The organism is Tannerella forsythia 92A2 (assembly GCF_000238215.1).
Lineage (GTDB): Bacteria > Bacteroidota > Bacteroidia > Bacteroidales > Tannerellaceae > Tannerella > Tannerella forsythia.
Window position 1 is genome coordinate 2,421,179 of sequence record NC_016610.1, and the last position, 57,671, is coordinate 2,478,849.

50 protein-coding genes and 1 pseudogene (2 of these 51 running past the window's edge) are annotated in these 57,671 nt (G+C 46.1%); 31 read left to right on the forward strand and 20 right to left on the reverse strand.

What is annotated here, in order from left to right; genetic code table 11:
* From BFO_RS09815 to BFO_RS16760, 4 genes are all read left to right on the forward strand, one after another.
* Window positions 1-297 carry the final stretch of an ABC transporter ATP-binding protein gene (locus BFO_RS09815; protein WP_014225560.1) on the forward strand. Its footprint begins 447 nt before the window's first position, so the window shows 297 of its 744 coding nt (coding positions 448-744); its start codon lies beyond the left edge, outside the window; its stop codon occupies window positions 295-297.
* Between the two features lie 7 nt (window positions 298-304).
* Window positions 305-1,411, forward strand: a complete 1,107-nt coding sequence (locus BFO_RS09820) for an ABC transporter permease (RefSeq protein ID WP_014225561.1) — start codon at window positions 305-307, stop codon at window positions 1,409-1,411.
* 7 nt (window positions 1,412-1,418) lie between these two features.
* A complete protein-coding gene (locus BFO_RS09825; RefSeq protein WP_014225562.1) occupies window positions 1,419-2,537 on the forward strand; it encodes an ABC transporter permease in 1,119 nt (372 codons plus the stop codon).
* 91 nt (window positions 2,538-2,628) lie between these two features.
* Window positions 2,629-3,114: a B3/B4 domain-containing protein gene (locus tag BFO_RS16760; protein WP_456243252.1), complete on the forward strand. Its 486-nt coding sequence runs from the start codon at window positions 2,629-2,631 to the stop codon at window positions 3,112-3,114.
* Between the two features lie 287 nt (window positions 3,115-3,401).
* On the opposite strand, the gene BFO_RS09835 is transcribed toward BFO_RS16760, so the two are convergent.
* The 6 genes from BFO_RS09835 to BFO_RS09860 all read right to left on the reverse strand — a co-directional run bounded on the left by BFO_RS09835 (window position 3,402) and on the right by BFO_RS09860 (window position 13,849).
* A complete protein-coding gene (locus BFO_RS09835) occupies window positions 3,402-4,787 on the reverse strand; it encodes a cadherin repeat domain-containing protein (protein ID WP_041590857.1) in 1,386 nt (461 codons plus the stop codon).
* Window positions 4,788-4,817: 30 nt separating this feature from the next.
* Window positions 4,818-5,957, reverse strand: a complete 1,140-nt coding sequence (locus BFO_RS09840) for a SusF/SusE family outer membrane protein (protein WP_014225565.1) — start codon at window positions 5,955-5,957, stop codon at window positions 4,818-4,820.
* Window positions 5,958-6,005: 48 nt separating this feature from the next.
* Window positions 6,006-7,589, reverse strand: a complete 1,584-nt coding sequence (locus tag BFO_RS09845; RefSeq protein WP_014225566.1) for a RagB/SusD family nutrient uptake outer membrane protein — start codon at window positions 7,587-7,589, stop codon at window positions 6,006-6,008.
* Window positions 7,590-7,613: 24 nt separating this feature from the next.
* Window positions 7,614-10,658: a SusC/RagA family TonB-linked outer membrane protein gene (locus tag BFO_RS09850; RefSeq protein ID WP_014225567.1), complete on the reverse strand. Its 3,045-nt coding sequence runs from the start codon at window positions 10,656-10,658 to the stop codon at window positions 7,614-7,616.
* Between the two features lie 19 nt (window positions 10,659-10,677).
* A complete protein-coding gene (locus BFO_RS09855; protein ID WP_244262966.1) occupies window positions 10,678-12,735 on the reverse strand; it encodes a glycoside hydrolase family 97 protein in 2,058 nt (685 codons plus the stop codon).
* A 274-nt stretch (window positions 12,736-13,009) separates the two neighbouring features.
* Window positions 13,010-13,849, reverse strand: a complete 840-nt coding sequence (locus BFO_RS09860) for a class I SAM-dependent methyltransferase (protein WP_080561807.1) — start codon at window positions 13,847-13,849, stop codon at window positions 13,010-13,012.
* Between the two features lie 241 nt (window positions 13,850-14,090).
* On the opposite strand from BFO_RS09860, the gene tgt reads away from it, so the two are divergent.
* The 4 genes from tgt to BFO_RS09880 all read left to right on the forward strand — a co-directional run bounded on the left by tgt (window position 14,091) and on the right by BFO_RS09880 (window position 18,746).
* Window positions 14,091-15,221, forward strand: coding sequence for a tRNA guanosine(34) transglycosylase Tgt (gene tgt / locus BFO_RS09865; protein ID WP_014225570.1), 1,131 nt, complete (start codon window positions 14,091-14,093; stop codon window positions 15,219-15,221).
* A 1-nt stretch (window position 15,222) separates the two neighbouring features.
* On the forward strand, window positions 15,223-16,323 hold the full coding sequence (locus BFO_RS09870; RefSeq protein ID WP_014225571.1) for an LptF/LptG family permease: 1,101 nt from the start codon (window positions 15,223-15,225) through the stop codon (window positions 16,321-16,323).
* Window positions 16,324-16,406: 83 nt separating this feature from the next.
* A complete protein-coding gene (locus BFO_RS09875) occupies window positions 16,407-18,167 on the forward strand; it encodes an ArnT family glycosyltransferase (protein WP_014225573.1) in 1,761 nt (586 codons plus the stop codon).
* 114 nt (window positions 18,168-18,281) lie between these two features.
* Window positions 18,282-18,746 (forward strand): C-GCAxxG-C-C family protein, encoded by a 465-nt coding sequence (locus BFO_RS09880; RefSeq protein WP_041591285.1) that lies wholly within the window; start codon window positions 18,282-18,284, stop codon window positions 18,744-18,746.
* A gap of 220 nt (window positions 18,747-18,966) precedes the next feature.
* Here BFO_RS09880 and rd read toward each other — a convergent pair whose 3' ends face one another.
* Together rd and BFO_RS09890 are read right to left on the reverse strand one after the other, a co-directional pair.
* Window positions 18,967-19,128, reverse strand: coding sequence for a rubredoxin (gene rd, locus BFO_RS09885; protein WP_014225575.1), 162 nt, complete (start codon window positions 19,126-19,128; stop codon window positions 18,967-18,969).
* A 275-nt stretch (window positions 19,129-19,403) separates the two neighbouring features.
* Complete coding sequence (locus tag BFO_RS09890) at window positions 19,404-20,348, reverse strand: hydrogen peroxide-inducible genes activator (protein WP_014225576.1); 945 nt, start codon at window positions 20,346-20,348, stop codon at window positions 19,404-19,406.
* A 125-nt stretch (window positions 20,349-20,473) separates the two neighbouring features.
* Between BFO_RS09890 and BFO_RS09895 the strand changes: the two genes are divergently transcribed.
* Window positions 20,474-20,950, forward strand: coding sequence for a Dps family protein (locus BFO_RS09895; RefSeq protein WP_014225577.1), 477 nt, complete (start codon window positions 20,474-20,476; stop codon window positions 20,948-20,950).
* Between the two features lie 79 nt (window positions 20,951-21,029).
* On the opposite strand, the gene BFO_RS09900 is transcribed toward BFO_RS09895, so the two are convergent.
* The 3 genes from BFO_RS09900 to BFO_RS09910 all read right to left on the reverse strand — a co-directional run bounded on the left by BFO_RS09900 (window position 21,030) and on the right by BFO_RS09910 (window position 23,576).
* Complete coding sequence (locus BFO_RS09900; protein WP_014225578.1) at window positions 21,030-22,133, reverse strand: mechanosensitive ion channel family protein; 1,104 nt, start codon at window positions 22,131-22,133, stop codon at window positions 21,030-21,032.
* A gap of 151 nt (window positions 22,134-22,284) precedes the next feature.
* Window positions 22,285-23,040 (reverse strand): tRNA threonylcarbamoyladenosine dehydratase, encoded by a 756-nt coding sequence (locus BFO_RS09905; RefSeq protein WP_014225579.1) that lies wholly within the window; start codon window positions 23,038-23,040, stop codon window positions 22,285-22,287.
* Between the two features lie 149 nt (window positions 23,041-23,189).
* Window positions 23,190-23,576 carry a diacylglycerol kinase family protein gene (locus BFO_RS09910; RefSeq protein WP_014225580.1) on the reverse strand — a complete coding sequence of 129 codons (387 nt, stop codon included), beginning with the start codon at window positions 23,574-23,576 and terminating at the stop codon, window positions 23,190-23,192.
* Window positions 23,577-23,951: 375 nt separating this feature from the next.
* Between BFO_RS09910 and BFO_RS09915 the strand changes: the two genes are divergently transcribed.
* The 12 genes from BFO_RS09915 (at window position 23,952) to BFO_RS14495 (ending at window position 40,740) form a co-directional block, all read left to right on the forward strand.
* A complete protein-coding gene (locus tag BFO_RS09915; protein ID WP_014225581.1) occupies window positions 23,952-25,169 on the forward strand; it encodes a glycoside hydrolase family 88 protein in 1,218 nt (405 codons plus the stop codon).
* A 57-nt stretch (window positions 25,170-25,226) separates the two neighbouring features.
* Window positions 25,227-28,352, forward strand: a complete 3,126-nt coding sequence (locus BFO_RS09920) for a SusC/RagA family TonB-linked outer membrane protein (protein ID WP_014225582.1) — start codon at window positions 25,227-25,229, stop codon at window positions 28,350-28,352.
* Between the two features lie 11 nt (window positions 28,353-28,363).
* The gene (locus BFO_RS09925; RefSeq protein ID WP_014225583.1) at window positions 28,364-30,070 is read left to right on the forward strand and encodes a RagB/SusD family nutrient uptake outer membrane protein; all 1,707 of its coding nucleotides are present in this window, start codon (window positions 28,364-28,366) and stop codon (window positions 30,068-30,070) included.
* Between the two features lie 198 nt (window positions 30,071-30,268).
* The gene (gene kduI / locus BFO_RS09930; RefSeq protein ID WP_014225584.1) at window positions 30,269-31,111 is read left to right on the forward strand and encodes a 5-dehydro-4-deoxy-D-glucuronate isomerase; all 843 of its coding nucleotides are present in this window, start codon (window positions 30,269-30,271) and stop codon (window positions 31,109-31,111) included.
* Between the two features lie 13 nt (window positions 31,112-31,124).
* On the forward strand, window positions 31,125-32,267 hold the full coding sequence (locus BFO_RS09935) for a DUF4861 family protein (RefSeq protein ID WP_014225585.1): 1,143 nt from the start codon (window positions 31,125-31,127) through the stop codon (window positions 32,265-32,267).
* Window positions 32,264-33,814, forward strand: a complete 1,551-nt coding sequence (locus BFO_RS09940) for a sulfatase family protein (RefSeq protein ID WP_014225586.1) — start codon at window positions 32,264-32,266, stop codon at window positions 33,812-33,814. Before BFO_RS09935 ends, BFO_RS09940 begins: the two co-directional genes overlap by 4 nt.
* A gap of 36 nt (window positions 33,815-33,850) precedes the next feature.
* Window positions 33,851-35,776 carry a heparinase II/III domain-containing protein gene (locus tag BFO_RS09945; protein ID WP_014225587.1) on the forward strand — a complete coding sequence of 642 codons (1,926 nt, stop codon included), beginning with the start codon at window positions 33,851-33,853 and terminating at the stop codon, window positions 35,774-35,776.
* A gap of 34 nt (window positions 35,777-35,810) precedes the next feature.
* Window positions 35,811-36,851, forward strand: coding sequence for a sugar kinase (locus BFO_RS09950; RefSeq protein ID WP_014225588.1), 1,041 nt, complete (start codon window positions 35,811-35,813; stop codon window positions 36,849-36,851).
* Window positions 36,852-36,887: 36 nt separating this feature from the next.
* Window positions 36,888-37,679 (forward strand): gluconate 5-dehydrogenase, encoded by a 792-nt coding sequence (locus BFO_RS09955; RefSeq protein ID WP_014225589.1) that lies wholly within the window; start codon window positions 36,888-36,890, stop codon window positions 37,677-37,679.
* Between the two features lie 26 nt (window positions 37,680-37,705).
* Window positions 37,706-38,377, forward strand: coding sequence for a bifunctional 4-hydroxy-2-oxoglutarate aldolase/2-dehydro-3-deoxy-phosphogluconate aldolase (locus BFO_RS09960; RefSeq protein WP_041590858.1), 672 nt, complete (start codon window positions 37,706-37,708; stop codon window positions 38,375-38,377).
* A 49-nt stretch (window positions 38,378-38,426) separates the two neighbouring features.
* Window positions 38,427-39,854 (forward strand): MFS transporter, encoded by a 1,428-nt coding sequence (locus tag BFO_RS09965; RefSeq protein ID WP_014225591.1) that lies wholly within the window; start codon window positions 38,427-38,429, stop codon window positions 39,852-39,854.
* Window positions 39,855-40,401: 547 nt separating this feature from the next.
* Entirely contained in the window at window positions 40,402-40,740 is a 339-nt protein-coding gene (locus BFO_RS14495) for a helix-turn-helix domain-containing protein (protein WP_014225593.1), read from the forward strand.
* A 41-nt stretch (window positions 40,741-40,781) separates the two neighbouring features.
* On the opposite strand, the gene BFO_RS09975 is transcribed toward BFO_RS14495, so the two are convergent.
* The gene (locus BFO_RS09975; RefSeq protein WP_014225594.1) at window positions 40,782-41,987 is read right to left on the reverse strand and encodes a PNGase F N-terminal domain-containing protein; all 1,206 of its coding nucleotides are present in this window, start codon (window positions 41,985-41,987) and stop codon (window positions 40,782-40,784) included.
* A gap of 162 nt (window positions 41,988-42,149) precedes the next feature.
* Between BFO_RS09975 and BFO_RS09980 the strand changes: the two genes are divergently transcribed.
* The 10 genes from BFO_RS09980 (at window position 42,150) to BFO_RS10030 (ending at window position 52,042) form a co-directional block, all read left to right on the forward strand.
* Window positions 42,150-43,376, forward strand: a complete 1,227-nt coding sequence (locus BFO_RS09980; RefSeq protein ID WP_014225595.1) for an ABC transporter permease — start codon at window positions 42,150-42,152, stop codon at window positions 43,374-43,376.
* 3 nt (window positions 43,377-43,379) lie between these two features.
* Window positions 43,380-44,456 (forward strand): efflux RND transporter periplasmic adaptor subunit, encoded by a 1,077-nt coding sequence (locus BFO_RS09985; RefSeq protein WP_014225596.1) that lies wholly within the window; start codon window positions 43,380-43,382, stop codon window positions 44,454-44,456.
* Window positions 44,457-44,459: 3 nt separating this feature from the next.
* Entirely contained in the window at window positions 44,460-45,149 is a 690-nt protein-coding gene (locus BFO_RS09990) for a hypothetical protein (protein ID WP_141728789.1), read from the forward strand.
* Window positions 45,146-46,903, forward strand: a complete 1,758-nt coding sequence (locus tag BFO_RS09995) for an O-antigen ligase family protein (RefSeq protein ID WP_014225598.1) — start codon at window positions 45,146-45,148, stop codon at window positions 46,901-46,903. The genes BFO_RS09990 and BFO_RS09995 overlap by 4 nt, the downstream gene beginning before the upstream one ends.
* A 408-nt stretch (window positions 46,904-47,311) precedes the next feature.
* Window positions 47,312-47,599, forward strand: a complete 288-nt coding sequence (locus tag BFO_RS10000; protein WP_041590860.1) for a hypothetical protein — start codon at window positions 47,312-47,314, stop codon at window positions 47,597-47,599.
* A gap of 22 nt (window positions 47,600-47,621) precedes the next feature.
* Window positions 47,622-47,915 carry a hypothetical protein gene (locus tag BFO_RS10005; protein WP_041590861.1) on the forward strand — a complete coding sequence of 98 codons (294 nt, stop codon included), beginning with the start codon at window positions 47,622-47,624 and terminating at the stop codon, window positions 47,913-47,915.
* Window positions 47,916-47,985: 70 nt separating this feature from the next.
* Entirely contained in the window at window positions 47,986-48,636 is a 651-nt protein-coding gene (locus BFO_RS10010; protein ID WP_014225600.1) for a hypothetical protein, read from the forward strand.
* A gap of 405 nt (window positions 48,637-49,041) precedes the next feature.
* Complete coding sequence (locus BFO_RS10020; RefSeq protein WP_244262905.1) at window positions 49,042-49,515, forward strand: stage II sporulation protein M; 474 nt, start codon at window positions 49,042-49,044, stop codon at window positions 49,513-49,515.
* Window positions 49,516-49,628: 113 nt separating this feature from the next.
* Window positions 49,629-50,081 (forward strand): hypothetical protein, encoded by a 453-nt coding sequence (locus BFO_RS10025; RefSeq protein ID WP_140230666.1) that lies wholly within the window; start codon window positions 49,629-49,631, stop codon window positions 50,079-50,081.
* A gap of 8 nt (window positions 50,082-50,089) precedes the next feature.
* Complete coding sequence (locus BFO_RS10030; RefSeq protein WP_014225603.1) at window positions 50,090-52,042, forward strand: discoidin domain-containing protein; 1,953 nt, start codon at window positions 50,090-50,092, stop codon at window positions 52,040-52,042.
* Window positions 52,043-52,290: 248 nt separating this feature from the next.
* On the opposite strand, the gene BFO_RS16765 is transcribed toward BFO_RS10030, so the two are convergent.
* The 8 genes and pseudogenes from BFO_RS16765 to BFO_RS10060 all read right to left on the reverse strand — a co-directional run.
* Entirely contained in the window at window positions 52,291-52,596 is a 306-nt protein-coding gene (locus tag BFO_RS16765) for a transposase (protein WP_231964089.1), read from the reverse strand.
* 62 nt (window positions 52,597-52,658) lie between these two features.
* The gene (locus BFO_RS16770) at window positions 52,659-53,006 is read right to left on the reverse strand and encodes a transposase (protein ID WP_244262906.1); all 348 of its coding nucleotides are present in this window, start codon (window positions 53,004-53,006) and stop codon (window positions 52,659-52,661) included.
* Window positions 53,007-53,295: 289 nt separating this feature from the next.
* Window positions 53,296-53,454 (reverse strand): annotated as a pseudogene (locus tag BFO_RS16775) (DUF4372 domain-containing protein); the annotation flags it as partial.
* A gap of 247 nt (window positions 53,455-53,701) precedes the next feature.
* Window positions 53,702-54,280 carry a hypothetical protein gene (locus BFO_RS10040; protein WP_014225605.1) on the reverse strand — a complete coding sequence of 193 codons (579 nt, stop codon included), beginning with the start codon at window positions 54,278-54,280 and terminating at the stop codon, window positions 53,702-53,704.
* A gap of 363 nt (window positions 54,281-54,643) precedes the next feature.
* Window positions 54,644-55,309 carry a 2-C-methyl-D-erythritol 4-phosphate cytidylyltransferase gene (locus BFO_RS10045; protein ID WP_014225607.1) on the reverse strand — a complete coding sequence of 222 codons (666 nt, stop codon included), beginning with the start codon at window positions 55,307-55,309 and terminating at the stop codon, window positions 54,644-54,646.
* A gap of 10 nt (window positions 55,310-55,319) precedes the next feature.
* Window positions 55,320-55,523 carry an exodeoxyribonuclease VII small subunit gene (gene xseB / locus BFO_RS10050; protein ID WP_014225608.1) on the reverse strand — a complete coding sequence of 68 codons (204 nt, stop codon included), beginning with the start codon at window positions 55,521-55,523 and terminating at the stop codon, window positions 55,320-55,322.
* 15 nt (window positions 55,524-55,538) lie between these two features.
* Window positions 55,539-56,870, reverse strand: a complete 1,332-nt coding sequence (gene xseA / locus BFO_RS10055; RefSeq protein WP_014225609.1) for an exodeoxyribonuclease VII large subunit — start codon at window positions 56,868-56,870, stop codon at window positions 55,539-55,541.
* A protein-coding gene (locus tag BFO_RS10060) for a S8 family peptidase (RefSeq protein ID WP_231964091.1) crosses the window boundary here: on the reverse strand, window positions 56,857-57,671 show its 3' portion. The gene runs 583 nt beyond the window's last position; only the last 815 of its 1,398 coding nucleotides appear in the window; its start codon lies beyond the right edge, outside the window — the gene reads right to left on this strand; the stop codon is at window positions 56,857-56,859. Before BFO_RS10060 ends, xseA begins: the two co-directional genes overlap by 14 nt.

Genomic DNA, 57,671 nt, shown 5'->3' on the forward strand with positions numbered 1-57,671 from the left:
GCGGTCTTTCATGAGCCGAAGGTCGTTTTTCTCGATGAACCGACGGGAGGGGTCGATCCCATCACCCGTCGCCGTTTCTGGGAACTGATTTATCAGGCCTCCGCAAGAGATATTACGGTCTTCGTGACGACGCACTATATGGATGAGGCCGAATACTGCGATCGGGTATCGATCATGGTAGACGGAAAAATCAGCGTGCTGGACAGCCCGAGAAATCTGAAAAAGCAATTTGGCGTCTTGACGATGGACGAAGTCTTTCGTCGACTGGCGCGCGAAGCAACACGGAAAGGAGATTGATAAAGCGATGAGACAGTTTCTATCATTTGTAAAAAAAGAATGGTATCATATCATCCGAGACAGAAGGACGGTACTTATTCTGCTCGGGATTCCCGTCATGCAGATTCTGCTGTTCGGCTTTGCCATTACAACGGAAGTAAAAAACGCGCGTCTTGCCGTATTCGATCCGTCGCACGACGAGATGACACAACAAATCAAAAGCCATTTTCAGGCAAGCGAGCGTTTTATCCTTACGGAAGAACTGACTTCTCCGCACGAAATAAATGATGTGTTTACACGCGGAAAGGCTGATCTGGCGCTCATCTTCGGCGAACGGTTTGCCGAAAACCTGCGTCATACGGGCGAAGCCTCCGTGCAACTGATCATAGACGGTGCCGAGCCTAATCAGGCCTCGATGATGAGCGGCTATGCACAACAGATACTTTACATGTACCGACAGGAACTGGCCGGAGAACACCTGCCTTCCTGCCGAATCACAGCACAGGTGAAGATGCTCTATAACCCACAAGGCAAAAGCGTCTTTTATTTTGTGCCGGGAATTATGGGGATGATTTTGACACTTATCTGCGGGATGATGACGTCCATTGCCATCGTTCGGGAAAAAGAAACAGGTACGATGGAACTGTTACTCGCCTCACCCATGAAGCCGGCGTATATTATTTTAGCCAAAATCGTGCCTTATTTCGTACTGTCGGTATTGAATCTCGCCACCATTCTGATCCTGTCCGTTTCCGTACTGCACGTATCGATAGCCGGAAACTTGATCTTGCTGACCGCTGTTTCGCTACTGTTCATTTTTCTTGCTCTGTCGGTAGGGCTGTTTATTTCAGGCCTTGTCGACAATCAAACAGCTGCCATGCTGGCCTCGGGCATGGGCATGATGATGCCCGTCATGTTGCTTTCGGGTATGATCTTTCCCGTGTCCAGTATGCCTGATGCGTTACAATGGCTCTCGGCCGCCGTGCCTGCCCGCTGGTACATTCAGGCCGTAAAGAAAATCATGATACAAGGTGTCGGACTGCGCTTTGTGCTGAAAGAGATTGCCATTCTTACGGCTATGGCTTCGGTCTTTGTCGCCTTAAGCTTGAAACAATTTAAAACCCGTCTGAACTGAGAATATCATGTTGAAATATTTAATCGAAAAAGAATGTAAGCAGTTTTTCCGGAATCCTTTCCTCCCGAAACTGATTCTTGTAATGCCTCTGACGGTGATTCTGATTATGCCGTGGGCTGCGAATCAGGAGATCAAAGACATCAGGTTGGCAGTGGTAGATAACGATCGCAGCTCCGTTTCGCAAAGGTTAATTGCCAAAGCAACGGCCTCCGGCTATTTTCGGCTGACCGATGTTTTACCAACTTATTCTGCTGCAATGGATGGCATTGAGTCGGGTGAGACAGACATGATCTTGGAGATTCTTTCAGGATTCGAAAAGAAGATTATCAGCGAAGGACACAGTGACGCGATGATTTCGGCCAATGCGGTTAACGGAACACAAGGAGGTTTGGGGACCTTCTATCTGACAAACATACTGAATGACTATTCGGCCGAATTAAGGGAAAGCTACGGCATGTACACGTACATCTCGCTCCTGCCCGTCGAAACATTCGATATCGTGGCGCGATATCGCTTCAATCCCCGTCTGGACTACAAGGTCTTTATGGTGCCGGCGCTGATGGTCATGCTGCTGACGATGCTCACCGGCTTTCTTCCGGCCCTGAACATTGTCGGAGAAAAAGAAACGGGTACTATCGAACAACTCAATGTTTCTCCGGTCGGACGAATGGCTTTTGTGGCAGCTAAACTTATTCCTTACTGGATGATCGGCTTCTTTGTCTTGTCGCTATGTATGGTATTGGCCGTATGGGTATACGGAATTTTTCCGGCAGGCAACCTGTTAACGATTTATATTTTTGCGACGATCTATATTGCGGTCGTGTCGGGAATAGGGCTTGTGATCTCAAACTATTCCGAGACGATGCAACAAGCTATGTTCGTAATGTATTTCTTTATGATGGTGCTTATTCTGATGAGTGGTCTGTTTACTCCCATCGCGTCCATGCCTTCGTGGGCACAAATGATCGCGGCGTTCAATCCGTTGAAATATTTTGTCGAAGTGATGCGATCGATCTATCTCAAAGGCAGCTCGTTCACGGAACTAACGAATCCGTTTCTTATTTTGTGCGGCTTCGCAGCCGTTTTCAACTTCTGGGCTATCCGGAGCTATAAGAAAAACAATTAATAAAAGTGCTGTTGAACTGTTGTTATACAATTTTATTTGCCCGTTTATTCGATTCGTAGACATATACAACTCCGTTTCCCTGGAGTTCGGCGTGCCTTGCGGTGGCGAAGATGTGGATATGATAAAGGGAGCAATGCGTTTGACACTTGCCGAGGGAGACGAACCGTTTATTACGCTTGGTAGCGACGAGAACGAGCCGCCTTATAGGGGCGAGATTGTCTATAAAGACGACGAAGGCGCCATTTGTCGTTGTTGGAATTGGAGGGAGTCTGTTCGCACGATGCTCACAGAGGATATCCACAAGGCTATCTTCGTTATCGAGTCTGTCGACGGATTTAACGGAGCAATCATTGGCGAAGTGTTAGATGTTTTACGTCAGCGTATCACAGATTTTCTCGGAGGGAATGTCGAAACAGCCTTACTCACCAGAGATAACAGCGGTTACATATCCTTGTTCCTCTCCAACCATGAGCGAAACATTATAATCTCCTCAAAGTCATGTACCATGAATACTATGGGAAGTAATATCATCAAAAATTGCAGATGTGTCATAAGAAATCGGTATTACAAGCCATAGATAGATTACAAGTCTTTCAATAGTCCGTTTTTATTCATAGGTGAAAATCATAAACTAACAACTGTTTTTGTGAGCGATATTTGAACATAAATGCAAAGATAAAGAATTTGATGCAAAATGAATAGAAATCTTGTACTTTTGCAGGGATAGTGTTAATTATTTTATTGAAAAATCAGAATTTATATACTTTTCGACAGGCCCGATTTAAAAAGAGCCGTCCCCAGATGAGACGGCTCCCGATTGTATAAAAACAGGCGAAATTTAAGGGCATAATACGTATAACATCCTTACGGTTTCGCTATCGTGCAGGTATATTTCTGCGCGTCGGAGAGCGAGAGCGTGATCTTATACGTGCCGGCCTTGACGGCGATGTTGGCGCCGCCGAAGGTCAGATGCTCCGGATCGCCGCCGAGGTTGACGTCCCACACATCGTTGGCGCGGAACTTCAGCTCGCCGTCTTTCAGGGCAGCGGTGATCGAATATTCGCTTTTGGCGGCATCGAACGTCATCGGCGTAGAGGTATCCCATCCGCCGTCCGTCGCGCTGCCTATCAGTCCGAAGGTTTGGATGAGCACGGCCGACCATGTGAGCGACGAGATGTTGGCTTTCAGCAGATAGAAGCCCTTTTCGGCTTTCAGGTTGCCGGCCCCGCCGTCGGTCGAGAGAGCGCCGTCTTTCGCTCCGGCGCCGTAGTTGACGCCGTCCCAGCTTTTTTCGGACGTGAACTTGAACTCGCCGTCGAGCGATACGAAGCCGCCGTAGTTCATGAAATCGGTTGAATGAACGAATGGAGCCGTTGCCGGCGACCATCCCTGATGATTGCCAGGCACGTAGAGAAACGGGCTGACGTTGCCCAGCACGGTGACTTTATACGTGTAATCGAGCATATTGAGTTCGATTTTCGTCCATCCGCCGTTTTTGATCTTCATGGCGTTGCCGTTGACCGTGAGCTTGCCGGAGGCCGATTCGTCGCCGTCGACGGCGCAACCCAGTACGCCCTCGCCCCATACGTTTTCCGCCTCGCCTTTCGTAAAGGCGTCGACGCGTGTTTGCGGGATGACTTTCCAGTAGCAGTTTTCCGGCACTTTGAGTATCATCGAGAAGACAGGATTCTCGTACACGTCGCCGCTTTGATTCAGTTTGATGAGCTTCGACACATCGTCGGCCTTCCAGTCGTTCATATTCCCGATCAGGTAATAGGCCTTATCGATAAAGGGCGCTTTCGGCTTGACGGCCAGTGTGAGCGCCACACTGTCTGAGCGGAGCGTCTGTTCGCCCAGAGCGACGAGGGCATACAACCGTCCGCTGAGGGTGCGCAGTTCGGGACGCTTACCGTAGATCGAAACGATCGAGTCTTGCAACGCGCCCGTCTTCACCTGTCCCAGACTGTCGACCTCGAGCGTAACCTTTTCGTTCAGATACAAGACGTATCCTTTCACCCGTCCTGCGGTGAGGGCCGGTTTCGTAATCGAGCAGACTTTCACTTTTTCCGAGGCAACGGTGTTCAGGTCGATCGTTCCGACCTTTTCGGCCTTAAAGCCGATCGTCTTGGCCGTTTCCTGTTCCCATTGCTGGGGAGCGGCTACGTTGCCGTTAAAGTCTTCCGTGCATGCCGTGAGGATCAAAACCGGGCATAGCAGCATCATATACCTGTAGATTGACCACTTTTTCATATCCGTATATTTTATCGTTTCACTTTACATTTATTCATAACGTCCCTTGCCGGTCATAAAGTTCAGGTAGGCGCGTTTGCCTGCGGGCTGAGTGTAACGCTCCTGATCGTCGCCCGAGCCGCGGTAAGCGATTTTTCCGTCGGCATAGACGATAAATTCGGAGTGCCACCAGTCTGCGTCGTCCAACTTCACACACATGCGTACTTCACCGGTCGAAAGGAACGCCGGAGATACGAAGTCGCCTTTGGCATCGGCCGGCACGGTGAACCGTTTTTCATCCGTAGTGTCCCAATTGCCGTTCATCGTATGACCCACTACATAGACATTCGGTTTCTCGAACGCGACGGTGTACTTCAGGTTACGTCCTTCGATAGCCGTTCTGATGACGACGAGGTACCACCCGGCCTTCGCCACCCTGAGGTTGCCTCCCGCGTCGGAAAGGCCTGCACCGGCATGGTCTTCGAGGGTGGCCGAACCGCCAAATTCCCGGCCGTCCCAACCTTTCTCGATATTGAATTTCATCTTGGCGTCTTTCTCGAAGTAGAGGATACGCCAGAACGTGCCATCATTGGCGACGGTGGGTACCATCTCCATGCAATCTTCCCATTTCCAGTTGCCTATCGTACTGCCGACAATGTTCATCGTTTTGGGCAAGACAATGGGGCTGAGTGCAAACTTCGTTCGCATACGAAGTGTAACCGTATTGGAGAAGATTTCGCCTTTGCCGTTCGTTAACGCCGCCTTGAGCCGGACGTAGAGTTTCGAGGTGAGCGGGAAGCGGTCTTCCGTGATTCCCTTTTCGAGCGCCAGCGTAGTTTGCGCCACGGCGATTTCGGTCGCATCGATGGCCATCTTGGCCGTTGTGTACGTTGTGGCCAGTGTGGTAAACTTCCCTTCGGTCGTAAAGTCGTTATCGAGCGATACCTGCACGGAGTAAACCGTGGCGGCCGTAAAGCCATAGTCGGGTTGCGAGCAGGTAAGCTCTACGGACGACGAGTTTTCGAGATCGTACACGGCGCTTCCGGCATAAGCCGGTGTGTTCAGGACGAATTTCGTCGGGGTCTGCAACGTCGGGTTGGAGTTGCGGTCGTCTTCGCATGAGGCGAAAACGAAAGACAGCCCGGCAGCCAGCAGCATGACTGCTATCTTGTTTCTGTTTTTCTTCATCATGATCTTTATCTGTTTTTTTTGACATGTTCGCTTTCCGTTGCCGGAAGATTAATATCCCGGATGTTGTACCAGATTGTTGTTCACGTTCAGGTCGTTTTCCGGAATCGGATAGAGGTTAAGGTGCTTGCCGAAACTCGTACCGTCTTTCACGCCGCCTTTCCATTGCCATACGTAGTTTGTATTGCCTCCGAACTTGCCGAAACGGATCAGGTCGGAGCGTCGCCGTCCTTCAAAGGCGAACTCGCGCGACCATTCGTCCAGAATATGGTCGAGGGTGTACGATGTTTCCGTTTTGGCGTTGGCGCGTTTGCGCAGGGTGTTGATGGCCTCGGTGGCCTCGGCCGCAGCGCCTCCGTTCTGCCGTACCGTAGCCTCGGCAAACGTCAGGTAGGCTTCGGCCAGACGCATCAGCGGCACATCGGTATCCGTATGTTTCGAGTCGTTGGTCGACGCGCCGTCGGCACGCAGGTTCGAGAATTTGACGAAGGAGAAGCCGTTCTCGAACTTCGACGCATCGTCGACCGACAGGGTGCGGTCTTTGCCGAAGAAGAGCGCGCGATCGTCTTTCGCCGCCTTGATGATCTGATCGGTCTCGGCATTCGGGGCGTCGCCCGCCGGGAAGAATTTCTTCACCAGCTGCGGCCGGCAGCGGTTTCCGGCCCATCCTTCGGTGGTTCCGTAAGCCGGCATGTCTTTCGTTTTATGCGTCGAGGCGATCAGGAAGAGGGAGCCGCCGTAGTTGCGCGTTGCGGCACCGTCCTGCAGAATCGGCAGGATAATCTCCGTATTCGCCCTGTTCACCGCGCTGCCGTTGTTGTCGGCCATAAACAGGTGTTTATATACCGGCGACAGGCTGTACGACGTGTTCATCACTTTCCGCGCATATTCGGCCGCCTTGGCCCATTGCGCCGTGCCGGTATATACCTCGGCGTTCAGGTACAGACGCGCCAGCAGAAGCCATGCCGCTGCCTTATCGGCGCGGCCGTAGGCGTTCGTTTGCGGGTCTTTCATCGCTTCGGAGGCTTCGAGCAGCTCTTTTTCGATGAACCGGAAGAGTTCGGCACGCTCTACCTGCGAGGGGTTCTCGGTCGATACCTTCGTTACGAACGGTACTTTTCCAAACATGTCGATCAGGTAGCAGTAGTTCAGGGCACGCATAAAACGCGCTTCGGCACGCTGTACCACGCTTTCTCCGTCGCTTTTTCCATCGGTCTGTTCGAGGAAGAAGTTGCATAACGTCACGTTGAAATACAGACGGTAGTAAAGTCCCGTCACATACTCGTGCGACGCTCCCCACGCGTTGTAATTGAGTTCGGGTATTCCGCCGTCGCCCCAGCAGCAATGCGCTTCGTCGGTCGAGAGCTCGTTCATGTTCCAAATCAGTCGGAAGAAGTCGGACGTTCCTTCGTCAAGGCCGTCCACGTCACCCGTTCCCGTTCCGGCAGGCCCTTCGATGCCGGTCAGCCCCATCGTTGCATAAATTTTCGTAAAGACCTTGTTCCGGTCAAACTCCATCGTGACGCTCGGATCGATCGGTGTCACATCCAGATCACCTACGCACGATACCATGCCCGACATTGAAAAAGACAATGCGGCCGTAATAATCCATGATTTTATCGTATTTCGTTTCATAATGATTTGCCCTTTATTCGGTGATTAAAAATTCAATGTTACTCCCATCAGCGAGGTAAACGGACGGGGATAGAGGTCGCGGTCAATGCCGTAGTTCAATCCCGTGCCCGAACCGGTAATCAGTTCCGGATCGAGCCCTTTATATCCGGTAATGGTAAAGACGTTCTGCACGGCGGCGAAAACGCGTCCGGAGCCCAGCTTTTTCAGGTTGAAGGAGTAGCCGAGCGTGATGTTGTCGCACTTGAGGAACGAGGCGTTTTGCACGAAATAGTCTGACATGTAGAAGTTGCCTTCGCCCTGCCAGTTGTTTGCGAGCGTCATCGTCGGTCGGTTGATCAGGAATCCCGACGGGGCATACAGCTGGCTCAGGTTACTGCTGCTCGACTCTACGTCGTTATAAACATAGTTGTTCAGGCTCGTGCGGAGTGTAAAGCTGAAGTCCCATGCCTTGTAAAGCATCTTCGACGAAAGTCCCATCAGCACATCGGCCGTCGGTTTTTTGTAGAAATACTTGTCGCTCTCGTTGATGATGCCGTCGCCGTTACGGTCGACGAATGTGTTTTCGATCGGCTTGCCTTTCTCGTCGTAGACCTGCTGGTAGACGTAGAACGCATACGCCGGATGCCCGACGGCATGAGCCTGCACCTTGTTTCCCGTACCATACGAAATTCCTCCGGTAGAAACGTAGTAGCCTTCGCCGTCGCCGCTTGTGAGCTTTGTGATTTTGTTTTTGTTATACGTCAGGTTGAATCCGATGTCCCACGTAAAATCTTTCTGCACGACGGGTTTGGCATGGATCGAAAATTCGACTCCCCGGTTTTCCAATGAACCGATATTGGCGTTCACCTGATTCTTGAAGTTCGTTCCGGCCGAGACGTAGACGTAGTTGATCAGGTCGTCCGTCCTGCGATAGTAGTAATCGACAGCCCCCGAGATCCGGCCGTTCATAAGGCCGAAGTCGAGTCCGGCGTTGCTGGTCGTCGTCTTCTCCCATTTCAGGTTCTTGTTGTAGGCGTCGGGGCGATACGATTCGCCTTTGCCGTAGCCGATGGGATAGTAGGCAAATCCTTTGTTGGCCGTGTAAGAGGCGAAATACGAATAATCCGAGCCGATGTTTTGCTGTCCGGTCACCCCGTATCCCAAACGGAGCTTCAGGTCGGACAGCGCGTCGATATCTTTCAGGAATCCTTCCTCCTTCATCTTCCAGCCGAAAGCGAACGAGGGGAAAGTGCCCCAGCGATGATCTTTATGGAAACGCGAAGAACCGTCGCGGCGAACCGTTGCCGTAAACAGATACTTGCCGGCCAGCGTGTAGTTCAGACGTCCGAAGAACGAAACGAGGAAGTTCTCCGAAGCCCACTCCTTATGTGACGGAGAATATTCCTTGCCGGGATTGATCGTGTTCGTTTTCGGATAATATCCCGTATAGCGGTTGTTGCCCTCGCGATGGAAATGTTGCCATTCGTAACCCGCCATAGCGTCGAGGTTATGAATCCCGGCCGATTTCACATATTGCAGATACGTATTGAACGACAGGTTGTACTTGTCGATTTCCTCGAAGCCGTAGCTGCCGTAGTAATTGTTTGTGAACGAATAGGGGCTTACATCCGTCGTCTGCTTTCCGGTCGAGAGGTCCATCCCTCCGTTGGCGTGGATACGCAGATCGGGGAGGAAGTGAAACTTATAATCGACCTCGAGATTCCCGACGAGTGATTTCGATTTCGAGCGGTCGTTCTTGAGTTCGAGCAGCGAGACGGGATTAGCCGGCGCCAGCGAGTTGTTCGTCACCGTCCATGTGGGGTCGTTGAGCGCCTTCCCGTCATTCGTCCACTGGAAATACCCTCCGAAATATTTCGGATAGATTTCGCCTTCGCCCATCACCGGATGGGTCGGGTCCATGCGGGTGGCCGTGCCTACCGCTCCGGCATCGGCAAAACGGGACTGTGCATACATCCCTTTCAGGTTTCCGTTCAGCTTCAACATCCCGTCGAAGAACGAGGGCGAGAGGTTGAGCGATGCCGTGTACCGCTCGAAGTTCGACGTTTTGAGGATACCGTTCTGGTTCGTATAACCGATCGATACACGGAAAGGCGTCGTACCCAGACCACCGTACATGCTGATGTTATGGTCGGTCGAGAAGGCAACCCGGTAGATTTCTTTTTGCCAGTCGGTGTTCGCGTTGCCCAGCGCCTTGTATGCGTCGCTGCTTTCGCCGTATTGCTGCTTGATGCGTGCGCGGTATTCGTCGGCGTTCATGACTTCGATTTTGTCTTTTGCGTTACTCATCGAGACGTTGCCGTCGTAGGTGATGCGCACTTTCGACTTGCCGCCTTCGAGCGCGCCTTTCTTCGTCGTGATGATGATCACGCCGTTCGAGGCGCGTGAACCGTAGATGGCTGTAGCCGAAGCATCTTTCAGCACCGTAAAGGTTTCGATGTCGTTCGGGTTCACCATGGAGAGCGGGTTGGAGAGCCCTTTGACACCGTCGTTATCCATGGCCAGCCCGTCGATAACGATCAGCGGGTCGTTATTGGCATTCAGCGACGAACCGCCGCGGATGCGGATCGTGGCGCCGCCGCCCGGCGTACCGCCGCTCGACACCACATTCACCCCGGCAATCTTCCCGGCCATCAAATCTTGTGCATTCGTCGTCAGTCCGCGATTCATCTTGTCCGGCTTGATGGCTGTCACGGAACCTGTCGCATCGTCTTTCTTGACCGAACCGTAGCCGATTACGACGACTTCTTCCAGCATCTCCGAATCTTCCCGTAAAATAATCCGCATAGGGTCTTTCGTAGCGTTGACTTCCTGCGGTTTGTAACCGATGTAAGAAACAACGATCACGGCCTTCTCATCGACCGACAGTGTAAAATGACCGTCCAGATCGGTGATGATCCCGTTAATCGTGCCTTTCTCCACTACATTCGCACCGATGACCGGTTCGTTCATCTCATCGACAACAGTACCTTTGACCGTTATCTTCTGCGCATAGCCGCCGGCTGCAAAAAACAATGCGACGAGCAGCAGACAGATACTTCTCTTCCGAGAGAATCGTTCTTTTTTATTCATATCCTTGCTGTTTTAGATTTTATTTCTGTTCCATGATACTGATGGCATATCCTCCGCCCGATGCCGCGCGGAGCGTTAGCTTCGACTTGTTGGTCACCTTCATCTGCTTGATGGTGTACGCCTGCGGATTCTTTTCGTAGTGCGCCGTCGGGGCGTCGGCATAGATCGTGGCCGTGTACTTGCGCCCCGGGTCGAGGAAGTCGAGCGAGACATTCGACAGATGTCCGTCCTCGTTGGCCGTGCAGCCTACGAACCAGTTGTTTGTGCCCTTGGCCTTGCGCGCCACGGTGATGTAGCGCCCCGGCTCAGCTTCCAAGTATTTCGAGTCGTCCCAGTCGATGGCCACGTCTTTGATGAACTGGAACGCGTCCATAAAGCGTTCGTAGTTCTCCGGCAGGTCGGCCGCCATCTGCAGCGGGCTGTACATCGTCACATACAGCGCCAACTGCCGTGCGAGGGTCGAATGTACGTATGAATTGTTGCCCGGGTTCACTTTCTCGAGCCGTGTTTCAAAGATGCCGGGCGTATAGTCCATCGGGCCGCCCATCAGTCGTGTGAAGGGGAGGATGGTTGTATGGAAGACCTTGTTGCCGCCGAACGATTCATATTCCCCGCCGCGGGCCGCCTCGTTACCGATCAGGTTCGGATACGTCCGGCAAAGCCCCGTCGGGCGCACCGCTTCGTGTGCGTTGACCATGATCCGGTGTTCGGCCGCTTTTTTGACCGCATATAAATAATGGTTCACCATCCATTGCCCGTAATGGTATTCGCCGCGGGGGATGATATTGCCCACATAACCGCTTTTGACGGCGTTGTAGCCATAGTCGTTCATTAACTTATAGGCCTTCTCCATCTGGCGTTCGTAGTTTCGCACGGAGGATGACGTCTCGTGGTGCATCATCAGCTTCACGCCCTTCGAGTGCGCATATTCGTTGAGCGCCTTGAGGTCGAAGTCGGGATAAGGCGTAACGAAGTCGAAGACGTAATCCTTCGAGTTCCCGAACCAGTCCTCCCAACCGATGTTCCAGCCTTCGACCAGTACCTGATCGAAGCCGTGCTTCGCGGCAAAGTCGATGTAGCGGCGCACCTTTTCGTTGTTGGCCGCATGCGTGCCGTTCGGCTTCATTTTCGTATAGTCCGTGACGTCGAGGTGCACCGACGGCAAGTCGTTGGTATAAGCCCACGTGGATTTCCCCGAAATCATTTCCCACCATACCCCGATGTATTTCACCGGACGAATCCACGACACATCGTCGAGCTTGCACGGTTCGTTCAGATTCAGCGTCAGATGAGAGGCGAGGATACGGCGTGCGTCGTCGCTGACGATCACTGTACGCCACGGCGTGTGACACGGGGTTTGCATATATCCTTTTTTCCCTTGCGCATCCGGCGTCAGCCACGACTGAAACGTCAACGTTTGATCGTCGAGATTGAGCGACATGCACGGGTAGTCGACAAGAGCAGCCTCATGCAAGTTGATGTAAAGCCCGTCATCGGACTTCATCATCAGCGCCGTCTGCACGCCCGTAGGTGAAAATGGCGTTTGCGACGTGTTCGGCGTGATGGCCGTTTGCATCAGTCCGCGTATCTCCGTCAAGCGCGATTCCGTGTAGTCGTATTCCTGCGTATCGTAATCGCCCGGGATCCAGAAGGCTTTATGATCGCCCGCCATCGCAAACTCCGAATATTCTTCCTTAATAACAAAATAGTTCAGGCTCTTCTGTTGCGGAAATTCGTACCGAAAGCCCAGTCCGTCGTCATAAAGGCGGAAACGTATGACCATGGTGCGGTCGCCGTCGGCCTGATGAAGCGTCGCGGTCATCTCGTTATAATGATTGCGTATCGCTTTCACTTCGCCCCAGACAGGCGTCCAGGTCTCGTCGAACGTTACGGTTTCGACACCTTTCAGCGTAAACGCTTTACGCAACGAGAATCCTTCGATTTCGAGACCGAGCCTGCTCGGTTTGATCACCGGCTTCCGTTTGTACGTCAATTCGTAAACAGGGGTACCTTCGCCGTTCACCTCGAAACGCATCAACAGGTTTCCGTCCGGCGATTTCAACTCTTCCGCACGCATCGTAAAAGGTGCGGACACAAGAAAAGAGAATAGAAAAAACAGCTTTTTTCGTAGATTTATGCTCTTCATGTCAATAAAAAATTAATAATCGGAAACAAAGATATACTCCTAAAAGCTGTTATATTTTTCGAATGAAACCGAATATAAATAAAACAGGTCTTATATAAATCGTAAAATATTGTTCGTTTGTTATTTGTCGACTTTTATAGAGTAAAAAAATATAAATGGAATAATGATGAAAACAGTGCGACCGCTTTCTCCGAAGGACGTGTTTTTACGTTTTTTGTAAAATAATCAAGTCTTGAAACTGGTCGGTCTTACGGTGCGGATTACTCCATCGACCGGGTTCCATACAAACCATCTGTAATTGACTGTCGGTAATCATCGACGATAAAAATTCCAGATCGTATGCTACGTTGGCCTCTTTTACTTTTTCGTCGAGGAACGCATATCCGTCATGCCGGTATTTGAAAGAAAATTCGCCGGTACGTCCGGCCTCTATATTCTGTTTGGCTTCTTCGTCCAGAATAAAAAAAGTTGCCACGCAGTAGCCTCCCTTTTTCAGGACACGGTAAATCTCCGATAAATAGTTGTTAATGTCTTCCGGAATCATATGGGAGAAAACAGAGAAGAGGGTCACGACATCAAACTGACTGCTTTCATACGGAAAAATGAAATCTTTAGCGCTTGTCTCTGTGCTCAGGTTGTATAAGTCGTTCTTTAAATCGACATGCTTGAAGATAAAATTCGGATACCTCGGGGTAATATGCTTCCGGCACCAGTTCACCCCTTTTTTCACAAGATCAAACCCTTCGAATCGGCCGTCGGCGTTCAGATAGTCTGTCATGGCGACGGCTAACCGGCCGATACCGCTGCCGACATCGAGCACGGCCGCATCAGGTTGAATGCCGGTGTGCCGAAGAACGGTTTCCCGCTGGAGTTTTCCCTGTTCGACAAAGTCACCGCTGCCGATAAAAATCATGCCTTTGGGAGGTATCATAGCATCCCGTTGGGCAAACAAGTCGCCCGGGAGATAATACAATCGTCTTAAAACCAATCGACCGCGCGGTGGGATTCGATAATAAAACCATCGCAGGATAGCATGTGTGCTCATATTTTTAACCGTTATATTTTGGATATGCGGCGGCAAAGCTAATGATTACGGGTTAATCTCGCAAACAGACAGGGTGAGGAAGCAGGCAATTCATGAACTGCCTGCGGCCGGAAGGTGTGTTGATGCAGCCATCATTCGCTCTTAAGGGTGATAACGTTTAAGTGATATCTTCATGCAAGTCATCTTTGGCGTCGTCCGGTTGCTGTTTTGTTCGATTAAAATTATCATGTAACTTTGCCGCATGAAATTCGAGCTCGTACAAACAGACTCGCAGTCGCAGGCGCGTGCCGGAGTAATGACGACCGATCACGGGATCATCGAAACACCCATCTTTATGCCCGTCGGAACGCAAGGCACGGTCAAAGCCGTCCATATTCCCGAACTGGAGCAGGACATCCGTGCACAGATTATTCTGGGTAATACGTATCATCTCTACCTCCGCCCGGGACTTGATATCCTCGAGAAGGCGGGGGGATTGCATAAATTTAACGGTTGGAATCGCCCCATTCTTACGGATAGCGGCGGTTTTCAGGTGTTTTCGCTGGCCGAAAACCGGAAGCTGACTTCCGAAGGGGCTGAGTTTCGCTCTCATATCGATGGTAGCAAGCATTTTTTTTCGCCCGAAAGAGTGATGGATATTGAACGTACCATCGGAGCGGATATCATGATGGCTTTCGATGAATGTTGTCCGGGAGATGCCGACTACGGATATGCCGAGAAATCGCTCGATCTGACTGAACAGTGGCTGAAACGCTGTGTGAAACGGTTTAACGAAACGGAACCGAAATACGGATACGGCCAATGTCTTTTCCCCATTGTACAGGGGTGTGTCTATCCCGATTTGCGCACACGGGCAGCCGAAAACGTAGCTGCAATCGGAGCCGATGGGAACGCGATCGGCGGACTGGCGGTAGGTGAACCGACAGAGAAAATGTACGAAATGGTCGAACTGGTCAACGGCATTCTGCCGAAAGACAAGCCGCGCTACCTGATGGGAGTCGGTACGCCGGTGAACCTGCTCGAAGCCATCGAACGGGGCGTGGATATGTTCGACTGTATCATGCCGACACGCAACGGGCGTAACGGTCAACTCTTCACTCGATTCGGTACGATGAACATGCGCAACCGCAAATGGGCCGACGATTTTTCGCCGATCGATCCGGATGCGCATTCGTATGTCGATACGCTTTACAGCCGTGCTTACCTGCATCATCTGTTCAAAGCGGATGAGCTGCTGGCGCTCCAGATCGCTTCCGTCCATAACCTCGCGTTTTACCTGTGGCTGGTTCGAGAGGCGCGGCGGCATATCATCGCGGGCGATTTCACGACGTGGAAGAACAGCATGATCGGACCATTATCGCAACGAATCTGAAATGCGGAAAGACGGTTTCAGACTGACAAGGATTGATCGGTATATCATCCGGAAATTTCTGGGTACTTATATCTTCACTATTCTGTTAGTGATTGCTATTACCGTTGTCTTTGATTTCAACGAAAAAATCGATCATTTCATCGGGCCTAACGCTACGGCTACGACACACGGAATCATTTTCGATTATTACCTGAATTTCATTCCTTATTTTATCAGTATCTTCAGTCCGCTATTCACATTTATCACTGTGATCTTCTTTACCTCACAACTGGCCGACAGGTCTGAAATCATCGCCATGCTCGCCAGCGGCATCAGCTTTCGCAGACTGATGCGCCCGTATCTGATCTCGGCAACCATCATTGCATCGGCCAATTATGTGCTGAACGCCTATATCATTCCTCCGGCCAACGTTATCCGTATCGACTTTCAGAACACGCACATCAGGGATAAGAAAGTATCGTCGGCAAGGAATATCCAGCTCGAGATTGAACCGGATGTCTTTGCTTATTTCGATCGCTACGACGCTTCCTCTTCCATGGGGTATCGATTTTCGATAGACAAATTTAAAGACAAGGAATTAGCATCAAGGCTGACGGCCCAGTCCATCAAATACGATTCGCTGTACACATGGACGATCATCGATTATGTGATTCGTGACTTTGACGGGATGCGCGAAAGAATCTCGGCCGGTACGCGGAAAGATACGACCTTGACTTTTATGCCTTCCGATTTTCTTGTTTCCGAAAGTGACTGTGAAACGATGACAATGCCCCAATTGGCACGGCACATTAAACGGCAGAAAGAAAGGCGTCTCGCCAATATCCAGCTTTTTGAAATCGAATATCATCTGCGGATTGCAACAATCATGTCGTTTTTTATCCTGACTCTTATCGGTGCTTCACTCTCTTCACGTAAGATGAAGGGAGGAATGGGACTGAATATCGGGATTGGGTTCGCCTTGAGTTTTTCGTATATCCTGTTCTCCAAAATTACATCGACTTTTGCCATCAGTGGGTATGTCAGTCCGATGGTGGCTGTCTGGATACCCAATATCCTCTATTTGTTTATTACGATTTTTCTTTACCGGAAGGCGCCGCGATGAACGTGCTTTGCGGTTTGCAAAAAAAATCGTTCTTTTGTATTCGTATTCTTCGTCGGATACAAAAACAATAAAGAAGAAAATTTATGCGCACGTCTGCTCTTCAATATCTTTACCTTCAGAAACCGGTAAGTACGGTGATATTCGTCTGTCTGTTCTCGATCCTCCCGTGGATTGCGACGGGCGATTTTTCGACTAAAGGCGAACCGCGCGAAGCTGCCGTGGCCGTGTCAATGCTCGAAACGGGTAACTGGACACTGCCGACCGTTTACGCCGATGAGTTTGCCTATAAACCGCCGATGGCGCATTGGCTCATGGCAGCCTGCTCATTGCCGCAAGGCTATGTGAATGAGCTGACAGCCCGCTTGCCTTCGGCGATAGCTTATACGGCACTGATGGCCATCGTACTGATCTTCTTCGGTCGTCGTATGCGTTTTCAAGAAGCATTCATCGCCGTTTGTTTGCTGTTTACCTGTGTCGAGATTCATCGCGCGGGGATGACGGCGCGTGTCGATATGGTGCTGACCACGTTCATGGTGGCCGGACTGATACAAATGTACCGATGGGAGGAAAAACTATCCCTGAAAGGATTGCCTGTGGGGGTTCCGTTACTGTTCAGTGGGGCTGTGCTCACGAAGGGACCGGTCGGTATCATTTTACCCCTGTTCGTCTTTGGCGTCTATCTGCTGATGTTGCAGAAGTACAGTTTGCTTCGTATATTCAAGACGCTGCTTTATACGGGCGTATCGTCGTTGTTTATTCCCATGCTCTGGTATATTGAAGCGTGGAAGCAGGGGGGCAATGATTTTTTAAACGTTGTGCTGGCCGAAAACTTCGGACGTTTTTTTCATTTAAGCGAGGCTAATATATCGTATGATCTGGGACATAAGGAAGGGTTCTGGTACAACTTCGTTACGTTAGCTGCCGGTTTTATGCCGTGGACCTTGTTGCTCTTTTTCTCTCTTTTCGGGGTGAGTTGGCGTAAGCCGCAGGGAAGTTTCGGAAGATGGGTCAGAAACGCATGGAACACGATTTTGTCACTCGATAAAATACGCTTGTTCAGTCTGGTGGCTTCTGTTTGTATCGTGTTCTTCTACATGTTACCAAGTAGCAAGCGGAGTGTTTACCTGATGCCGGCTTATCCGTTTATCGCGTTGTTTATGTCGCAAGCTATTCTATATCTGACGGAGCATCGTTCGAAGCTGACCCGTGTCTTTGCCGGCGTCTTAACAGCTGTGGCGTCTGTGGCTTTCGTTACGGCCCTGCTTAGTATGACAGGAACAGTAGACCTTGCAGCGTTGGCAAGCCAGTATACATCAGGAGTTTCTGTCTTACAGACCATCGAAGCGGTCGGACAGGCTTTCCATCCCTCAGTCTCGACCATCATCGTGCTGGTACTGCTGCTGACTGCCTTATTGATAAGTTATTACCAACTATTTAAGAAGATCAACATCAAGATGTTGTATGCCTCTATCTTTTTGATCTTCTGTGTTCATCTCTTTATCGACGGCATCGTGATGCGCGGAATCCGAAACGAGAACTCCTCGCGTGCTTTTGCCCAAGAAATCCGTGGCGCATATCCGCTGAATAAGGATAATGTTTTTGTTATGAATAACCTTCGTCATTATACGAACTTGTATGGTTTGAACTTTTATCTTGGTAACTGCTTTCATAATTTTGAAACAGAGCAACCTCAGACGGGCTATTTCTTAGCCGATGAGAGGGACTATCCTAAAATTCTCGAGCGTTATGCCGGAGTATATACCTTTGAAGAATTACGTACATCCGGTCGTATTCTGGCCGACGTAAAAGCACGGGTGGTGTTGTCGCGTTTTGCGAGAAAGTGATCCTGAGATAAACGGACTGTTATCATTTTTCGATGAAAAGTCTGCGGACAAATCATTTTTCGTATCTTTGTCGAGTATACAGTATACTTGTGTGTTGTTGTAAAAGAAAAGAATATGAAACCAATCAATGTCGAGGAACGTGTACAAAAGGCACGTCTTTTATTTTCGGAGGGGTATAATTGTGCGCAGTCCGTATTGTTGGCCTACGCGGATATATGGGGGATAGAACCTTCATTTGCAGCCACTATAGTTGCCCCGTTTGGTGGAGGGATCGGAAAGATGCGCGAAGTATGTGGTACCGTCAGCAGTATGGCTATGATGGCAGGGTTTATGGAACCGGCAGCCGACCCGTCGGACAAAGAGGGCAAGAAGAAAAATTATGCACTGGTGCAGGAGTTAGCAGAGCGGTTTCGTCAGATAAACGGTTCTATCTTGTGTCGGGAACTACTCGTAGTGGAGGAACAGGAAAAACCTGCTCCCTCCGAGAATACATCCGAATCGATCAGGAGACGCCCATGTGTGGAATATGTCGCTACAGCGGCTCGCCTTGTGGGCGAAAAACTTCTGGAACGTTCTTGAGGCATTAGTATCTTATGAAGTAAACAGGAAGAGTTTCGATTGATAGAGGTTTGCTTTTGTAGAACCTGTGTGATGCCTTAAACGTATCAGGAAAATAGGGAAATCGTAGAAAAAAATGAAATCAGGAGGGGAGTTTCGTTCGTAATGACGAATACGGATATCCTCCTCATCCTGATTTTACGATTGATTTTATCCTTTGGACTCGTGCAGGCCGGATTGTTTATTCGACCGGTTCAAAATCATCTTTGCCAACGCCACACAAAGGGCAAACCCAATCGTCCGGAATATCTTCGAACGCTGTTCCCGGATCAATACCTCCATCCGGATCTCCTTCTACCGGATCGTAAATGTAATCACATACGATGCATCTATACTTTTTCATACGTTATTATTTAAAAAAAATTAGGCGGACAAATATAGTGTTTTTTTATTTTTACATTGATAATTGTTCGTGGTGATTTTTTTTGTGTTTATTGCGTTTTTTACAAATCAAAAAACAGGATTTTTAATCTGTCTTTTTTTACAAATTGCAAATGAGGGTTTTATAAACCTTTAATGTTTTCTACTCGTCAGCTGTTCCTTTATATCAGGGAAATAAGCATGGTTTCCGGACCCTTATGGCGTATTCTTTTTTCAAGTATAAAATACAGCGTTGCTTCAGAGGTCTACCTTAATCGTATGACGGCTAAGTTCAGGGTTTTGCATCGATAGAGGGACTGATTTCTTAACCATGTTTACAATAGCTTCTGCCATTTTCCGGCGAACAAAATCACGGCTGACAATCAGGCTGATTTCTCTTACCGAAGTGTCCCCCTTGATCTTGCGAAGATTACCTTGCTTTTCTTCGGGCAGTCCCATGGCGGTCATTTCAGGTATAATCGTCAGGCCTCCATTATAATCTACAATGTTCATCAGCGTATCCAAACTTCCTGATTCATAGCTGACCGTTGGAGATGGTTCGTTTTCTCTTTTCTTTTTACAGAGCGTTTCTGCCTGTCCGCGTAGACAATGAATGTTATTAAGCAACCATACCTTATGAATGTCGATCTCTTTCAGGTCGATTTCGTTACTGTGAAAAAGAGGTTCTCCCGGTGATACATAAGCGTAAAATTTTTCGTAATAGATGGGTTTTTCGATCAGTAAAGGATGATTCAAAGGAGTAACGGCCAATCCTCCGTCTATCCGGTCGCACAGTATATTTTCGATCATCGCTGAGGTAGACACTTCTTCCATCATGAGATTGATTCCCGTATCCGATTCACGGACTCTCTTGAGAAGTTCCGGAACCAGATAAGAAGCGATAGTGGGAATAATCCCCATTTTAAAATCTCCTTTCAGAACATCTTTTTCGTTGTAAACAAGTTCCTTAATCTGATTGAATTGATATACGGACCCTCGCGCCTGATGGATGATTTTTTCTCCGATAGCTGTAGGTTGGACGGGCTGTGTCATCCGATCGAAAATTTTGACTTCCAGCTCATCTTCCAACTTCTGAATCATCATGCTCAAGGTCGGTTGTGTCACCCGACAAGCTTCTGCCGCTTTGGCAAAATGCCGGTAATTATCGACGGCAATAATATATTCTAACTGCTGAATCGTCATCTCTGTACCATTTATTGATAAAATTGATGCAAAGATAGAAATTATCAATTTGACAAAAGGAATTTATAATTGTATCTTTGCATGCAAATAAGATTATTAACAAACACATAAAAAACAGTTAGAATATGAATGCGAAAAAAAAGACAGGTAAAGAAGTGAACAGTGCCGTACAATCGATGATTAACGGATTGAACGATGTACTTGCCAACCGTCAAGTGTATTATGCGAATCTGAGAGGATTGCATTGGGATATCGCAGGAGATAAGTTCTTCGAACTGCACGAGCTGTATGAAGAATATTACAATGAAGAAGCAGCGGCCATCGATCAGGTAGCAGAGCGCATTGCCATGTTGGGCGGCCATCCTGAAAACCGCTTCTCGGAGTATCTGAAACAGTCGGATATTAAAGAGACGCATCATGTATCGGATTGGGAAAAAGGAGTCAACCAGGTACTTGATTCGATGAAGACCTTGCGCGAGAAATACCGGAACCTTGTTAAATTGGCGACTGAAGCCGACGATTACGGTACGGTTGCATTGGCCAGTAAGCATCTTGCTGCTATTGAAGCGCGCTTGTGGAAGTTGACGGCTTATATGGCGTAATATAGATCGCTTACTGAGAGCAATAAAGAAGGTGTGTCGAAACATATCGTTATGACACATCTTCTTGTCTTTTATAGCATCAGTGTTGCTCGTTTATTAACGCTTTGACCTCCGGCGTTTCGGTATGATTTTCGATATAGAGGGTTCTGGAGGGGAAGGCGAAGTTCAGGCCCTCCTCGTTAAACGAACGAAGTATCTCGAAATTGACGGTCGAGCGTGTCCCGAAAATATCCGCTCCCTTGCGAATGAAATAAACGAAACGGATCACAAGCGACGAATCTGCAAAATTCGCGAATGCCACATTTAGACCGTTTTCTTCCACATCCGGCACCTTATGAGGAATCTTTCGTAAAATTTTGACGGCTTTCTGCATCTTTTCGGGTGTAGTATCATACGTCAGTCCGATCTCCATGACAATACGCCGCGCAGGCTCTGAAGAGATATTGGTGATTAAGGCATCAATCAATTTGTAGTTCGGGATAATGACGATCCGCTTGTCATACGTCTCAAGTCGTGTACTTCTTAATCCGATATCGACAACGGTGCCTTCCATCTGATCGAAACTGATCACATCGCCGATTTGGAACGTTTTGTCGGTAAAAATGGTAATTCCGCCGAAGATATTTTTGATCGTATCCTGTGCAGCGAGTGCAAAAGCAATCCCTCCGATCCCCAACGTTCCGATCAAGGTGGTTACGGTTACACCGATATTGTGCAGTCCGATCATTCCACCGATAAACCAAACGAAAATAAGTACTCCGCGTTTGATGACGGGGAGGAGCTTCCGGTCGATGTTAAAGGGGCTTTTTCGTCCATCATTCTTTTTGTCTCCCAGATTTTCTTCAAGTAATCCTGTGAAGAGCCGGGCAAAGAACCACGTTACGTTGAGCGTGATTAATACTTCATAGACATTTTTGAGCGTTTTATGAAATGTATCACCCAATGTCAGACGATCAAGGGATATCCATATCGCAAATAGTATGATGCCCATGTAAACAGGTTTTTCAAAGGCAGTGATCAGTATATCGTCAAGGCGTGTACGACTCTTAGCGGTAACTTTTCGGATGATCTTCTTGATGATCATAGAAATGAACTTATTAGTAAGAAGAGCGCCAATAATAACAAGTAGAGATATTCCCCAGTCCTGCACTGAGTTGCCGTAGTAAAGTGTATCCAACATCATGGTGTTTTTTTTATGATTTGTAAAATTCTATTGTTGAAGAATGTAATCTGTTTATAAGCTCATCTTTGTTGCATGCAAAGATACAAAAGAATGAAAAATACCAAGACTAACCGTCAATTCATCGGATGAGAGAAACAGTGGAATAGAAGTCCTACCCATTGTTGACGGATGTGTATATATCGTTGATAACGAGGCTTGACAAGGTGAATCCAAATATCGCTGTGATGTGTGCCAATGTACCGTTGATACGTGCTCTTTGTGTATCCCCTTCCGGCAATGAGGTGGCTCTGTCGGGAAGAAAGTCCCGGTTGTTGAGAACTTCGTCACTAAAGACACAGACGAATTTCTTTTCGGGCAATTGACCTTTTTTCAATTTCCGGCGCAAGGCTGCAGCCAATGGACATCCTTGTACTTTCCAAAATTCCGCCGTACGGATACGCGACGGGTCCATCTTTAAGGCTGCCCCCATGCTGGAAAAGAATACGGCATCCGTGTGCGTCGCTGTCCGTATCAGGTGCGTTTTTTCTTCCAAACTGTCTATGGCGTCGAGGATGTAGTCGTAGGAATCGAGATGAAAAGAGGCGGAGGTATGGGCATTATATCTCCCTTGAATAGCTGTAATTTCTGCCTCCGGATTGATCTCGAGAAGACGTTTTTTCAGCACATTTACTTTGGCTTCCCCTACGGTAAGCGTCGTGGCTGGAAGTTGACGGTTGATATTTGTTCCGCTTACGCAGTCGGAATCGACAAGGGTCAAGTGATAGATGCCGCTGCGTATCAGACTTTCGGCACACCAGCTACCTACTCCTCCAACCCCCAGCAAGATCACTCGTGCGGCATTCATGTACCGCATCGCATCCGCACCGATCAATAACTCGGTACGTTCAAAGTTTGTTTTCCCCGACATCTCTACATGGTCCAAATAACTCCGGCGCAAAGATAAGGATAAAACAAAAGAACACGTTTATATATGCGCTTTGACTGCTTGGCTGCATGGATAGAATGAATGTTGAGCACTTGTGTATTTATGATGAATCAATTTTTATTAATAGGATTTTAGTAACATCGCTCGACAATTTTAGGGATAAAAATCACCAGACCAACGATAGCTGCTGTGATAGCCATGATCAGTACGGCGCCGGCCGAAAAGTCTTTTACTCGTTTGATACGTTTGTCATATTGAGGGGATACGGCATCTGATAATTCTTCAATGGCCGTGTTGAACGTCTCTCCTGCAAATACTCCGCCGGCTGCAAGGACAACAGCGATCCATTCCGTCGACGATAGCCGGAAATACATCCCTGCTACAACGACGCATATGAGTGCACAAATGTGTACTCGTGCGTTTTGTTCTGCACAAATCACTTGACGGACCCCCCGTACGGCATAGCTGAAACTCCGGAATAAACGCCGGATAGAAAATTTTTTCTTCTCTTGAATCATGCTTCAAAGGTAGGGTAAAATTCCGAACGTACCATTATATTTCATCCCGATGTGTGTGACTTTCGTTTAATATCCAAATTTACAAACTTTTTTGTCGAAGAGTCCGTGAAAGGTAATACTTTTAAGGGCTCTTGTAGGTGCTTATTCATCCTAAGGTTGCAGAATACTCCGAAGTTTTGCAGTCCAAACGAACTATCCGGTTTTCGATGTAATAGAGATGAAGCGTACTTCCCTGTTTTACACATTTCCGTACGAAAAGAGGTGTCTAATGTACGATTTTACCCCCTTTGCATTCTTTTCGGCTCCTATATTTGTCCCGCAAATCATGATATAATTTAAGAACACATCTAATAAAATAATAAGAGAAGATACTTCATGAAAGTAAACGTTTTTTTGATTTCGGCGTTTCTGTTTCTCGTTTTTTTCGGTTGTAGTCCGAAAGAGACGACTTTGCGGAATACGGAGATATGTTCGGAAGAAGATTCTGTTTCGTCGGTCATACGAACAGCTATGCAACAAATCGGATTCCAAGTACGGTTGATCGAGGAATCCGGACGGATACTTAATCCCAGAACCGTTCACAACGGGAAAGTACAATACATCTCGAAGGACGATTGGACAAGCGGATTCTTTCCCGGTACGCTTTTTTATATGTATGATCTGACCGGAGAGGAGTGCTGGAAGGTCACAGGCGTAAAATATACGGAAGACCTTGATTCGGTAAAATATCTCAAATGGCATCATGATGTGGGTTTTATGATCAATAGTAGCTTTGGAAATGCGTTACGGGTCACCGGTAACGAAGCATACAAAGAGGTGCTGATCGAAGCGGCCAAATCATTGGCGACGCGGTTTCGCCCGACAGCCGGCGTGATTCAGAGCTGGGATGAAGACCGGGGCTGGCAAGGTAAACGCGGGTGGATGTGTCCGGTCATTATCGATAATATGATGAACCTCGAGTTGCTTTTTAAGGCTACAGCGCTGTCCGGAGATTCTGCATATTATAAAATAGCAGTATCGCATGCCGATGTAACGATGGATAATCATTTCAGAGAAGACGGTAGCTGTTATCATGTAGTCGATTACGATAAAAAACAAGGAGGTGTGCGCGGCAAATATACTGCACAGGGCTATGCCGACGAGTCGTCGTGGGCGCGTGGGCAGGCATGGGCTATCTACGGATATGCCGTTTGCTATCGCTATACAAGAGATCAGCGTTATCTTGAAATGGCCGATAGAATCTATCGTTTTATGTTCCGTCATAAGAATTTACCGGAAGACCTGGTCCCTTATTGGGACTATGATGCTCCTTGTATCCCCAACGAACCGCGCGATGCATCGGCTGCCGCTATCACGGCTTCGGCACTGTATGAACTGGCATCGTTCGGGAAGACGGATTACAGGGTAACGGCCGACAAAATTATTCGTTCTTTGTCGAGCTCTTCTTACAAGGCTATCGTGGGTACGAACGGAAATTTCCTGCTGATGCACTCTGTGGGTAGCATCCCGCACAATAACGAAATCGACGTGCCTTTAAACTATGCCGATTATTATTTTCTCGAGGCGCTGATTCGAAAAAAGAACATGAAATAATTTATCCACATACAATTAGAAAAGGAAATACCATATTACAAAACATTCAAATGAATCATGAAGAAAACAGTTAACGATTTTTGGAGAAGATGTATCCTTGCATGCATCGGACTATTGCCTCTGTATGTTTTCGCTCAGAGCGGAATCACGGTACGCGGTTCGGTTTCCGACACACGGAAAGAGCCTGTTATCGGTGCAACAGTTATCGTCAAAGGCAATGTAAATCAAGGTACAATTACCGACATGGACGGTCGGTACGAACTTAGGGATGTACCATCGGGAGCTACGTTAGTGTTCAGCTACATCGGTACGAAAACGCAGGAAATTGCAGTCGAAGGGCGATCGACCATCGATGTTATCCTGTCGGAGGATGATCAACTGCTCGACGAAGTAGTTGTTGTAGGCTACGGTACGCAGAAGAAAGTCAATCTGACGGGGTCGGTTGCATCAATCAACATGAACGAACTGACTGAAAGTCGTCCAATCACCAACACCTCTCATGCGCTGGCCGGTATGGTGGCCGGAGTATCGGTACGTTCCGGAAAAAATCAACCGGGCGATGACAATGCCGGCATTTTGGTGCGCGGACAGGGAACGCTTAACTCCTCAGCGCCACTGATCATTATCGACGGGGTCGAGGCAGGTATCAACACGGTCAATCCGCAGGATATCGAGTCGATGTCCGTACTCAAAGATGCCGCCTCAGCTTCGATCTACGGATCACGGGCAGCCAATGGCGTTGTGTTGATCACAACGAAGCAGGGAAAGGAAGGAGTGGTGAAGATCGATTACAACGGGTATATTTCATCCGAGTCGATCCGCAAGACACTGACCCCCGTTTCGAATTATGCAGACTATATGGAACTGGTCAACGAAGGTTGGAAAAATTCGGGTAAGTCTCGTGTATTTTCCGACAAATCAATCAAAGCATGGCGCGATGATGCCGGACGCAATCCGTTGAAATATCCGAATACGGATTGGGTAGACGAAACATTTCGCCCGTCGGTCTCTACCAATCATACCTTGTCCGTAAGCGGCGGTTCTAAGAATATGCGCTATTACGGCTCCTTCGGTTATTTAGACAATCCGGGGGTCATGGAAAATGCAGGTTTCACCCGTTACAATGCACGTCTGAATCTGGATGCCAACCTCAAATCATGGCTCAAAATAGGGATGCAGCTGAGCGGGTACGTATCGAATATGGGACCGGCGGCAGGTTCTGTTGTTAAGGATGTCTTTACGTACACGTCCGCTACGACGCCGGGCATGGTATTCCGCTCGCCCGACGGCCGTTACGGAGCAATGAATAATCTTGAGGATGCTTCTCAATCGGCCAATAACAATCCGTTGCGGAGACTTAATTCGGTATCCGGAAATACGCGCAAGAACAATATGCGTACACGTTTTTTCGGCGTACTGAATCCCTTCAAAGGTTTCACGATTACAGGTTCGTATTCGTATGAATTTGTAGACCTTTTTCAGGATCGCAAACCCGTATTTCTTGATGGATGGAACTTTACCGATAATACCGTTACATTGCCCGGTGCAGGGAAAACAAGCATCACAAACGTAAGTGATAAGATCGAACGTTTCTTCAACGACCTTGTCGCAAACTACGAAACATCTTTATTCGACAGCCGGATGAACCTGAAAGCAATGGTAGGTGCGAGCCAGGAATTATATCGGGAAAAGAAGTTTTCCGCCCGTCGTTATAACCTGATTGATCCGAATCTGGATGTGATTGATGGCGCAGTGGGTGAATCGTCATCGTCCGGATCACGCACTGAGTGGGTGATGCACTCGCACTTCGGGCGACTTAATCTTGATTGGGATAATAAGTACCTGCTTGAGATTAACTTGCGTACCGATGCCTCTTCACGCTTTGCAAAGAATAAACGCCGAGGTTATTTTCCTTCTGTATCAGGAGCTTGGCGTGTCGACCAGGAAGCGTTTATGGCACCTCTGACGGAAAAAGGATTGTCGAACTTGAAACTGCGCGCTTCGTACGGTTCGCTCGGAAATAATTCGGTAGGCAATTACGATGCCTTATCGACCTATTCCAATATTTTCCATAATCATAAATTAGGTTATGTGCTCAATAATACAGCAATGACCGCCTTGGCACAACCTGCGATTGCTAACCCCGATCTCTCATGGGAATCGACTTATGTTACCGACTTCGGAATCGATTTCGGTTTGGCCGGAAATCGATTGACGGGTACGATTGATTACTTCGATAAAAAAACAAAAAATATTCTGATTAATTTGCCGGCGCCGGCAGTACACGGAACGGTTTCCATTCCCAAACAGAACAGCGCACAGGTAACAAACAGGGGTATCGAAATAACGCTCGGATGGCGTGATCGGATTGGTGATTTCTCATATTCGGCCGAGGTGAATTTTACCCATATTACGAACAATGTGGACAAATTCAAAGGAAAAGAATATTCACTCTCAGGTACGAACATGATTAAAGAGGGTTTGCCGATCAATGCTCAATATATGCTTCGGGTCGACCGCATCATCCAAACGGATGAAGACTTGGCACTCGTGCAGAAAATGATCGATAATGCGCCGGTCGTCAACGGCAAAAAAGTAAATCCGTTTGCCGCTTACGGAAGACCTCAGAAAGGGGATTTGCTTTATAAAGATATCAACGGCGACGGGGTAATCGATGAAAAAGACCGTACCGTCGTAAGCGATGGACCTAATCCCAAATACCATTTCGGGTTGAATCTGGGAGCTTCCTATAAGGGGATCGATTTCTCGGTTCTTCTGCAAGGACAGGCCGGTGTGAAAGTTTACTGGCAACATTCGCCGTATAACACTCCTACAGTCCGCACAGGATACCAAATCAATAAAGCCATAGCCGACGGCCGCTGGTATGAAGGGCGCACGGATGCTACCTATCCGCGTCTGCTCGACTATTCCGACAGGAGGAATACCATAGCCAGTGACTTCTATCTCGAAGACAAAGCATTTCTGAAAATACGCAATATCCAACTCGGATATACATTCCCTAAATCACTGACACAAAAGGTTCGTATTGAGCGTATACGTCTCTATGGCAGTCTTGAGAACTTCTTTACATTTACTAAATACAAGGGATTCGATCCCGAAGTTTCCGGTTTGAATTATCCTTCGATGAAGCAAGCTGTAGCCGGAATTAATCTCTCATTTTAATCCATACCATCATGAAATATAAATATATTCTTTTATCGATGATACAGGCCGCTCTGTTCTTTTCGTGTTATGACCTCGACAGAAAACCGGCCGACGCTCTGGACGAAAATTCGTTCTGGAAAACTCAGACTCATGCCGATCAGGCTATGATGGGTGTTTATGCCCAGATGCAAAACGATCATGTGTTCGGGATTCAGTACGGATTCGACTGTCTCTCCGATATTGGCACCGGTTATGATGATCCTGCGTATTTCCGTATTTCCCGAGGTACTTATAACAGTTCGGAAGATTATTGCGCCAGAAAATTCGCCAACCTCTACGAAGGTGTTGCACGGGCTAATGCCGTGCTGCAGAATGTAGATAAAATTACGATGAGCGATGAATTAAAGGCTCGCTACAAAGGTGAAGCCCGGTTTATGCGAGCATTGTATTATTTTACGCTTTGTGATTTCTATGGAGGGGTACCGCTGTATGACGAGACGACGGTTGTAGCCAAAGATTTTGCGAATATGCTCAAACCCAGAGATACGCAAGAGGCTGTCCATGAATTTATCCTCAAAGACTTAGACGAAGCAGCTCGAACCCTTCCATCAGAGTGGGATATACCGAATCGCGGGAGAGCTACCCGTTGGGCTGCTCTGTCGTTGAAAGGAAAAACACTTCTCTATGGTAAAAAATATAAGGAAGCAGCCGATGTTTTCGAAGAAGTGATCAAAACTTCGGGCATTACTCTTTATCCGGATTATGCTGCTTTGTTTAAGCCCGGTGGCGATGAGAGCTCCGAAATGATTTTTGCCGTGCAAAACATGAGCGGTGTGGGTACCGAGTTCGGTATGCCGATGGCTAAATACATGGGTACACGCGCTGCTTACGGAAGTTGTTGGAATAATGTGATGGCCGCAACGACCTTCGTAGATTCGTATGAATGGAAAGATGGTCGACCGTTCGACTGGGATGAGTTTGTTCCCGGTTTCAAGAATGATAACAAAGTAAAGGATAAAACGTTCCGGGCTTCGTTGACGCCCGATAAAACAAAGGTGAAAGCTTATCCCTCAGCAAAGGAGAAACTGCTTGAAATGTATGCTAAACGCGATCCTCGCATGGCAGCTTCTATCATTTTGCCTTATTCCCGTTACAATGGATGGGTGTCTAATGCCCGTAAAGATTGTGAGTATGTAGTTGCCAGAGGAGTAAATGAGAAAAACGGCTTTATCCGTATCAACGGAAGTATGTCTGACTCATATCCCTGGCGTAAATTCGTTCCTGAATACGATATGGGCGGTTCTCTGACGAACCGCGAGCATACGCCGATCAATTTCCCGATCATCCGCTATGCCGACGTGCTGCTGATGTGTGCCGAATGTCACAACGAAACAGGGAATCAGGCACGTGCCGTCGAGCTGATCAATCAAGTAAGAGCGCGTGTGGAGATGCCTGGCCTGAACAGTGGTCCCGAATGGTTGAAAGCATCGACAAAAGAAGAAGTGTTCAGGCGTATCATGCACGAACGCGCCGTGGAGATGGCCGGCGAAGGGTTACGTTTCAGTGACCTGCGCCGTTGGGATCTCTTAAAGAAACTGCTCGATGGGAAATGGGAAAAGGGTTTCACCGGTGCAAAATACTATCAGCGTGTCGTACGTGACCGTGATTACCTCTGGCCGATACCGATAGAGGAAATCGATAAGAACGACAAATTGGTACAGAACCCTGGCTGGTAATCCTGTCTCGAACAGATAATATATCAGGCCGATTCTGCCGCAAGACAGAGCTTACTGGAAACCGGTAAGCCTGTTTTGCGGCAGATAAATCCGAAATTCTCCCAACGGCGCAGAGCGTCAGTGATGACTTCTTCCTACCGAAGAAAAGATGCGATTTATTTCTTATATTTGTGTGCAAAACAAAACTAATCGAACAAAATGAAGACAAATTATGAACTGCGTTATGCAGCGCATCCCGACGATGCGAAGGCGTATGATACGCAACGACTGAGAAAAGATTTCTTGATTGAGAAAATATTCGTTCCAAACGAGGTAAATATGGTCTATTCCATGTATGACCGGATGGTCGTGGGCGGAGCTATGCCCATAGGGGAAACCCTTCGGCTCGAAGCGATCGATCCGCTGAAACAACCGGTGTTCCTGATGAGGCGTGAGTTGGGTATTTATAATGTCGGAGGCAAAGGGTCCGTGAAAGTCGGTGATGATGTCTTTGAACTCGACTATAAAGAAGCGCTCTATGTAGGTTCGGGTGATCGGGAAGTGTATTTCGAGAGCCTGGATGGAAACCGGCCGGCTAAATTTTATTTCAACTCGGCCACGGCACACCGGAATTATCCTGATAAGAAAGTGACGAAAGCGAATGCCATCGTGATGGAACTCGGCTCGTTGGAGTCCTCGAACCATCGTAGAATCAATAAAATGATTGTGAATGAAGTGCTGCCTACCTGCCAGTTGCAGATGGGGATGACAGAGCTTGCTGTGGGAAGCGTATGGAACACGATGCCCGCACACGTGCATAGCCGTCGTATGGAAGCGTATTTCTATTTCGAGGTACCGGAAGATCAGGCCGTATGCCATTTTATGGGTGAGCCGAACGAAACGAGACACATTTGGATGAGAGGTGATCAGGCAGTGCTTTCACCGGAGTGGTCTATCCATTCGGGCGCCGCAACAAGCAATTATACTTTTATCTGGGGGATGGCCGGAGAAAATCTCGACTATGGTGATCAGGATTTTTCAAAAATCACCGAACTTAAATAGTGGCGAATCGAAGATGAAATATTTCTTTTTTCTTGCCCTTTTTTGCTTGTGTGCCACAACAGCATGTACGGAGACGCAGAAAACGATACGGGTAACGGTCGTGAATCCTGCGACATTCGATCGCGAACACGAAATGGTTGAAATAGCGTGGACAACCGTATGCGAGAAACTTTTGTTGCAAGACGGACAAACGGTCGTGGTGCATAATGACGCCAGCGAAGAAATTCCCTGCCAACTAATTACTGAAGGAAACGAGGTACCTGTGAGCCTGATTTTCCCTGTGAGTCTTGCCGGAAACGGAAAAAACGAATACCGCATAACCGTCGGTAAACCGGCCCATGTGGATCCGATGACCTACGGCCGTTTTGTGCCCGAACGGAAGGATGACTTTACGTGGGAGAACAACCGCAGCGCTTTTCGGGTGTACGGACCGGCATTAGAAGCAACCGGCGAGATCAGCAACGGGATGGATTTCTGGGCTAAGCGTACCGATGCACTCGTTATCGACCGGTGGTATAAAGATGATCTGGCCGGTATTCGGTCATATCACGAAGATCATGGTGAAGGGCTGGATTTCTACAAAGTAGGCCGTACGCTTGGGTTGGGAATGACAGCGCCTTACGTCAATGACAGTCTGTGGCTCGGAAATAATTTTACGGAATACAGGATTCTTGATCAAGGGCCTTTACGCATTGCCTTTGAGCTGCGTTACAAACCGTATAATGTGCAAGGCTTCGAAGTGAATGAGACGCGTCGAATCTCACTCGATGCATACAGCTACCTCAACCGGATCGAACAGATATTTGAAGCTGATACGGCAGAGATGACACTGGCTACCGGTATCGTGCTGCATGCGCAGACACCTGAAGACATTCTTTCTGATGCCGAGAACGGAATCATGGCTTGTGAAACACCGACAGACTCGATCAACGGGACGATCTATGCCGGCGTAATCCGCCCGGAATCGTTCCGTGAAATCAGAACCGGTCATGGACATCTGCTGGGTATCAGCCCTTATCGCACAAAAACAAACTATGTGTATTATGCCGGCGCCGGATGGAGTAAAGCCGGATTCGACAATTTCGCCGCATGGATCGACTTCCTGAAGCAGGAAACCCGAAAAATTAAACAACCTCTTAAAATAAACGTTGAATGAAAGCCTCTAAACTATCCTGTCTGGGACTTATCGGTGTTATTCCGGCTTGCATACATGCCCAAGAACACCGCGCCGACGACACCTTACGTCCCAACATTATCTATATTTTTCCTGACCAGATGCGTAACAGTGCGATGGGATTCTGGAACGATCCGGCTTTTGCTTCGCATCTGCAAGGTAAAGCGGATCCGGTCGAAACACCGAACCTGAATCGTTTTGCCAGGGAGTCGGTTGTTTTCTCTTCGGCCATGAGCAACTGCCCCTTAAGCAGCCCGCATCGTGCATCGCTGCTTACAGGCATGTATCCTCACCGGAGCGGAGTGCCGCTGAATGTGAACAGCAGACGCCCTTTCAGTACGCTGCGTAACGATGCTACGACTGTCAGCGACGTCTTCAGTCGTAACGGTTATGACTGTGCTTATATCGGAAAGTATCATCTTGATACCCCTACGCCGAACGATCCCGAGAACCCGGGAAACTATGTGGAGAATCGTGACCTCGTTTGGGATGCTTATACTCCTCCCGAAAGACGACATGGCTTCAATTTCTGGTATTCGTACGGTACATTCGATGTACATAAGCATCCGCACTATTGGGATACTGACGGTAAACGACACGATATCAATCAATGGTCACCCTCGCACGAAACCGATATGGCCATCAGTTATTTGAAAAACGAATTCGGCCGGCGTGACGTATCCAAACCGTTCTTTCTGATGATCAGCATGAATCCGCCGCATCACCCGTACAACTCGTTCAATGACTGCATGGAGGAGGATTACACGCACTACAAAGACCGGACATTGAGCGAACTGCTTGTACGCCATAATGCCGATACGACAATGGAGAAGTCATCTTCAGCGGCATATTATTTTGCACAGATCACAGGCGTGGATCGGGAGTTCGGCCGCTTGCTCGAAGCTTTAGATGAATTGGGATTGTCGAAGAATACCATGGTGGTATTTTCTTCCGATCACGGTGAAACGATGTGCAGCCATGGTTTGCAAGACGCTAAAAACTCACCTTATATTGAATCGATGAATGTTCCTTTCCTGATACGTTATCCGCAGAGGCTTAAACCGAAAGTGGTCGACTATCTGCTCTCCAGTCCGGATATTATGCCAACACTGCTTGGATTGAGTAATCTGGGCCAACACATTCCTCATGAGGTACAGGGGACCGACTTCTCAAAAGCGTTGTTCTCCAACCAACCTGACAAGCCATTGCCCGATGCTGCTTTATATATACGGAATATGGATGGTCGGCAAGATCAAGACGGTAAGGTAAGAACGTATGTTCCAGTGGCGCGTGGTATCAAAACACATCGTTATACGCTCTCTCTTACAGTCGATAAGGAGAATAAGCAACTGAAAGAAATCTTGCTTTTTGATGATCTCGATGATCCGTACCAGATGAATAATATCGATTGGAATACCCGGCCTCAGCTGAAACGACAATTATTGATACAGCTGGGACAGTTGCTCAAAAAATATGATGATCCGTGGTATAAAGACGGTATTCTGAAAGATTTGATTATGTATGAATAAATACACGTTATTCTGTAATAATGAAGAGGTGAAAAAATGAAGAAATTACTTTTTTCTCTTATCATATACTTCTTGCCGGTTTGCACACTATTTGCCTATACTGAAAAGAATTTGTTGCAACGGAAAACCTCGGAAGAGAGGTTAAAAGAGCTGCTCGTCTTGCATCAACAGTGGGTGGCTTACCCCGATTATACCGATCGTCAAGGCTGGGATGCCCTGTTCGGTGAATTTAAAGATGTCTATATCCGACGGGGTGAGAAAGCATTGGAGTATCGCTGGCAGGTCATTCAGGCAATGGACTATATAGAATACGAACGAAGCGGATCGCGGAAGATCATGGAGAATCCGTACAATGAAAACGCACAGACCCTGACCGATCTCTTTCTGGCCGAACTTGCCGAAGGAAAAGGGCGTTTCATCGAACCGTTGGCTAACGGCGTCTTCTATTTCTGCGAGATGACTTCGTGGGCGCTCTCGGCTCATGTACGTCTGCAACACGACAATCGAACACTCCCTAATCATGGCGAACATGTGATTGCACTTGTCTCGGCCGAAGTCGGCGCCGAACTTTCGTGGATTCATTACTTTTTCCGTGATGAATTGGATAAAATCAATCCCGTAATATCACAGCGAGTGCGCGACGAAGTGGAGAAGCGTATCCTGAAAACGTATCTTGAAACCGATCATTTCTGGTGGATGGCCATGAATTACAAGCCGGGAGATATGGTGAACAACTGGAACCCGTGGTGTAACTTTAGCGTACTCCAGTGTTTCATGCTGCTCGAAAACGATACCGACAGACTGGCCAAAGCGGTCTATAAAACGATACGGTCGGTCGATCATTTCATCAATTACAGCAAAGCCGACGGCGCCTGCGAGGAAGGCCCATCCTATTGGGGACATGCGGCAGGAAAACTGTATGATTACTTACAGCTCCTTTGCGATGTTACCGGCGGACAGCTGTCCCTTTTTGAAGATCCTTTGATCCGCCGCATGGGGGAATACATCTCTCGCTCGTATGTAGGTAACGGATGGGTAGTCAATTTTGCCGATGCTACGGCCAGGCTCGAGCCCGATGCGGATTTGATCTATCGGTACGGAAAAGCGGTAAACAGCACCGAGATGATGGCTTTTTCCGCCTTTCTCAGAAAGAATGAGCAGGCTCCGCAAGCTCCGAATAATCGCCGGGACGTATACCGGACATTTGAAACCTTACGCTTTCACCATGCGTTGAGTACAGTCACGCTTCCTTACTCAGCCCCAGCTACCACGTGGTATCCCGAGACCCAGTTTTGTTATATGAGAACCCGTGGCGGACTTTTCTTTGCCGGTAAAGGAGGACATAACAACGAGAGCCATAATCATAACGATGTCGGTACGTTCTCGCTGTATATCGATGAGACTCCCGTACTGATCGATGCCGGTGTAGGTACTTACACCCGACAGACATTCGGTGACGAACGATATACAATCTGGACGATGCAAAGTCTTTTCCACAACCTGCCGGAAATAAACGGAACCCAGCAGGCATTCGGAGCGAAATATAAAGCGGAGCAGATGAAATTTACACCGGCAAATCGTACGTTATCGCTCGAATTGAAGCAGGCATATCCTGAGGAGACCTCCATACATTCGTGGAACAGGACTTATCGGTTACGGGATAAGCAACTCGAGATAAATGACCGTTTTTCGCTGGAATCACCTGAAAAGAGGAATAAACTTCATTTTCTGACGTGGGCGAGAGTGGATCGGAGCATCGAAGGACAGATCGATATGGAAGTACAAGGGAAAAAAGCGCGCCTGTCATACGACAGAAATATATTTACCTCTTCGGTCGAAACGATTACGTTGACCGATCCGCGTTTGTCAAACGTGTGGGGAAAGGAACTGTACAGGATTACGCTTGAGGCAAAAGAGCTCTCTCTAAGCGGTCATTACCGGATTGTCATTTCACGGAAATAAATAAGGTTTATTCGTTATAATATAAATGTGTAGTATGCAAAAAAAAGTGATTACCTTCGGAGAGGTCATGCTTCGTTTAGCGACTCCCGGATATTTGCGATTCATTCAATCTGCCAGTCTCGGGGCAACATTCGGCGGGGGCGAAGCCAATGTAGCCGTTTCACTTGCTAATTACGGCATCCCGGTCGAGTTCGTCACACGGTTACCTCAAAATGAAATTGCCGAATGGTGCATTTCCGAACTGCGAAAATACAATGTGGGTGTACAGCATATCCTTCGCGGCGGTAACCGGGTAGGCATCTATTTTTTGGAAACAGGCGCTGTAGCACGGCCTTCGAAAGTCGTATACGATCGTGCCGGATCTTCCATTGCCGAGATCATACCGGGGATGATTGACTGGGAAGAAGTGCTGAAGGATGCACAGTGGTTTCATTGGACAGGTATCACTCCTGCGCTTTCGCAGGGGGCAGCCGACGCATGCCTCGAAGCTATACGGACGGCCAATGAGATGGGCGTAACCGTTTCATGCGATTTGAATTACCGAAAGAACTTGTGGAAATACGGGAAAAAGGCTTCGGAAGTCATGCCGGCGCTCGTTGAAGGATGCGATATCATCCTCGGTAACGAGGAAGATGCCGAGAAGGTGTTCGGCATCAAGCCGGAAGGATTTCAGGCCGAGCATACCGGAGGCAAGCTGGAAGCGAATGAATTCGAGTCGGTCTGTCGTCAGTTGATGCAGAGATTTCCGCGTGCCCGGAAAGTCATTGTCACTCTGCGCGGATCGATCAACGCCAACCACAATACGTGGGGCGGGTGCTTATATTCGGACAAACTGTATGCATCGCGCCAATACGATATTACGCATATCGTAGATCGGGTAGGAGGGGGCGACTCGTTTATGGGCGGACTGATCTACGGACTGATCACCTACCCGCACGACGATCAGCGGGCGCTCAATTTTGCCGTGGCGGCATCGTGTCTCAAGCATACGGTTTACGGAGACTTTAACCTCATGTCAGTGAGCGAAGTGGAGCAACTGATGGGAGGCGATGGATCGGGCAGAGTAGTAAGATAATATTAATTATTAAAATAATAAAAGAAATAAAACGATATGGAACAGTTTAAATTAGAAGGTAAAGTAGCGCTTGTAACAGGAGCATCTTACGGTATCGGTTTCGCTATTGCGTCGGCATTGGCCGGAGCAGGAGCAACCATCGTGTTTAACGACCTGAAGCAAGAGTTTGTAGACAAAGGGTTAAGAGCTTATAAAGAAGCCGGGATTGAGGCTAAGGGATACATCTGCGATGTGACCGACGAAAAGGCGGTCGATGCGATGGTCGCACAGATAGAGAAGGAAGTGGGAACAATCGATATTCTGGTTAACAACGCCGGTATCATCAAACGTATCCCGATGCACGAGATGAGCGCCGAAGAATTTCGGCAAGTGATCGATGTCGATCTGAATGCTCCGTTTATTGTGGCCAAGGCGGTTATTCCCGCGATGATCAAAAAAGGACACGGAAAGATTATCAATATCTGCTCCATGATGAGTGAATTGGGGCGTGAAACCGTTTCGGCATATGCTGCCGCCAAGGGAGGACTGAAAATGTTGACACGTAACATTGCCTCGGAATACGGACAGTACAACATCCAGTGTAACGGTATCGGACCGGGTTATATCGCCACACCGCAAACGGCACCGCTACGTGAAATACAGCCCGACGGTTCGCGTCATCCGTTTGATTCTTTCATCATTGCCAAGACGCCGGCCGCCCGATGGGGTACGCCCGACGATTTGGCCGGGCCTGCTGTCTTTTTGGCTTCCAGTGCTTCGGACTTCGTGAACGGACATATCTTGTATGTCGACGGAGGTATCCTTGCTTATATCGGTAAACAGCCTTAATTAACAGGAATTCCATTGTGATAAATATGGCAAGATTCGATAAGAAAGAAACAATACGGACCATGACGGATACGGGCCTCGTGCCGGTGTTTTGTAGTTGTGATGTGGAAGTGGCCAAGCAGGTTATCCGTGCCTGCTATAACGGAGGGGTCAGGGTCTTCGAGTTTACGAACAGAGAAGAGGCAGCTCACGAAGTGTTCGGAGCGGTGAGCCGCTGGATCGTTGAGGCTTGTCCGGAGATGATACTTGGCGTCGGATCCATCGTCGATGCCCCGACCGCTTCGTTATACCTGCAGTCGGGGGCTAACTTTGTTGTCGGTCCACTGACGAACCCCGACATTGCAAAAGTCTGTAACCGCCGGCTCGTTCCTTATATTCCGGGTTGTGGATCGGTATCGGAAGTGGGATATGCGCAGGAGTTGGGTTGTGATATCTGTAAGGTCTTTCCCGGCGATGTGCTGGGCCCCGGCTTTGTCAAAGCGCTCAAAGCGCCGATGCCGTGGTCGCAGGTGATGGTGACGGGAGGTGTTAAGCCCAAAGAAGCGAACCTGAAAGCCTGGTTCGATGCGGGAGCAACATGTGTCGGGATGGGGTCTAACCTGTTTCCGCCCGAGGCCATAGCTTCCGGTAACTGGGAAAAGATTACAGACATTTGTGCACAGGCATTAGGTGTTATCCGTGAGGTTCGGAAGGAGTAAAAAAAGGGTAGGGTAGTTAAAGAAGTAAAAGATAGTAAAGAAGTAGAATATGAATATGAGAAATGAACAAAAGACAAATTACAGATGGGTGATTTGCTCATTGCTTTTTTTTGCGACGACGATCAATTACTTAGACCGACAAGTGCTGTCGTTGACATGGGATGAATTTATCAAACCCGAATTTCATTGGAACGAAGATCATTACGGTACTATCACGGGGTTGTTTTCGCTCATCTATGCCATCTCGATGCTTTTTGCCGGCCGATTTGTCGACTGGCTTGGGAGTAAGAAAGGATTCTTGTGGGCCATTGGTGTTTGGTCGCTCGGAGCGTGTATTCATGCATTGTGTGGTATCGTCACCGAGCAATACACCGGACTGGCCTCGGCAGCCGAATTGGCACAGGCTACAGGCGACGTAGTTGTCGTCATCGCTACGGTGAGCATGTACGCTTTCATCGTCGCACGTTGTATGTTGGCGATCGGTGAGGCCGGCAACTTCCCCGCAGCCATCAAAGTGACGGCCGAATATTTTCCGAAGAAAGACCGGGCCTATGCCACGAGTATCTTCAACGCCGGTGCATCGATCGGCGCATTGATCGCTCCTTTATCCATCCCTCCTTTGGCCAAAGCCTTCGGCTGGGAAATGGCTTTTATCATCATTGGAGCATTGGGATTCGTATGGATGGGATTCTGGATCTTTATGTATGAAAAACCGGAGAAGAACGCACGTGTCAATCAGGCCGAGCTCGACTATATTCTTTCGGATAAAGATACGGACAGTCTGCCGGCAGATGCATCGGAAGAGAAAAGTTCGTTTATCCGCTGCTTTATGCACCGACAGACGTGGGCTTTCGCATTCGGCAAGTTCATGACCGATGGCGTGTGGTGGTTCTTCCTCTTCTGGATTCCGTCGTATCTGAACACGCAATTCGGTATCAAAACGACCGACGGACTCGGTATGGCGCTTATCTTCACGCTCTACGCCATTACGATGCTCTCGGTTTATGGGGGTAAACTGCCGACTATCATTATTGACAAGACCGGGAAGAATCCGTATGCCGCGAGGATGCAGGCCATGCTTATCTTTGCCTTCATTCCTCTGATTGTGCTGATGGCACAACCGTTGGGTACGATCTCCCCGTGGTTCCCCGTTATCCTGATCGGACTTGGAGGGGCTGCACATCAATCGTGGTCGGCCAATATTTTTTCGACCATCGGGGATATGTTTCCCAAGTCGGCCATCGCATCCGTGACCGGTATCGGTGGTATGGCAGGAGGCATCGGTTCGCTGATCCTGCAGAAGTCGGCCGGTAAACTTTTCGTGTATGCCGGTGAGACGAATCTGCAATGCTTCGGCTTCGAAGGTAAACCGGCCGGTTATTTTATCATCTTCTGTGTCTGTGCCGTGGCCTATCTGTTGGGTTGGGTGGTGATGAAAAGCCTTGTACCGAAATATCGGCCGATTGAAAAATTGTAGGGAAATCTTATTGGAGGTGGATCGCTGACCGACATTTCTCGTGGAGATGTTTGATTCATCCGGTCAACGGTAATCTTGAAAACGTCAAAATTACCATATTGACAGATATGTAATTGGCCGAAATATTGCAGAATAAAGAATCAATATAAAGGAGTCATGAAATATGTGTTTTACGTGATTTGGTTTGTGAATATGTGATAGCAATACACACAGTGAGTGTAAAAAATCAAGGTGTGAAATGATGTTGTCTATCTTTTTCCTTACCTTTGTTGTGTTTATAGAGGAATAATTTAAACAATATAAAATGTAAAAAAGTTGTACTGAAATATAATACGAAAGCGTTAGCTTTATTCTGACCGGCAGAAACTTCGCAATTTTTTATCGGTGTAAGACGAAAAAGCATTGACGCTCACGTAGTACGTGCTACGTGGGCTTTCTTGTTCTTACACCGGGTTGTGCGAAGACCTCTGCCAGTAATGAGAATGTCCCACGTACTTTTTTGGGTACTTCTATTATCATTAGAATCGGGTTATACGCAATTTACCCGATGATAAACAAAGATATATACATAGGACCGCTAATTCGGCAAAAAGTCAAGGAACGAAGACTTTCGATCAATCATTTTGCTGCACAAATCGGATGCTCAAGAAGAAGAGTATATAATATTTTTGAACAAAAAAGTATTGATATCGATTTGCTCTGTATAATTTCCGAAGTCCTTGATTACAACTTTTTGGAAGAAATCTATGTAAAAAAGAAAACACTTTTGCCCGAGCATATATTTATCTATGGATACGGTATCTCCATTGATCCCCGGTATATTCCGGAAGAAATACGGAAAAAATTTCTCCAATACGAAGAATTCAGGATAAAAAGTAAGGAATAAACGGTAATATTATATTGAAGATAACGATTGGCTATCAAAAACTATTCTTCCCATACAATATATGCTGAAATCAGCCAGTGATTAAGTTTCTCGCCATGTGATGCTTGTGCCTGTGGAATACTGAATCGTATAATATGGGTTCCGCTGTCCATGTTTAGAGGAATCTCTATCGGTGAAACCAGGCTGCCCGGACACCAGTTCGAGCGCGACAAATCAGATGAAGCTAATGACTCTTCTATTTCTTTTTCTTCATATCCTTTTTCCCCAATATATGAGGCCATACGCTTAACCAACCATACACCGGCAGATGGATTATAACGACGAAACGAAGCGCAATCGTTTCGCCATGGGATAAACCGAAAAACCTCTGAATTGTCGACATAAATACTATGTTCCGTCGGTTTAAATTCATCTCCCCCTGAATGTCCTCCATGCCCCGTTGCGATATATTTGATCCGTACGTTTTTGGCCTTCGGAGGGATATGGAAACTCGCTTCAAGGTCCTTGCGACAAAAGATATCCGGATATGATTGTCCCATATAGTAAACCGTGTTGATAATCGGATTTACCGATATTTCTTTTGTTTTTTTACCAAAGACTTCTATATCAATATCGAGATTGACCAGAAACCCTTCTTTCGTCCAAGTGTCAATATAAATCCCTACGTATACACTGTCTTTAAATATTGAGTAAAGATGAGTGATATCCTCACTCCATTCCACGTTTTCCGCCCAACGGTCGATATAAACGGGCTTTTGTTTACTCTCCGAAGAGTCATTCTTACTGTAATAACCGACTCCAAACGGCGTCATGAAACGCATCAATTCAATCACCGGTTGATATTTCTCACTTGCGACGATACCTTTCAGATTCTCGTATTTCATACTGTCGACAAGTGGATATTGCTTCTCTCCTTTGGCAATGTTAATCATATGAATTTCAGAATTATGTGGAATAATAAAACACGAGCCGGTCTTATCCCATGGGTCTCCATCAGAAGAAAGAGTGATGTGAGCTGTCAGCTTCATCTGCAAATTCTGTTCATGGAAAGGTAAGGCGATCTTTTTTAATATGATACGTCCATTTGTGAGGTGAATGATCTTATTGGAATCGGTATAGATGTAATTTTTTTGATATAAATTCGGGTCAAAACAAATTCGTTCATTATCGAAAACTCGAACAGTCTGCCCCGAAACCAACAGGCAACCGGAAGTCCATAGCAGAATACACAAATAGAATGTTTTCATGATCTTCGTTATTTTATTTTTTTAAAGAGACAAATGTAGACACAAAAATAAAACGCACAAACTAACGTGCAAATAAAAAACATTATCGTGCATTTTTTTATACAATCTAAAAAAGTAATTCCTGCTTAGTTGAAATATTTTTGCAAAAAAATCAATGAAGGCATGTTTACCAATTTTTGGTATGAAATATATGAATCCTTAAAAAGAAAGCCCACAAGAGCGATTCTGACGGGTATCGGCATTGCTTGGGGCATTTTTATTCTAATTTTATTAGTGGGAATTGGTTCGGCGTTTGAAAGAGGTGTATTCAAGATATTCAGTGGTTTCTCAAAAAGTATGACTTATGTTTATGCATCCGAAACGTCCTTGGGATATAAAGAAAGCCAAGCAGGCAAACGGATCGCATTTACGGAAGAAGACTTACGGATGTTGAAAGCAGGAATACCGGAAATAACTCATATCTCTCCTGAATCCAGTCGATGGAGTACGGTTTATGCTGATGAAAAAAACGGAAGGTTTGAAATTAAAGGTGTCTATCCGGATTACTTCGAGATAAAACGACTAGAAACAGATAGCGGACGCATATTGAATATATTGGATATGCAGGAGGGCCGTAAGGTTGTTTTAATCGGGGCAAATGTCGCGGAGGTGCTGTTCAAAGATAAACACGCAACAGGGCGATATATACGTATCAATCACGAAATATACCGGATTTCAGGCACAATTAAAAACACGATATTGAGTGCTTATGAAGCTCGAACGATTTATATGCCCTATTCTACATATATACAGTCTTATGCTGATGCCAGAAACTCTCCGACGATGGTATATGCCTTGAAAGACAAGGCTGATGTGGCACAAACTAAGCATCGCGTGCGAAACTTGATGGCACGTAAGTACCGATTTGATCCGAGAGATGACAATGTGTTTTATTTCAATAGTATGGAAGAGCAAGTTAAAGCATTCACAAGTTTATTCTCTATGCTGAAAAAATTTTTGTGGTTCATGGGAATAAGCACATTAGTAAGCGGGGTGATTGGGGTCGGAAACATCATGTATGCAGCAGCCAAAGAACGTACTCGTGAAGTCGGAATACGAAAGTCAGTCGGCGCAAGTGCCGGTATGATAAAGGCCATGTTTTTATGGGAAGCTGTAGCATTAACCTCTATTGCCGGTTATATCGGGATTGCAGCCGGATGGGGAGGATTGAAGATTATCGGATTGTTTATTTCGGAAGATACCGTAATGATGGAAAAGCCCGGTGTGGACCTGCCGACAACAATTGCAGCCGTATTTATTTTGATGATTTCCGGAATTCTGGCCGGATTGAAACCTGCGATATATGCCGCAGAATTAAATCCCGTCGAAGCTCTTAAAGAAGAAATTTGAATCATGAAAATAGTTAAAGCAGTAATTATCATCATGCTCTTGGGATGTCTCGGTTTTGTTCTTTACCGTGTATTGGGCAACAATAGTCAAACACAGAATTCTGACACTGTCTCAGCCGGATACCGCAATATTGAATATAGATTGAGAATCTCCGGTATTATTCTACCGCATAAAGAAATCGAAATAAAATCTACCATATCAGGGGTCTTGGAAAAATTGTTGATACATATAGGTGATGAGGTAGATTTGGGACAGCCTATCGCACGAGTACAATATGTAAAAGACCCGATGGAACATAAGCAGCTACAAAGTCAATTAGAAGTAGCGAAAGAAAAGCTTGATCATGCGGAGGCTATTTTCAGGCGTACAGAAGATTTGTATCGAAAAGGTGTTATTACACTGGAAGAGTATGAAAATGAAAAAAGCAATTTAAGCATTCTTCATTCGAACTATCAGTCGGTTTTGACGGAAATAGGCATGCTAAAAGGTATATATGGGGAAGGGAGTATCTCCAATATTATCACAGCAACAAACAGTGGAACAATCTTGGAATTACCGATTAAAGAAGGGGGCTCTGTGATGGCTAGAGGTACATTGAGCGAGGGGACGACCATTGCAAAGATAGCAGATCTGAAGTTGTTGATTTTCAGAGGAAGTGTTCTCGAATCCGATATGGTGAACCTGCATGTCGGAATGCCGGCGACCTTTACCCTGATGGCGGCAAAAGGCATTCATCTCTATGGGACATTGAACATGATTGCACCGAAAGGGACTATTCAGGAAGGCGTTTCACGTTTTGAAGTAACTGCTAATATAGAGATTCCCGATTCATGTCGCTCATACATCAAAGCCGGATGTACGGTCAATGCCGAAATCGTTATCGACAGAAAGAAACATGTATTGGCATTAGAAGAAAAATATTTTCAGTTCAGTTATGATTCGGTCTATGTGGAAATACAAAAAGAAAACGGCGATTATGAAAAGCGTTTCTTGAAAACCGGCATATCCGACGGTACATATACGGAAATCGTTTCGGGACTGGACAGTTTGGATAGGATAAAAGTAACTGAAAACAAATAAAAAATGAGAGGAATAAATAGACTTTTATTGTTGACAATCGGTGCCTTATGTATGCATCAGTTGTATGGGAAAATTTCCATCCCTATAGCTCGACAATCGTGCAAATATTCGATCGATATCCCTGACGGTTGGGATACGATTCCCCAAAATGTCTTTCTGCAAAAATTGGGAAAATTTCCTTTGGATATCGGATTATATCCTGTCTGCCAAAAGGACTATTTTGACGGAAATTATATTTTTATAAGCTTTTTGCCAACGATGAAAACATTAAATGGTTTTAAATTCGACGCGATAGTTGAAGAAGTGCTTGCAATGAACAGGAAAAATATGCCTGCTAATGACTCATTAAAAATATTGAATAGTAAATCTGAAATCGTAAACGGTAAATATTGTATTCAAACGGAATTTTCTGCATTAAAAGACAGTATTTCAATAGCATGTTTTCAGAGTTTGTATCTTACCAAATTCGGATATATATCCGTGACGGGTTACAAAAAGCCGAATGGTACATATCAGATAAAAGACGTTTCGAAATCAGTACTTAATGGAATAAATGTAGAGAGTGATTATCAATATCAAGAGCCACAAGGGGGGGCTCGTTTTTCGGTGAAGCAGATTCTAATGGCTATAGGTATAGGTTTCGTTGTATATCTTATGTTGGCATATGTGCCGGGATTGCTAAAAAAGAAATGAAATCGTTGCTTTACATATTTCTGTTTTTGTTGCTTATTTCGTTGCATTTGAATATAGGTGGATGGTTTGTTGAATCGCAAGGTTTGTTTTATATTGCGTCATTAGGCGTACTGTTGTTGTCGGCAATTTTGATGCGTAAAGGATTTTGTATCGGCAAAGGAGAATGTCTTATTTCAATTTTGTGTACATACATACTGATTCAAATGGTAGTCAGAGGCCATGAATACGGTTCATATTGGATTTTCTCCGTGGCAATTTTATGGCTGTTGTTTTTTGCTTTCAAAAACTTGTTTCACCAAAACAGGCTTTTTGTAAAATATACTTTTTGGTTTGTTGTGGCAGGTGCCGGCTTGGAAATTCTGTACGGATTTGGTCAACTGTTCGGTTTTATTGGCAACGGAGAGAGTCATTTTATATTGGGTGGTTCATTAAATAATCCGGGTGCTTATGCCGGTTATTTAAGTGCTGTTTTTCCTCTGATACTTTCTGTTTGGCTCATATATGATAAACGCCATAAAAAGGCTGAAAATATTTCTTATGTTTTGGCTTCTTGTCTGATTTTGATGTTTTATCTCATCATTATTTCTCAATCGCGAGGTGCTTGGATTGCATGTTCGGTTGGGAGTCTTGTGGTTTTAAACAATAAGTTTCTGTTCTATAATAAAATCGTTATTTTTTTGAATACAGCGGCAAGAAAATTCGTAGCCGTTGTTTGTTCTGTTTTGCTAATAGCCATTGCCGCATACGCTTTATACCAATATAAGGCAGATTCTGCATTCGGAAGGCTATTGGTGTGGAAAGTAGCATTGCAAAAGCCTTATCAAAATTTGATTGTGGGAGATGGAATCGGCGCTTTCGAGGCGAATTATGGGCATTGGCAATCTGATTATTTTGCAAGGGGGAGCGGTTCTGATGCTGAAAAAAAAGTGGCGGATTATGTAACTTGTGCTTATAATGAACCGTTGCAAATTTTTATTGAGCAGGGTTTATTAGGAGTGTTTTTGTGGGCAGGCGTTTTTGTCGCGGCATTTCGCAGAAAAAAATCTCCATATTCGCCGTTTATTCTCGGTGCAAAAGCCTCGCTTTATGCCATAGCAGTGTTGTCATTCGTTTCTTATCCGTTTCAGACAGCATTGATATATTTACATTTTATCATCTGCTTGGCAATAATCTTCCATAAAAAGCATACTTCGGATTTTGCCGTATTTCCTAAACTTCAATGGATATGTACGGTTGCAGGAACGATTACCCTTGCCTTAGGGTTTATCAATCTGCATGGATATAAGTTGCAGCGAGAAGGGCAGAAATTGGTATTCGAGGGACGGATAGATGTCGGTATTGAAAAATATAAAGAGGCTTACCCTATCTTGAAAGACAACGGAATATTTTTGTTCTACTATGGATCAGCGCTTGCCTTAAAAGGACAATATGATGAAAGTTCTGAACTATTGGAGCAATCTATTCGTAAAACATCAAATCCGAATGGGTATATTTTGCTTGGCAACAATTACCGGAAACAAGGAAAATACAACGAAGCGGAAAGTGCATATAAAAATGTAATTTATCAAATTCCGTCTAAACTGTATTCCAAATATCGATTGGTACAATTGCTGTTGGAACAAGGGCGTGAATCGGAGGCTCGCCAATGGGCGAACGAAATTCTTGCAACCAAAGAGAAAGTGCCTACTACAGCAGCTAAAGAAATAAAAGAAGAAATGAGAAAATTGTTGCAATATGAATCTGTTGATAAATAATTGAATGACAGTAATTCGTGAGAGATGTAAAAGCAAAGTGCAAACAGGAGTACATAAATGTGCGAATTTCTGCATATGATAAGTAAATCAATTCAATTTTTACTTCTTATTTTTGCAATCAATATAAAACATGGATCTTCCTGATATGGATTTGAAGTGATGATTATGTAGAACTTAAAAAAAAGAATGTGCCTATGGGGACGGTATGACAAAAAAGAGATTTTATTCGGTGTATAACCGGAGCAAAGATGATGCGCCTGACAAATTTTATAAAGTGTTTTTACACAGTCGAATTTGTCAAAACTCAGAAAACTTATTTGAGTAAATCTTAGTGTTTGTCGAATTTTCGACGAATGTATTTAGTAAGTAATTGATTTAAAAAAAAAGACAATTTAAATTTAAGACGTAATGAAAACAAATAAAAAAGCGATTTTTGGAATGCTGGTGGCTATGGTTATGTCACTGGGAATGATGGGTGGTATTAATAGCAAAACCAATGATGTTTCTACGCAGCAATGGGCTGCTATTAGCTACTATTGCGGAAATAATTCAGAAGGTACTGCCGGTCAAGTGGTCGGAAAAGCTTTGGGAGGGTGCTTTAGTGGCGCTGCAGCAGGTATTGTAATGGCTGGTATTGCTACTGGTGGTGTTGGTTTAGTTGCTGGTTTAGCTTGGGGAGGTGTTGTTGCATCTTAACTGCAATTATAAAATTATAGATATGAATAATATGAAGAAGATAATATTGTTATTCAGTATAATTCTTGCAATAGCTGGAGGAAGTGCACTGAAAAATAAACAGATTCAAGATGTCTCAGTAAATCAAATAGGAGCCGCTGCCATATATCATGGAGTCACTAGTGAATCTGGAACATGGAGTGATATTGGAGGAGCCATTTGTAGTGCCGGAGGTGGAGCATTAGTTAATGCTGGTGGTTTGGCTACTGGAGCTGCTTGGGCAATAGGTTCAAATCCTGTCGGCTGGGCTATTGGGGGAGCCGCATTGGTTTTGTAAACTATACAATTGCATAAAGTTGCATATAAAAATGCAACTTTATGTGTTTTTCAAAGATTAAAATTACACTATGGACAAAATAGTCTTAATCTATGATATAATATATATATTCGAAGATCGGTATGAATTTAAAGGTATGAGAAGAAAGCCCATTCTAAAGATATTGTATGATTGTTTTTTTTCATCTATGAGTTGGGCATTCTTATTTGTACCTTTATATACTTTACTTTTATTTTTGATAAAAGTGCCTGTTACTTTAGGTATGATTTTAAGCATCGTATCTATATTATGTCTTTTTATGTCAGGTATATATTATGAGCGTCATCGTAATGTTTTTATTGCCAAAGACAGCATAACAAGATCTTATCTTAATAATAAGAAGCGTACTTTAATAATAGAGTATTCTGATGGGAAACGTTATAGAGTTAAAATTTGTGATTTCCCTTCTTGCGAAACTGACAAAAACAGACTTATTTGGAAACTGAAAGAAAAGGGCATACTTGAACAAAAGGATAATATATTACTCCCATTTGACAGTTCGAAAAAAAATCATAAAATGAATCTCTGTTTTAGTGGTATAGGATTTATTCTCTCTCTCCTTGCCTTAATGACAGTAAGAGTATTTCCACACAACTATATTATTATCATAGTAGGTGTTGTGGGATTATTACTATGTGCTATGATTGGCTTCTATAGCTTTTATAAAATATTTAGGAGATAAGCTGTATGTTTCCATGTAGTTAGTGTTAGAAAACGTACTAACTGTTGAATGATACATCCTTTTAAAATGCATAAAATATTTATGAAGGAAAATAAACATTTTATTATCAGTGTTGTCATAGCAATAACCGTATCGCTTATTACATCATTGTTTTTCTATTTAGGGAAGCTCTTCGATTTTATTCCATACGGAACACATAAAGGTGGTCTCATTTCTGCTGCTGGTGTCGGAATAATAGCACTTGTTTGTTTCACGGTTATATATTGTTGGTATAGATACCAAAAGAAGAAGACCAATTAAACATCTTTTATTGGAGATATGAAAGGCAAATCTTTTTTTATAGCTATAATGATATCTTTTCTAATATGGCTGCTTCCTTTCATAGGCAGGATTTTCTTTATAGAAATGCCGATAATAGAATCTTCGGATGCCGCTCAATATGATTCGGTCATATCTGAAATAACGGAGTCATTGGATCAGGACAACCATTTTGAAGCATTTCTTTTGATTTTTAAAAACAATATTTTGGGGTGTGCTATAAACATTGCCGGTGGTGTTTTTTTAGGTCTTGGAACAATCATAAATTTATTTATAAACGGATTTGCTTCTGCTGATATATTTAAAAATGTATACGATTCAGGTTTCGGACTGCATAATATTTTAAAAACAACACTGCCCCACAGTTTTGAGCTAATAGGCTTTTGGCTATCCGGTGCTATTGGTTTAAGTATTGCTTGGGAGTTGATTTTGTTTATGAGAAATCAAGATATTTTTAGTGTGAAATTTTGTAAATGGTTGGTTTTGTGGTTAACTGTTGTATTCATAATTATTCTGATTGCTGCTTTTGTAGAAGCTTATATTTCCGTAACGATGCTCTGATGGACCATTTTTTTGAAAGACTTATCCAAATTCCTAAATTATACGGAACTATTGTAGTTCTGGTATATAGTATTCTTGTGTCGGAATATATATCTTCGATCAATAAGTTGTTTATGACACGTGGTATAGAGATTACAAGCATATTAAAAACATTTATGCAATTGAATTTTGTTATGACAATTCTTTCCGGTATTGTTGTTTGGATTGTCTTATGCTTGTTATTTCATTTGACAGCTTTGCTTTTTAATGGAAAAGCGATTTTCGGAAGATTCCTTATCGCGGCATCTTATCCTTATGTTATTCCGGCAATAGTTGTATTTATCGCTATCTTGATGTTGGAAAATGTGGAAGTTCCAGATACGGATGATATTGTCCAAATACTTAAACAAAATAACAGGTTTCAATTTATCGTCAATATGGTAAACTATTCATTTATTCCGTATTACTTAATTGTTTCTTGGATAATCCATCATTTATACAGACTGAAATATCCATATGCGATGCTATCCGTAGCCGTTCCGATATGTACAATATGGGGAGTAACAGAACTTTTCAAACTGATATAGAAAGATACATGAAATATCTTGTCATTTTCATTCCCATAATTTTTTTATCTTCTTGCTACCATATTTCTGATGATATTCCAGACGATACGGCAAAAGTTTTACGTATGGCAGGCAATAACCGTTCTGAGTTGGAACGTGTATTGGAATATTACAGAGGCGACTCGTTGAAATTCAGAGCCGCATGTTTTCTGATAGCAAATATGGCCGATGAATATGCCATTGTTCCCACTGATACTTCGGATATCTATATTCGTTCTTTTCCCGAACTTAAAATGATACATGAAGAACAAGCTTGGGAGCCATCCATATCTAAAATCGGCGCGTATTTAGATTCGATAAGGTCGATAAAAAAGCCTCAAATGACAATCATTCGGGATATCAACGTCATAACTGCGGATTTTCTGATTGAAAATATCGACTTGGCATTTACTGCCTGGGAAAAATTTAATGGATCGGATGCTTATGCTTTTGAGGCGTTTTGTGAATATGTGCTCCCTTATCGTCTTGAGCACGAACCATTGAATCATTGGCGTAAAACAGCTTATGAACGTTTTGGACATTTATTGGATTCCGTAACAGGGGGTTATGATATAGCCAAAAGAGTGGTAAAAAGTAATATGATATGGTATAATGCAGGAATGTCCAAATTTCCTTATCCGCTAACACTCGATTCTCTTTTAAATCTTCACTGGGGAGATTGTGATCAGATGGCATATTGCCTGACTGCTGTATTGCGTGCCATTGGGATACCGTCGGCAATCGACTTCACACCTGTTTGGGCTAATCGTAGTGGAGGACATAAATGGAATATCGTCATAGATCGTAAAGGTCATACGGTCGATATGGGTTTCGGCCATGATGCCTCTAACGAATTTGCATATAAAATTTCCAAAATCTATCGCTTATCTTTTGCCGATCAACAATATATAAATGTAGGAAAAAACAATACAGCGTTTTCGTTTTTTTATCATCCGGATTGGAAAGACGTCACTTCGGAGTATAAAGACATGGCAATTTCAGATATACGTATAAAAACAAACAAGAAAGAAAGCGAAGGATACCTCTGCACATTCGACAATTCTATGTGGATACCCGTAGCAAAAAGTTATTTATCAGGAGATGTTTTGATTTTTAACACTGTCGGTAGAGGTGATTTCAGAAAAGAACAGATGCGTTCATACAGAAATTCGGGAGATGGCATTGTATATCTTCCGGTGGGTATACAAAACAATCGGATAACACCGTTAGCACCTCCATTGATCTTGCGGGAGAACGGATTGCAGACAATTTTGAAAGCAGAACTGAAAAAAAAACAAACGATTCATATCAATCGAAAGTATCCTAAATATGGACATATTATTCAATATGAGCGTATGATGTTAGGAGGACGATTTGAGGCATCGAACTGTTCCGATTTTTCACCGAAAATACTATTATGCGATATTAAATATATACCCGATCAACCAGTTAAGGATACATGTATTAACATGCCAAGGTCTTATCGCTATGTTCGTTATGTTGCTCCGGAACATTCGTGGGCAAATGTTGGAGATATAGCTTTTTATTCGGATACAAGAAAATTACATGGCATTCCTTTCTCTTCATCGACACATGGTGGTGGGCAAGATGTGAATCGTGCTTTCGATGGAAACATAGACACGTATTTTCATACGAATAATGAGAATGGAGCTTTCGTCGGATTGGATTTTGGGCATCCCGAACGAATTACTCGTATTCTATATTCTCCCCGTACGGATAATAATGACGTTATTCCCGGAGACGAATATGAACTGTTTTATTGGGATAATGAATGGTGTTCCTTAGGTAAATGTATCGCGAACGGTTTTGAATTAGTATACGATAATGCACCATCAAATGCGCTCTTTCTTCTTCATAACCATACGCGAGGCAAAGAAGAACGCCCCTTTACTTATGAACATGGTAAACAGATTTGGTGGTAATGAAGGTTGAAATTTTTCAAAACAAAAGAGGCGGATATATGCAATAGTGTCCTAAAAGTTTTTCCTCAGGGTAGACGAGTCCGTAGTCTGGAAGCAGATCGGCTCCTATACGAGCTTTTTTTGATTTTAGGGGTATCCCCCCCTCCTGTTGAAAGAGCTGATTTTCGGTTTCCGGCGGAGGGGTAAACGGTTCATTGATTCATTGTATCAGATCATTAGTGTCCCGTAAAAATTGGGACGGTTAACTATTAATCAAATAGCCCCGGAATAAGGGGGTCAATCTGTTCTTTGACATCATTGGAATCAGTCTTGCTGAAGAGGCCTTGGAGAGGGGGCTTGTCCGTCAATGAGATGCTGAGGATCTGCAACACCTCGTAGGTTGAGCGTTCTAACTTCATGTCATGCTGTACAATCGCCACCAAACAGTAAGTTATGATGGCCACGTTTATCTGGATGCGAGCCGCATTCTCTGTCGTACCCCAGAACTTCCTGATTTTGAGATGCTGCTTCATCCACTTGTGGAAGAGTTCGATCTGCCATTTGTTTTTGTACAAGCCAAGGCGACCTCAAGAGCTGTCAGGTGGAAGACGTTGGTAAGGAAGGCGAAGTCGCGGTCCTACTCGTCATCATGGTATCTGACAAACCTGAGTTCTTCGGGGTACTTCTCAAAGGAAGTCTCCTCCGTCAGGATAATCTCTGAATCAGTGAGCACGTTTTCCGGAAGTCGCCGCCATCTGACGCACTTGTACCGGAGGTTTTTCTTGGCCCTCACGATGAAGAAGGAATCCCTCTTGTGAATCTTGAAGAGTTCCTTGAAGGCGTTGTAGCCACGGTCGAACACATAATACGAACCTGACTCGTAGGGAATCTCGCACATCACCTTGGAATCGTGAACCGAGGCCTTCGTGATGTGGAAGAACGCCGGCACGAAAGTTTCCAAATCGTAAAGGAAATGAACCTTCACGCCCGCCTTTCCTTTTTCGGAACTTAGCCCACCAGAAGACCGCCAGGCACAGCGGTATCGTTGTAAAGTCGAACGCATAGACGTTCCCGTTCAGATTGAAGATATCCACCACACATTTGCTCCGGGCCTGGGCCATCATGTAGAAGGCGAAGTCTTCGAAAATCCGATAGTCCCTGTCTTGATTGACCCTTGCCAGTGTCGTCTTGGTGACAGGCTTGTAGCCCGTGCTCATGTGGTAGCACTTCGGTTGATGGGCTTCCAGTGCGACAATCAGGTCGCGCAGGCTTTCACGGTTACTGAGTTGGCCAAATATCATGACAAGCAGCTGGTTCCAGCAGGTGAAGTGCTTGACATAATGGCCCCCCTTGTACTTGCGAACAAAGTCGTTGAACAGGCTTCTGTTCAGAAAAGAAGTGAGTTGAGAGAAAACATACTTTGAAACGTACATGCGTCATCCAAATCTTACAGATGGTAAATTTGCGAAATCAAATCCGTTTCACTTTAAAATCACTCGTAAAAAAACTAATTTCCAATCATTTCAAAGAACGTTTGACCCGTTTTAACGGGACAGCAATGAAGAGAACCATATAAAATAGCCGCATGAAGCAAAGGTAAAGAGATATAAAAAGAAGAAGAGGATGTACCATAAAGAATGATTTTTGATACACCCTCTTTTCATGAAAATGCAGATTTTCTCACTCAGAAAGAGTAAACCCTTCGGGGATCGTAAATTTCTCGGCCGGAATCTCTGTATTTTCCTGAATGTCAATTGCTTCCTCGATTACGGTCATTCCGCCGACCTGCGCCTCCGTCTTTAACGGAATGCCTTTCCAGAGCCACAACGTACTCAGAAATGTCTGCCCCATCTCTGTCAGTTCCAATGAAATTTTTTTGCATGGACGATCCAAGAAGTCTTCTTCACCCAACTCCTGATATTTATATTTTTCTTTTTGCTCGTCCGTCAGAGTCAAAAAGTTATTCAGTTTGTCAGGCTTCTCTATCCGTTGAACGGTCTTTGCGTCCAAATCGATACTGGCAATCGAATTACCCTCATCAAGCGTACGCATATGCTTCTCCGTACCGGCGGCGTTAACGGTCGTTTCCACCGCTTCCATCTTCCCATAGTCATCGAAATACAATGTACTTTCGACTTTCTGCCCCATCACAGTCGACACTTTTTTAACGATGCCCGACTTGATTTCATACTTGGCTTCCTGCGCCATTCCCATTCCCGCTGTCATCATCAGCAGCATCACAAACCATGTTTTCTTCATGTTCTTTCGGTTTTTAGTGTTAATAACTCATTTTGTTTTTCACATCCTCCGCTGCACGTGCCCAACGGATTCCGTGTTTTCTATGAAACAATCCGAGTGATGAGATAGTTTTGAAAAAAGTTTTTTGGGACTGCAAATCCCCGTATGTTACAAGAAAAGTCGACGATTTAATATGTTCAATTTTTTGTCTACTTTTAATCCGCCGGATTAAGTTGCTTTTGTCTTTACCGGAATGGGTTCAGAAGTTTAAAGAGCCAAGAACAGACATCAAGAGAGTTGGCGGTCACTTTTACAAGTACCCAATGGAATACTGCTATAACAAGCAGAAGAAGCGGACAGATAACATTAATCTGAGCATCTCTGTTATCCTTTTGCAAATATTTGGGCCCATTGCAAATCGACGGGCGTAGTGATTTTGATGTTTCTGCGGTTACCATCGACTAAATAAATGGGATATCCTGCAGTCTCGACGAGTGACGCGTCGTCGGTAAATTGCGGTTGGTAAGGTTGTTCGTAGGCATGGCGCAACCAGTCGGCTCGAAAGACTTGTGGTGTCTGCACGATGCGCAATCGTTCCCGGTCGAACGGACGGTTTTTCGTCCCGTCGACTTCGCGCACGGAGTCGATCATGGGAAGGACAGGGACAGCAGATCCGAACTGCCCGGCTACGGTGAAGCACGCATTGATCACGGCTTGTGAAACGAAAGGACGTACGCCGTCGTGCACGGCAATCAGCCTGTCACCATCGGTACTTTGCAACCCGTTACGCACCGAGTGGAAACGTGTCTCTCCTCCATGCACTACACGGTGCGGTATCGTGCAATTTAATTCACGGCAGAGCATCTGCCAATAAGCTTGATGTTCTTCGGGCAGGACGAGGATCTGTTCGGCCTTTGCATCCCAACGAAAAAAAACTTCCATGGTGTGCATCAGAACCGGGCGACCGTGCAGCGGAATGAACTGCTTCGGCAGCTCGCCGCCCATACGCAAGCCTTTGCCGCCTGCCACAAGAATGACCGTGCGTCTCATGTATTATATATTATACCTGATCCAACGTATCGAGAATCTTCTTCACCTCTTCGTCGGCTTTGAAGAGTTTTTCTCTGCACAGCTTAATCAGCCGGCTGGCTTCTTTCACTTTTTCCGAAAGCACGTCTACATCCAGTTCACCGCTTTCGATATCGTGAATGATGCCCCGAAGTTTCTCAATCGCCTTATTGTATGACTCCTTTTTTTCTGCCATGGTTGTTCTATCTGTTTATGTTAAAATTTTTCCTTTTCGTTCGCCGTCGGTAAACCGGACGGATATTTCGTCGCCTGCTGATAAGTCGGCCGCATGTTTGACAATTTTTCCATCCTTAAGCGTCAACGTATAGCCTCGCTTCAGGATATGATCCGGCGATGCCAGCTTGATATGCTGTTCGCTGAGTGCAAGCTCATGGGTGTGGCGGGTCAGCATCGCACTGACCGCTTTCTGGATATGCATGGGAGCGTGTTCGAGCTGTTCCGTATGCTTCTCAAGGAGTTGTGGCACGGACGACAGACGGGCGGCCAGCGTGTGTAAGCTTGTTCGATGACGCTCAAGATGTCCGGTGACGAACACCGGAAAACGTGTGGCCAATATCTGCCATGTCGTTTTCTTTACTGTCAGCTGGTTGCGTGTCGCTTCGCAGACGGTTCTCCGCAGCTCGTCGAGCAGGGCAAGCTGCTCTGCCATGCGGTTGATCAGAAACGCGGCCACGGCCGTCGGCGTTTTCATACGCGTATGCGCTACGTTATCGACGACCGAATCGTCGCGTTCGTGCCCGATACCGGTAATGATCGGCAAGGGGAATTGCGCACAGTTGGCGGCCAGCGTATATGAGTCGAAGCTGCTTAAATCGGCTGCCGAGCCTCCGCCGCGAATCAGTACGACAACATCGAACAGTTCGCGATGAGCGTAAATCCGGTCTAATGCGGCGATTACGCTTTCCTCCGTTTTCTCACCCTGCATCAGTGCCGGGAAAAGTTTGACGTAGAATGGAAAGCCGTAGTCGTTATGGATTAGCTGATTGACGAAGTCTTCGTAGCCGGCTGCCGTCGGTGAGGAGATAACTGCGATGCGTTGGGGCAGTATGGCTAATGTAAGTTCCTTATTCAGGTCGAATACGCCTTCTTCCTGTAAACGGCGGATCACCTCCATACGCTTCCGGGCCATGTCGCCAAGCGTATAGGACGGATCGATATCGTGAACGGTCAGCGAGAGCCCGTACAGCTCATGGTATTCGACGGAGACATTGACTAATACTTTCAGGCCGGAGATGAAGGTTTGTCCCGTTTCCTGCTCGAAATACGTTCTCAATACCGCGAAATTACGCGCCCAGATCGTGCCGCGCGACTTGGCGACGAGTTGTCCTGTTGTCTCGTCTTTTTCCACAAATTCGAGATAGCAGTGTCCGGAGGTTGCATTGACACGCACCTCACTCGTTTCGGCACGTACCCAATACGTACCGGGCAGTGCCTCGTCGAGAGCAGTTTTCACCAACCGGTTCAGCTGCGTCAGCGACAGGGCGTCCGGCCGTTCGCTTCGGATGTCGTTAAAGGAGTTCATTCATCTCCTTTCTGTATGCTTTATACATGTCCGGCACGCCATATCCCAGTTCCGCGTCCGGATGTTTCGATCGGGAAGCCGTTTGCCGGATCAAGTTAATCAGTTCTTTATTTTTCAGCCACGAGAGCGACTGCCAGAGGCATGCGCAAAGCCCTGCCAGTGTGGGGGTGGAAAAAGACGTGCCGTCGACCCATTGAAGCCGGCCGGCCGCGTTGATCACGCAGACGTTCGTACCCAGTGCAACCACATCGGGTTTCACCCGATAGTCGGCCGTCAATCCGGTAGAGCTGAAAGCGCTCTTCGTTTTTTCGGTGGTTACGGCGCCTACGGTGAGTATGTTGGGCGCATCGGCCGGGAAGGTGATCTTCTGCCATTCGTTTTTCCCCTCGTTCCCTGCGCTGCAAATAATCAGCATGCCTTTTCTTGCCGCTTCTTCGGCTACGCGTGTGATAAACGCTGTCTTTCCGTCCAAATCAGCATGAGTATAAACCGGTTCCGTATCGAACTGGAAATAGCCCAGCGAGCAGGTGACGAGATCAACCCCGACACTGTCGGCATATTCCAGCGCCGCTGCATAGAAATCTTCTTCGATCGGATACTCGCCTCTTGTATCTTCGCTTTTGATGAGCAGATAAGACGCGTCGGGCGCTGTGCCGACCATCACGCCGGGCAGGTTGGCTGCCATACACGATAAGACTTTCGTTCCGTGATCATCTTCGCAAAAGACGCTGTTCCCGGGAAAAGACATGTTGCGTGTTCCGATAATATCGGTCGAAGTAAACGCTGCAATCTTGTCTACGT

Coding starts and splice junctions, on each gene's coding strand:
- BFO_RS10020 (WP_244262905.1), top strand. CDS start 49,042: ATGCCGATAATAGAATCTTCGGATGCCGCTCAATATGATTCGGTCATA.
- BFO_RS09905 (WP_014225579.1), bottom strand. CDS start 23,040: ATGTCGGGGAAAACAAACTTTGAACGTACCGAGTTATTGATCGGTGCG.
- kduI (WP_014225584.1), top strand. CDS start 30,269: ATGAAGACAAATTATGAACTGCGTTATGCAGCGCATCCCGACGATGCG.
- BFO_RS09870 (WP_014225571.1), top strand. CDS start 15,223: ATGCGGAAAGACGGTTTCAGACTGACAAGGATTGATCGGTATATCATC.
- BFO_RS09875 (WP_014225573.1), top strand. CDS start 16,407: ATGCGCACGTCTGCTCTTCAATATCTTTACCTTCAGAAACCGGTAAGT.
- BFO_RS09840 (WP_014225565.1), bottom strand. CDS start 5,957: ATGATGAAGAAAAACAGAAACAAGATAGCAGTCATGCTGCTGGCTGCC.
- BFO_RS09985 (WP_014225596.1), top strand. CDS start 43,380: ATGAAAATAGTTAAAGCAGTAATTATCATCATGCTCTTGGGATGTCTC.
- BFO_RS09925 (WP_014225583.1), top strand. CDS start 28,364: ATGAAATATAAATATATTCTTTTATCGATGATACAGGCCGCTCTGTTC.
- BFO_RS10000 (WP_041590860.1), top strand. CDS start 47,312: ATGAAAACAAATAAAAAAGCGATTTTTGGAATGCTGGTGGCTATGGTT.
- BFO_RS10005 (WP_041590861.1), top strand. CDS start 47,622: ATGAATAATATGAAGAAGATAATATTGTTATTCAGTATAATTCTTGCA.
- BFO_RS09915 (WP_014225581.1), top strand. CDS start 23,952: ATGAAAGTAAACGTTTTTTTGATTTCGGCGTTTCTGTTTCTCGTTTTT.
- BFO_RS09945 (WP_014225587.1), top strand. CDS start 33,851: ATGAAGAAATTACTTTTTTCTCTTATCATATACTTCTTGCCGGTTTGC.
- BFO_RS09980 (WP_014225595.1), top strand. CDS start 42,150: ATGTTTACCAATTTTTGGTATGAAATATATGAATCCTTAAAAAGAAAG.
- BFO_RS10045 (WP_014225607.1), bottom strand. CDS start 55,309: ATGAGACGCACGGTCATTCTTGTGGCAGGCGGCAAAGGCTTGCGTATG.
- BFO_RS09950 (WP_014225588.1), top strand. CDS start 35,811: ATGCAAAAAAAAGTGATTACCTTCGGAGAGGTCATGCTTCGTTTAGCG.
- BFO_RS09955 (WP_014225589.1), top strand. CDS start 36,888: ATGGAACAGTTTAAATTAGAAGGTAAAGTAGCGCTTGTAACAGGAGCA.
- BFO_RS09825 (WP_014225562.1), top strand. CDS start 1,419: ATGTTGAAATATTTAATCGAAAAAGAATGTAAGCAGTTTTTCCGGAAT.
- xseA (WP_014225609.1), bottom strand. CDS start 56,870: ATGAACTCCTTTAACGACATCCGAAGCGAACGGCCGGACGCCCTGTCG.
- xseB (WP_014225608.1), bottom strand. CDS start 55,523: ATGGCAGAAAAAAAGGAGTCATACAATAAGGCGATTGAGAAACTTCGG.
- BFO_RS09960 (WP_041590858.1), top strand. CDS start 37,706: ATGGCAAGATTCGATAAGAAAGAAACAATACGGACCATGACGGATACG.
- BFO_RS09895 (WP_014225577.1), top strand. CDS start 20,474: ATGAATGCGAAAAAAAAGACAGGTAAAGAAGTGAACAGTGCCGTACAA.
- BFO_RS09995 (WP_014225598.1), top strand. CDS start 45,146: ATGAAATCGTTGCTTTACATATTTCTGTTTTTGTTGCTTATTTCGTTG.
- rd (WP_014225575.1), bottom strand. CDS start 19,128: ATGAAAAAGTATAGATGCATCGTATGTGATTACATTTACGATCCGGTA.
- BFO_RS09910 (WP_014225580.1), bottom strand. CDS start 23,576: ATGATTCAAGAGAAGAAAAAATTTTCTATCCGGCGTTTATTCCGGAGT.
- BFO_RS09935 (WP_014225585.1), top strand. CDS start 31,125: ATGAAATATTTCTTTTTTCTTGCCCTTTTTTGCTTGTGTGCCACAACA.
- BFO_RS09835 (WP_041590857.1), bottom strand. CDS start 4,787: ATGAAAAAGTGGTCAATCTACAGGTATATGATGCTGCTATGCCCGGTT.
- BFO_RS09990 (WP_141728789.1), top strand. CDS start 44,460: ATGAGAGGAATAAATAGACTTTTATTGTTGACAATCGGTGCCTTATGT.
- BFO_RS14495 (WP_014225593.1), top strand. CDS start 40,402: ATGATAAACAAAGATATATACATAGGACCGCTAATTCGGCAAAAAGTC.
- BFO_RS09855 (WP_244262966.1), bottom strand. CDS start 12,735: ATGCGTGCGGAAGAGTTGAAATCGCCGGACGGAAACCTGTTGATGCGT.
- BFO_RS10010 (WP_014225600.1), top strand. CDS start 47,986: ATGGACAAAATAGTCTTAATCTATGATATAATATATATATTCGAAGAT.
- BFO_RS10040 (WP_014225605.1), bottom strand. CDS start 54,280: ATGAAGAAAACATGGTTTGTGATGCTGCTGATGATGACAGCGGGAATG.
- tgt (WP_014225570.1), top strand. CDS start 14,091: ATGAAATTCGAGCTCGTACAAACAGACTCGCAGTCGCAGGCGCGTGCC.
- BFO_RS09890 (WP_014225576.1), bottom strand. CDS start 20,348: ATGACGATTCAGCAGTTAGAATATATTATTGCCGTCGATAATTACCGG.
- BFO_RS09850 (WP_014225567.1), bottom strand. CDS start 10,658: ATGAATAAAAAAGAACGATTCTCTCGGAAGAGAAGTATCTGTCTGCTG.
- BFO_RS09965 (WP_014225591.1), top strand. CDS start 38,427: ATGAATATGAGAAATGAACAAAAGACAAATTACAGATGGGTGATTTGC.
- BFO_RS09845 (WP_014225566.1), bottom strand. CDS start 7,589: ATGAAACGAAATACGATAAAATCATGGATTATTACGGCCGCATTGTCT.
- BFO_RS09900 (WP_014225578.1), bottom strand. CDS start 22,133: ATGATGTTGGATACACTTTACTACGGCAACTCAGTGCAGGACTGGGGA.
- BFO_RS09880 (WP_041591285.1), top strand. CDS start 18,282: ATGAAACCAATCAATGTCGAGGAACGTGTACAAAAGGCACGTCTTTTA.
- BFO_RS09975 (WP_014225594.1), bottom strand. CDS start 41,987: ATGAAAACATTCTATTTGTGTATTCTGCTATGGACTTCCGGTTGCCTG.
- BFO_RS10030 (WP_014225603.1), top strand. CDS start 50,090: ATGAAATATCTTGTCATTTTCATTCCCATAATTTTTTTATCTTCTTGC.
- BFO_RS10025 (WP_140230666.1), top strand. CDS start 49,629: ATGACACGTGGTATAGAGATTACAAGCATATTAAAAACATTTATGCAA.
- BFO_RS09940 (WP_014225586.1), top strand. CDS start 32,264: ATGAAAGCCTCTAAACTATCCTGTCTGGGACTTATCGGTGTTATTCCG.
- BFO_RS09860 (WP_080561807.1), bottom strand. CDS start 13,849: ATGAGCACACATGCTATCCTGCGATGGTTTTATTATCGAATCCCACCG.
- BFO_RS09920 (WP_014225582.1), top strand. CDS start 25,227: ATGAAGAAAACAGTTAACGATTTTTGGAGAAGATGTATCCTTGCATGC.
- BFO_RS09820 (WP_014225561.1), top strand. CDS start 305: ATGAGACAGTTTCTATCATTTGTAAAAAAAGAATGGTATCATATCATC.